This is a genomic window from Vulcanisaeta distributa JCM 11216 (genome assembly GCF_001315985.1).
Taxonomy (GTDB): domain Archaea; phylum Thermoproteota; class Thermoprotei; order Thermoproteales; family Thermocladiaceae; genus Vulcanisaeta; species Vulcanisaeta distributa_E.
The window spans coordinates 1-51242 of sequence record NZ_BBBI01000014.1 but is presented as its reverse complement, the minus strand read 5'-3'; the positions used below and the strand labels follow the sequence as shown (position 1 = coordinate 51242).

At 45.8% G+C, this 51242-nt stretch carries 63 protein-coding genes and 10 pseudogenes; 32 read left to right on the top strand and 41 right to left on the bottom strand.

What is annotated here, in order from left to right; all coding sequences use genetic code 11:
* Positions 1–234: 234 nt before the first annotated feature.
* Together JCM11216_RS10825 and rpiA are read left to right on the top strand one after the other, a co-directional pair.
* Positions 235–1212, top strand: coding sequence for a dihydropteroate synthase (locus JCM11216_RS10825; RefSeq protein ID WP_054854209.1), 978 nt, complete (start codon positions 235–237; stop codon positions 1210–1212).
* A gap of 24 nt (positions 1213–1236) precedes the next feature.
* Positions 1237–1939 (top strand): annotated as a pseudogene (gene rpiA, locus JCM11216_RS10820) (ribose-5-phosphate isomerase RpiA).
* Here the strand turns inward: rpiA and JCM11216_RS10815 are convergent.
* A complete protein-coding gene (locus JCM11216_RS10815; RefSeq protein ID WP_243676086.1) occupies positions 1926–3383 on the bottom strand; it encodes an aromatic amino acid ammonia-lyase in 1458 nt (485 codons plus the stop codon). The pseudogene rpiA and the gene JCM11216_RS10815 sit on opposite strands and share 14 nt — an antisense overlap.
* A 398-nt stretch (positions 3384–3781) precedes the next feature.
* On the opposite strand from JCM11216_RS10815, the gene JCM11216_RS10810 reads away from it, so the two are divergent.
* The 4 genes from JCM11216_RS10810 to JCM11216_RS19150 all read left to right on the top strand — a co-directional run bounded on the left by JCM11216_RS10810 (position 3782) and on the right by JCM11216_RS19150 (position 6709).
* A complete protein-coding gene (locus JCM11216_RS10810) occupies positions 3782–5149 on the top strand; it encodes an APC family permease (RefSeq protein WP_243676082.1) in 1368 nt (455 codons plus the stop codon).
* Between the two features lie 25 nt (positions 5150–5174).
* Positions 5175–5627, top strand: coding sequence for a hypothetical protein (locus tag JCM11216_RS19155; RefSeq protein WP_243676081.1), 453 nt, complete (start codon positions 5175–5177; stop codon positions 5625–5627).
* 64 nt (positions 5628–5691) lie between these two features.
* The gene (locus JCM11216_RS10805; protein WP_243676080.1) at positions 5692–6600 is read left to right on the top strand and encodes a threonine/serine dehydratase; all 909 of its coding nucleotides are present in this window, start codon (positions 5692–5694) and stop codon (positions 6598–6600) included.
* Positions 6572–6709, top strand: a complete 138-nt coding sequence (locus tag JCM11216_RS19150; RefSeq protein ID WP_243676079.1) for a hypothetical protein — start codon at positions 6572–6574, stop codon at positions 6707–6709. The genes JCM11216_RS10805 and JCM11216_RS19150 overlap by 29 nt, the downstream gene beginning before the upstream one ends.
* Here the strand turns inward: JCM11216_RS19150 and JCM11216_RS10800 are convergent.
* The 4 genes and pseudogenes from JCM11216_RS10800 to JCM11216_RS19140 all read right to left on the bottom strand — a co-directional run.
* The gene (locus tag JCM11216_RS10800; protein ID WP_054854207.1) at positions 6704–7885 is read right to left on the bottom strand and encodes a pyridoxal phosphate-dependent aminotransferase; all 1182 of its coding nucleotides are present in this window, start codon (positions 7883–7885) and stop codon (positions 6704–6706) included. The genes JCM11216_RS19150 and JCM11216_RS10800 overlap by 6 nt on opposite strands.
* A gap of 54 nt (positions 7886–7939) precedes the next feature.
* Positions 7940–9031, bottom strand: coding sequence for a pyridoxal-phosphate dependent enzyme (locus JCM11216_RS10795; RefSeq protein WP_054854206.1), 1092 nt, complete (start codon positions 9029–9031; stop codon positions 7940–7942).
* A 103-nt stretch (positions 9032–9134) separates the two neighbouring features.
* A complete protein-coding gene (locus JCM11216_RS19145) occupies positions 9135–9626 on the bottom strand; it encodes a hypothetical protein (RefSeq protein ID WP_243676085.1) in 492 nt (163 codons plus the stop codon).
* Positions 9627–9713: 87 nt separating this feature from the next.
* Positions 9714–10590 (bottom strand): annotated as a pseudogene (locus JCM11216_RS19140) (glutamate--tRNA ligase family protein); the annotation flags it as partial.
* Between the two features lie 377 nt (positions 10591–10967).
* Here JCM11216_RS19140 and hutI point away from each other — a divergent pair.
* From hutI to JCM11216_RS10780, 3 genes are read left to right on the top strand one after another with little or no spacing between them, the layout of a single operon-like run.
* Complete coding sequence (hutI, locus tag JCM11216_RS10785; RefSeq protein ID WP_243676078.1) at positions 10968–12014, top strand: imidazolonepropionase; 1047 nt, start codon at positions 10968–10970, stop codon at positions 12012–12014.
* Positions 12014–12232 carry an amidohydrolase family protein gene (locus JCM11216_RS19135; protein ID WP_243676077.1) on the top strand — a complete coding sequence of 73 codons (219 nt, stop codon included), beginning with the start codon at positions 12014–12016 and terminating at the stop codon, positions 12230–12232. The genes hutI and JCM11216_RS19135 overlap by 1 nt, the downstream gene beginning before the upstream one ends.
* 43 nt (positions 12233–12275) lie before the next feature.
* Positions 12276–12710: a hypothetical protein gene (locus tag JCM11216_RS10780; protein WP_054854205.1), complete on the top strand. Its 435-nt coding sequence runs from the start codon at positions 12276–12278 to the stop codon at positions 12708–12710.
* A 2-nt stretch (positions 12711–12712) separates the two neighbouring features.
* Here JCM11216_RS10780 and JCM11216_RS10775 read toward each other — a convergent pair whose 3' ends face one another.
* From JCM11216_RS10775 to JCM11216_RS10760, 6 genes and pseudogenes are all read right to left on the bottom strand, one after another.
* Entirely contained in the window at positions 12713–13657 is a 945-nt protein-coding gene (locus JCM11216_RS10775; RefSeq protein ID WP_243676076.1) for a glycosyl hydrolase family 4, read from the bottom strand.
* 61 nt (positions 13658–13718) lie between these two features.
* A pseudogene (locus tag JCM11216_RS19130) lies at positions 13719–14289 on the bottom strand (NAD-dependent epimerase/dehydratase family protein).
* Positions 14290–14728: 439 nt separating this feature from the next.
* Positions 14729–15262: a DUF354 domain-containing protein gene (locus tag JCM11216_RS19125; protein ID WP_243676075.1), complete on the bottom strand. Its 534-nt coding sequence runs from the start codon at positions 15260–15262 to the stop codon at positions 14729–14731.
* The gene (locus JCM11216_RS19120) at positions 15195–15674 is read right to left on the bottom strand and encodes a DUF354 domain-containing protein (RefSeq protein ID WP_243676074.1); all 480 of its coding nucleotides are present in this window, start codon (positions 15672–15674) and stop codon (positions 15195–15197) included. Before JCM11216_RS19120 ends, JCM11216_RS19125 begins: the two co-directional genes overlap by 68 nt.
* A 56-nt stretch (positions 15675–15730) precedes the next feature.
* Positions 15731–15898 (bottom strand): hypothetical protein, encoded by a 168-nt coding sequence (locus JCM11216_RS19115; protein ID WP_243676073.1) that lies wholly within the window; start codon positions 15896–15898, stop codon positions 15731–15733.
* Between the two features lie 111 nt (positions 15899–16009).
* The gene (locus JCM11216_RS10760; protein WP_054854203.1) at positions 16010–16621 is read right to left on the bottom strand and encodes a hypothetical protein; all 612 of its coding nucleotides are present in this window, start codon (positions 16619–16621) and stop codon (positions 16010–16012) included.
* A gap of 53 nt (positions 16622–16674) precedes the next feature.
* Here JCM11216_RS10760 and JCM11216_RS10755 point away from each other — a divergent pair, with 53 nt between their 5' ends.
* Both JCM11216_RS10755 and JCM11216_RS19110 read left to right on the top strand, forming a co-directional pair.
* Complete coding sequence (locus JCM11216_RS10755; RefSeq protein WP_243676072.1) at positions 16675–17370, top strand: hypothetical protein; 696 nt, start codon at positions 16675–16677, stop codon at positions 17368–17370.
* Positions 17351–17644, top strand: a complete 294-nt coding sequence (locus tag JCM11216_RS19110) for a hypothetical protein (protein ID WP_243676071.1) — start codon at positions 17351–17353, stop codon at positions 17642–17644. The genes JCM11216_RS10755 and JCM11216_RS19110 overlap by 20 nt, the downstream gene beginning before the upstream one ends.
* Before the next feature lies 1 nt (position 17645).
* Here the strand turns inward: JCM11216_RS19110 and JCM11216_RS10750 are convergent, their stop codons facing one another.
* Both JCM11216_RS10750 and JCM11216_RS10745 read right to left on the bottom strand, forming a co-directional pair.
* On the bottom strand, positions 17646–17837 hold the full coding sequence (locus tag JCM11216_RS10750) for a 50S ribosomal protein L37e (RefSeq protein WP_054854202.1): 192 nt from the start codon (positions 17835–17837) through the stop codon (positions 17646–17648).
* A 69-nt stretch (positions 17838–17906) separates the two neighbouring features.
* On the bottom strand, positions 17907–18407 hold the full coding sequence (locus tag JCM11216_RS10745) for a class I SAM-dependent methyltransferase (protein WP_243676070.1): 501 nt from the start codon (positions 18405–18407) through the stop codon (positions 17907–17909).
* Between the two features lie 900 nt (positions 18408–19307).
* On the opposite strand from JCM11216_RS10745, the gene JCM11216_RS10740 reads away from it, so the two are divergent.
* Complete coding sequence (locus JCM11216_RS10740; protein ID WP_243676069.1) at positions 19308–19901, top strand: hypothetical protein; 594 nt, start codon at positions 19308–19310, stop codon at positions 19899–19901.
* 75 nt (positions 19902–19976) lie between these two features.
* On the top strand, positions 19977–20576 hold the full coding sequence (locus JCM11216_RS10735) for an amino acid-binding protein (RefSeq protein WP_054854200.1): 600 nt from the start codon (positions 19977–19979) through the stop codon (positions 20574–20576).
* Between the two features lie 3 nt (positions 20577–20579).
* Here the strand turns inward: JCM11216_RS10735 and JCM11216_RS10730 are convergent.
* From JCM11216_RS10730 to JCM11216_RS19105, 7 genes and pseudogenes are all read right to left on the bottom strand, one after another.
* Positions 20580–22336, bottom strand: a pseudogene (locus JCM11216_RS10730) (long-chain-fatty-acid--CoA ligase).
* Positions 22337–22495: 159 nt separating this feature from the next.
* On the bottom strand, positions 22496–22783 hold the full coding sequence (locus JCM11216_RS10725; protein WP_243676068.1) for a hypothetical protein: 288 nt from the start codon (positions 22781–22783) through the stop codon (positions 22496–22498).
* Entirely contained in the window at positions 22756–22956 is a 201-nt protein-coding gene (locus JCM11216_RS10720; RefSeq protein WP_243676067.1) for a hypothetical protein, read from the bottom strand. Before JCM11216_RS10720 ends, JCM11216_RS10725 begins: the two co-directional genes overlap by 28 nt.
* Entirely contained in the window at positions 22953–23354 is a 402-nt protein-coding gene (locus tag JCM11216_RS10715) for an FAD-dependent oxidoreductase (protein ID WP_054854197.1), read from the bottom strand. The genes JCM11216_RS10720 and JCM11216_RS10715 overlap by 4 nt, the downstream gene beginning before the upstream one ends.
* Positions 23355–23394: 40 nt before the next feature.
* Positions 23395–23925: an FAD-dependent oxidoreductase gene (locus JCM11216_RS10710; RefSeq protein ID WP_054854196.1), complete on the bottom strand. Its 531-nt coding sequence runs from the start codon at positions 23923–23925 to the stop codon at positions 23395–23397.
* Positions 23915–24409 carry a C-GCAxxG-C-C family (seleno)protein gene (locus JCM11216_RS10705; protein WP_243676084.1) on the bottom strand — a complete coding sequence of 165 codons (495 nt, stop codon included), beginning with the start codon at positions 24407–24409 and terminating at the stop codon, positions 23915–23917. Before JCM11216_RS10705 ends, JCM11216_RS10710 begins: the two co-directional genes overlap by 11 nt.
* Positions 24399–25206 (bottom strand): annotated as a pseudogene (locus tag JCM11216_RS19105) (DUF169 domain-containing protein). The gene JCM11216_RS10705 and the pseudogene JCM11216_RS19105 overlap by 11 nt, the downstream one beginning before the upstream one ends.
* A 164-nt stretch (positions 25207–25370) precedes the next feature.
* On the opposite strand from JCM11216_RS19105, the gene JCM11216_RS10690 reads away from it, so the two are divergent.
* A complete protein-coding gene (locus tag JCM11216_RS10690; RefSeq protein WP_054854192.1) occupies positions 25371–25679 on the top strand; it encodes a 50S ribosomal protein L14e in 309 nt (102 codons plus the stop codon).
* 83 nt (positions 25680–25762) lie between these two features.
* Here JCM11216_RS10690 and JCM11216_RS19100 read toward each other — a convergent pair whose 3' ends face one another.
* From JCM11216_RS19100 to JCM11216_RS19090, 3 genes and pseudogenes are all read right to left on the bottom strand, one after another.
* Positions 25763–25900 carry a hypothetical protein gene (locus JCM11216_RS19100; protein WP_243676066.1) on the bottom strand — a complete coding sequence of 46 codons (138 nt, stop codon included), beginning with the start codon at positions 25898–25900 and terminating at the stop codon, positions 25763–25765.
* Positions 25882–26425: pseudogene (locus JCM11216_RS19095) on the bottom strand (mandelate racemase/muconate lactonizing enzyme family protein). The gene JCM11216_RS19100 and the pseudogene JCM11216_RS19095 overlap by 19 nt, the downstream one beginning before the upstream one ends.
* A 72-nt stretch (positions 26426–26497) precedes the next feature.
* A complete protein-coding gene (locus JCM11216_RS19090; RefSeq protein WP_243676065.1) occupies positions 26498–26851 on the bottom strand; it encodes a hypothetical protein in 354 nt (117 codons plus the stop codon).
* A gap of 182 nt (positions 26852–27033) precedes the next feature.
* Between JCM11216_RS19090 and JCM11216_RS19085 the strand changes: the two genes are divergently transcribed.
* From JCM11216_RS19085 to JCM11216_RS10660, 6 genes and pseudogenes are all read left to right on the top strand, one after another.
* Positions 27034–27330, top strand: coding sequence for a hypothetical protein (locus tag JCM11216_RS19085; RefSeq protein ID WP_243676064.1), 297 nt, complete (start codon positions 27034–27036; stop codon positions 27328–27330).
* On the top strand, positions 27318–27773 hold the full coding sequence (locus tag JCM11216_RS19080; RefSeq protein WP_243676063.1) for a hypothetical protein: 456 nt from the start codon (positions 27318–27320) through the stop codon (positions 27771–27773). Before JCM11216_RS19085 ends, JCM11216_RS19080 begins: the two co-directional genes overlap by 13 nt.
* Before the next feature lie 157 nt (positions 27774–27930).
* Positions 27931–28335: a 30S ribosomal protein S11 gene (locus tag JCM11216_RS10675; protein WP_243676083.1), complete on the top strand. Its 405-nt coding sequence runs from the start codon at positions 27931–27933 to the stop codon at positions 28333–28335.
* Between the two features lie 57 nt (positions 28336–28392).
* Positions 28393–29010, top strand: coding sequence for a GNAT family N-acetyltransferase (locus JCM11216_RS10670; protein ID WP_054854190.1), 618 nt, complete (start codon positions 28393–28395; stop codon positions 29008–29010).
* 206 nt (positions 29011–29216) lie between these two features.
* A pseudogene (radA, locus tag JCM11216_RS10665) lies at positions 29217–30173 on the top strand (DNA repair and recombination protein RadA).
* 58 nt (positions 30174–30231) lie between these two features.
* Entirely contained in the window at positions 30232–30588 is a 357-nt protein-coding gene (locus tag JCM11216_RS10660; RefSeq protein ID WP_054854189.1) for an aspartyl protease family protein, read from the top strand.
* A 248-nt stretch (positions 30589–30836) separates the two neighbouring features.
* On the opposite strand, the gene JCM11216_RS19075 is transcribed toward JCM11216_RS10660, so the two are convergent.
* Positions 30837–31610 (bottom strand): radical SAM protein, encoded by a 774-nt coding sequence (locus JCM11216_RS19075; protein WP_243676062.1) that lies wholly within the window; start codon positions 31608–31610, stop codon positions 30837–30839.
* A complete protein-coding gene (locus tag JCM11216_RS19070) occupies positions 31591–31923 on the bottom strand; it encodes a hypothetical protein (protein ID WP_243676061.1) in 333 nt (110 codons plus the stop codon). Before JCM11216_RS19070 ends, JCM11216_RS19075 begins: the two co-directional genes overlap by 20 nt.
* A gap of 223 nt (positions 31924–32146) precedes the next feature.
* Between JCM11216_RS19070 and JCM11216_RS10650 the strand changes: the two genes are divergently transcribed.
* The 3 genes and pseudogenes from JCM11216_RS10650 to JCM11216_RS10640 all read left to right on the top strand — a co-directional run bounded on the left by JCM11216_RS10650 (position 32147) and on the right by JCM11216_RS10640 (position 34215).
* Positions 32147–32413, top strand: coding sequence for a hypothetical protein (locus JCM11216_RS10650; protein WP_054854188.1), 267 nt, complete (start codon positions 32147–32149; stop codon positions 32411–32413).
* Positions 32414–33055: 642 nt separating this feature from the next.
* Positions 33056–33516: pseudogene (ribH, locus tag JCM11216_RS10645) on the top strand (6,7-dimethyl-8-ribityllumazine synthase).
* 147 nt (positions 33517–33663) lie between these two features.
* Positions 33664–34215: an inosine/xanthosine triphosphatase gene (locus JCM11216_RS10640; RefSeq protein WP_054854187.1), complete on the top strand. Its 552-nt coding sequence runs from the start codon at positions 33664–33666 to the stop codon at positions 34213–34215.
* Positions 34216–34414: 199 nt separating this feature from the next.
* Here the strand turns inward: JCM11216_RS10640 and JCM11216_RS10635 are convergent, their stop codons facing one another.
* The 7 genes from JCM11216_RS10635 to JCM11216_RS10615 form a co-directional block, all read right to left on the bottom strand.
* Positions 34415–34864, bottom strand: coding sequence for a DUF998 domain-containing protein (locus JCM11216_RS10635; RefSeq protein ID WP_243676060.1), 450 nt, complete (start codon positions 34862–34864; stop codon positions 34415–34417).
* A 42-nt stretch (positions 34865–34906) separates the two neighbouring features.
* Positions 34907–35389: a M24 family metallopeptidase gene (locus JCM11216_RS19065; protein ID WP_243676059.1), complete on the bottom strand. Its 483-nt coding sequence runs from the start codon at positions 35387–35389 to the stop codon at positions 34907–34909.
* A gap of 114 nt (positions 35390–35503) precedes the next feature.
* The gene (locus JCM11216_RS19060) at positions 35504–35698 is read right to left on the bottom strand and encodes a hypothetical protein (protein ID WP_243676058.1); all 195 of its coding nucleotides are present in this window, start codon (positions 35696–35698) and stop codon (positions 35504–35506) included.
* 23 nt (positions 35699–35721) lie between these two features.
* Complete coding sequence (locus tag JCM11216_RS19055; RefSeq protein WP_243676057.1) at positions 35722–36105, bottom strand: aminopeptidase P family N-terminal domain-containing protein; 384 nt, start codon at positions 36103–36105, stop codon at positions 35722–35724.
* A 42-nt stretch (positions 36106–36147) separates the two neighbouring features.
* Positions 36148–36597 (bottom strand): hypothetical protein, encoded by a 450-nt coding sequence (locus JCM11216_RS10625; protein ID WP_054854186.1) that lies wholly within the window; start codon positions 36595–36597, stop codon positions 36148–36150.
* 132 nt (positions 36598–36729) lie between these two features.
* Positions 36730–37701, bottom strand: coding sequence for a (Fe-S)-binding protein (locus tag JCM11216_RS10620; RefSeq protein WP_054854185.1), 972 nt, complete (start codon positions 37699–37701; stop codon positions 36730–36732).
* An 84-nt stretch (positions 37702–37785) separates the two neighbouring features.
* Positions 37786–38439 (bottom strand): hypothetical protein, encoded by a 654-nt coding sequence (locus JCM11216_RS10615; protein ID WP_054854184.1) that lies wholly within the window; start codon positions 38437–38439, stop codon positions 37786–37788.
* Positions 38440–38558: 119 nt separating this feature from the next.
* On the opposite strand from JCM11216_RS10615, the gene JCM11216_RS10610 reads away from it, so the two are divergent.
* From JCM11216_RS10610 to JCM11216_RS10600, 4 genes are all read left to right on the top strand, one after another.
* On the top strand, positions 38559–38984 hold the full coding sequence (locus JCM11216_RS10610; RefSeq protein ID WP_054854183.1) for a translation initiation factor IF-2 subunit beta: 426 nt from the start codon (positions 38559–38561) through the stop codon (positions 38982–38984).
* 46 nt (positions 38985–39030) lie between these two features.
* Positions 39031–40035, top strand: a complete 1005-nt coding sequence (locus JCM11216_RS19050) for a hypothetical protein (RefSeq protein ID WP_243676056.1) — start codon at positions 39031–39033, stop codon at positions 40033–40035.
* A 44-nt stretch (positions 40036–40079) separates the two neighbouring features.
* Positions 40080–40736, top strand: a complete 657-nt coding sequence (locus JCM11216_RS19045) for a hypothetical protein (protein ID WP_243676055.1) — start codon at positions 40080–40082, stop codon at positions 40734–40736.
* Between the two features lie 74 nt (positions 40737–40810).
* Positions 40811–41959 (top strand): MFS transporter, encoded by a 1149-nt coding sequence (locus JCM11216_RS10600; protein ID WP_054854182.1) that lies wholly within the window; start codon positions 40811–40813, stop codon positions 41957–41959.
* Here the strand turns inward: JCM11216_RS10600 and JCM11216_RS10595 are convergent.
* On the bottom strand, positions 41949–42398 hold the full coding sequence (locus JCM11216_RS10595) for a CBS domain-containing protein (protein ID WP_243676054.1): 450 nt from the start codon (positions 42396–42398) through the stop codon (positions 41949–41951). The two genes, JCM11216_RS10600 and JCM11216_RS10595, sit on opposite strands and share 11 nt — an antisense overlap.
* Before the next feature lie 393 nt (positions 42399–42791).
* Here JCM11216_RS10595 and JCM11216_RS10590 point away from each other — a divergent pair, with 393 nt between their 5' ends.
* A complete protein-coding gene (locus tag JCM11216_RS10590; RefSeq protein ID WP_054854180.1) occupies positions 42792–43247 on the top strand; it encodes a hypothetical protein in 456 nt (151 codons plus the stop codon).
* An 11-nt stretch (positions 43248–43258) separates the two neighbouring features.
* On the opposite strand, the gene JCM11216_RS10585 is transcribed toward JCM11216_RS10590, so the two are convergent.
* Positions 43259–43759 (bottom strand): hypothetical protein, encoded by a 501-nt coding sequence (locus JCM11216_RS10585; protein ID WP_054854179.1) that lies wholly within the window; start codon positions 43757–43759, stop codon positions 43259–43261.
* A gap of 154 nt (positions 43760–43913) precedes the next feature.
* On the opposite strand from JCM11216_RS10585, the gene JCM11216_RS10580 reads away from it, so the two are divergent.
* Complete coding sequence (locus tag JCM11216_RS10580) at positions 43914–44246, top strand: AbrB/MazE/SpoVT family DNA-binding domain-containing protein (RefSeq protein ID WP_243676053.1); 333 nt, start codon at positions 43914–43916, stop codon at positions 44244–44246.
* An 82-nt stretch (positions 44247–44328) separates the two neighbouring features.
* Here JCM11216_RS10580 and JCM11216_RS10575 read toward each other — a convergent pair whose 3' ends face one another.
* From JCM11216_RS10575 to JCM11216_RS10565, 3 genes and pseudogenes are all read right to left on the bottom strand, one after another.
* Positions 44329–45741 carry an FAD-linked oxidase C-terminal domain-containing protein gene (locus tag JCM11216_RS10575; protein ID WP_054854178.1) on the bottom strand — a complete coding sequence of 471 codons (1413 nt, stop codon included), beginning with the start codon at positions 45739–45741 and terminating at the stop codon, positions 44329–44331.
* Positions 45742–45762: 21 nt separating this feature from the next.
* Positions 45763–46077, bottom strand: coding sequence for a (Fe-S)-binding protein (locus JCM11216_RS10570; RefSeq protein ID WP_054854210.1), 315 nt, complete (start codon positions 46075–46077; stop codon positions 45763–45765).
* Positions 46077–47035 (bottom strand): annotated as a pseudogene (locus tag JCM11216_RS10565) ((Fe-S)-binding protein). Before JCM11216_RS10565 ends, JCM11216_RS10570 begins: the two are co-directional and overlap by 1 nt.
* A gap of 56 nt (positions 47036–47091) precedes the next feature.
* Between JCM11216_RS10565 and JCM11216_RS10560 the strand changes: the two are divergent.
* Entirely contained in the window at positions 47092–47847 is a 756-nt protein-coding gene (locus tag JCM11216_RS10560; RefSeq protein WP_054854177.1) for an acetoacetate decarboxylase family protein, read from the top strand.
* A gap of 437 nt (positions 47848–48284) precedes the next feature.
* Here JCM11216_RS10560 and JCM11216_RS10550 read toward each other — a convergent pair whose 3' ends face one another.
* Positions 48285–48518 (bottom strand): AbrB/MazE/SpoVT family DNA-binding domain-containing protein, encoded by a 234-nt coding sequence (locus tag JCM11216_RS10550; protein WP_054854176.1) that lies wholly within the window; start codon positions 48516–48518, stop codon positions 48285–48287.
* A gap of 157 nt (positions 48519–48675) precedes the next feature.
* On the opposite strand from JCM11216_RS10550, the gene JCM11216_RS10545 reads away from it, so the two are divergent.
* Positions 48676–48930, top strand: a complete 255-nt coding sequence (locus tag JCM11216_RS10545; RefSeq protein ID WP_054854175.1) for a hypothetical protein — start codon at positions 48676–48678, stop codon at positions 48928–48930.
* Here the strand turns inward: JCM11216_RS10545 and JCM11216_RS10540 are convergent.
* From JCM11216_RS10540 to JCM11216_RS10535, 3 genes are all read right to left on the bottom strand, one after another.
* Positions 48927–49160, bottom strand: coding sequence for a hypothetical protein (locus JCM11216_RS10540; RefSeq protein WP_054854174.1), 234 nt, complete (start codon positions 49158–49160; stop codon positions 48927–48929). The two genes, JCM11216_RS10545 and JCM11216_RS10540, sit on opposite strands and share 4 nt — an antisense overlap.
* A 65-nt stretch (positions 49161–49225) precedes the next feature.
* Positions 49226–49435: a hypothetical protein gene (locus JCM11216_RS19040; RefSeq protein ID WP_243676052.1), complete on the bottom strand. Its 210-nt coding sequence runs from the start codon at positions 49433–49435 to the stop codon at positions 49226–49228.
* Complete coding sequence (locus JCM11216_RS10535; protein ID WP_243676051.1) at positions 49401–50654, bottom strand: lyase family protein; 1254 nt, start codon at positions 50652–50654, stop codon at positions 49401–49403. Before JCM11216_RS10535 ends, JCM11216_RS19040 begins: the two co-directional genes overlap by 35 nt.
* A 112-nt stretch (positions 50655–50766) precedes the next feature.
* Between JCM11216_RS10535 and JCM11216_RS10530 the strand changes: the two are divergent.
* A pseudogene (locus JCM11216_RS10530) lies at positions 50767–51242 on the top strand (adenylosuccinate synthetase); the annotation flags it as partial.

The following is a 51242-nucleotide window of genomic DNA, read 5'->3' as shown; positions in this document are numbered from 1 at the left end:
CTTATACTCATTGAAGACTTTCCTTAGGAATTCCATGGCCTTCTCGGCTTATGCTCTATGTAATCCCTGTTCAGCTCAATGAAGTCCTTCAGCGTGCTGGGCTTGGGGCTTGGCAGCAGCGGTTAATGGGCCTCTTTCCCTAATTAAAATGAGTATTTGCTCATCCAATGATAGATCCATCACTAAACCTTAAATCTAGGACATAATAAGCCTTGCTCACTGAGGGAATTAAGCATGCCGAGGGCTAGGCTTGGCCGTGTTTGGGTTGGGGGGGATGGTGAGCCCGTTAGGTTGGTCGGGGTTATTAATGTTAGCCCTGAGTCCTTCTTTAAGGGCTCGGTGAGGAGGACGGTTGATGACGCACTCAAGGCTGCCGAAGCCATGGTCTCTTGCGGCGTTGATGTAATTGACGTTGGTGGAATGTCCACGGCGCCGTATAATAAGACCGTGATTAGTGTTGATGAGGAGATGAGTAGGGTGGTGCCAGTGATTAAGGCCTTGAGGAGGGAGTTTCCTGAATTAACGATATCCGTCGATACATTTAGGTCCAGGGTTGCTGAGGAGGCGCTGAACGCAGGTGCTGACGTTATTAATGACGTCACTGGGTTAAAGGGTGATGGTGATATGGCCCGCGTGATATCTGATCATCAAGCATCCGTGATCATCATGGCAAGGGAGAGAAGGCCAGGCCAGGGCAGCGACCCTATCAGCAGGACCATAGGTGCACTGAGGGAGAGCTTGGGAATTGCGTTGAGTAATGGCGTTGATGAGGGCGGTATTGTTATTGATCCAGGTATTGGTGCGTGGCCTCCGCTGAGTATGGATCCGATATTCACTGGTGGTGAGCCGTTAAGGGGCGATTACGTACGTGGTGATGGTACTTACCCATGGTATTCCTGGGACTCAATAATTATAATGAGTATTAATAGGATAAGGAGTGAGTTGAATAGGCCTGTTCTTGTTGGTATTTCGAGGAAGTCATTCCTTGAGAGGTTGATGCGTAGGAGGGCATCACCTGAGGAGAGGTTGTTTGCATCCGTGTCTGCCGAGGCCATTGCCGTGCTCATGGGTGCTGATGCCGTTAGGACACATAATGTTGGTGAGAGTAGGGATGCCGTTAGAGTTGCCGAGGCCCTTAGACTATGCCTTAACAAGGACCCAACTAGGTGCAATGAGGAGTTGGTTAGAATGGTTAATGCAGGTAATCATTAAATTTATTGGTTAATTACAGATGACGTGAGTGGTGTTGATATAGCGAGGGAGGCCGCGGCCAAGGAGGCCCTTAAGTACGTTAGGAGTGGTTATGTCATTGGTGTTGGTACCGGATCCACGGCAATGGTCTTTCTAAGGGAACTTTATAAGTTAATAATTAATGGTGACGTTAATAATGTGGTTTTGGTGCCGACATCTACAGAGACCGAGATCGAGGTGGTGAGACTAGGTCTTGCTAATTTATTACGTTATCCCTGGCAGGTTGACCATATTGATGTGGCTGTTGACGGTGCTGATGAGGTTGATAGGAGGAAGAACCTGATTAAGGGCGGTGGTGCCGCCCTGACCAGAGAGAAGATAATTGATTATTGGGCTAGGGAGTTCGTGGTAATTGTTGATGAGTCTAAGGTGTTCGATTCGATACCGAGTAAGCACCCAATACCTATTGAGGTAATACCCTTCGCCTGGACCATAGTTAAGGCAAGGTTAGAGGAGCTTGGCGGTACAGCTGAGCTTAGGTTTGGTGGTGGTAAGAGGGGGGCCTGTGGTGACTGATAATGGTAATTACATAATTGATTACATGCCCAGGGCTAGAGTTAATGTTGAGGATTTAGAGAGGGTAATCAAGGAGTTGCCGGGTGTTGTTGAGGTTGGTGTATTTAGTGGTAAGAGGGTTTCCAGGGTGATAATTGGTAGGGTTGATGGGTCTACGGTTACGATGGATTAATCCTTAGGCTTACGAGACTTGAAAGCTCATCAATCGCGCCCATTAACCTAGTTATTGCCTCGCTATGTGATTGAGTACCTGCCACGTATTTACTAATGATGCCATATATGTGGGCTGTCGCTTTGCCGCAATTTTCGCATGCATTATTAGCGCTGGCCACTACGTAGGCATCGTAGGCGAGTATGGCTATTAACTGCGCAATTAATGAGTTCACCTCATGAAGCTTTATCGCGGAGTTCGCACTCATTGAGTTAACATCCTCCTGAAAACCACTGGTTGGTATGTTCTGTACGGTGGATGGCGTTGATAACTCCCTAAGTCTTGCCGATAATGCGGCGGCCGTATATTGGGTTAGCATTAAACCGACACGCCATGGACCACTGGCTAAGTAATTACTAACGCCGTTAATTTCCTTCCTAAGTAATTGGGCGATTTGTCTATCGATTAAATTGCCGAGAACGGCAAGGGACATATTAAGTAAGTCCGTTGAAAAGGCTATGTATTGACCGTGGAAGTGACAGGTTGAGTAAACACTATTATTAATTATTATTGGATTATCACTCACAGAATTGGCCTCGTTCAATACATTGTGTAATGCCCAGTTAAGTGCGTCAAGTACTGAACCAAGTACCTGGGGGGGTATGCACCTTATTGAGTATGGGTCCTGGGTCCTACCGCTGGTATTCACGTTCTTACTATCAATTATTAATTCACTAATGACCCTTGCAACCTCAAGTTCACCCTTATGTAATTTAGTGGTATTTACCTCAATGCCTAACGGTGCCGTACTTGCCCGTGACACCTCAATCATTAACGCCATAACGGCTATTGCAGCCCGTAATAATCGGTAGGTGTCCCAAATACCCAATGAGGCTACGGCAGTGCTATAACTTGTCCCATTAATTAATGACAGCGCCTCCTTATAACTAAGCCTTAACTCATCAAGCCCAGCCAACTTAAGGGCCTCGGCACTAGACATTATTTTACCTTGGTACCTCACCATGCCCCCCCTACCTAATAATGCTAATGCAATATGAGCCAGCGGCGCTAGGTCTCCTGAGGCGCCCACTGAACCATACCTAGGGACTAACGGCGTTATTCTCATGTTTAGAAAATCAACTAACCTGTTTACAACGATATCCCTAACACCGCTATATCCCAGGGATAATTGATGTGCCCTAATGAGCATCGTTGCCCGAACCCAATCATCAGGTGCATAATCACCAACACCCGTCGAATGATCAATGAGCATCTCCAGTGAGTACTTAGCCACATCTTCAGGGTTGACAGTAACGTTATATAGGTCACCAAGTCCCGTATTAACACCATAGATCCTTACATCGCCATGAATAAGCTCCTCAAGGATCCTCCGAGACCGATCTATTGCACTTAATGCATTACTATTTACTATAACCTTATCATAATTCCTGGAGACCCCCCCTATTATTTCCGTTAAAGTTAGCTTGCGCCGGCTCCGATATTTATGACCATACAGGTAAAATTAAAGTGTAGAATATTAATTTATTTTCCTCAATATAGTTATTTAAAAATCCTAAAATACTTAATAGATCTATTGTCCAGTTATTTTTCAAATCCGTAAAAATCATCTGCATGGGCCTTATTATTTGCTATAAAGCATTAAACAGCGGACGTTTTTATGATATTTTATTAATATTTATTATATTATAGATTTCCTTTAATTAATTATTCACGGAGATCTTTGCATGTTTGGTCTTTTTAAATATGAGATTTAGTACTATATAAATACTGGCAATAATATAGGATTAAAATATATACTACATATTGTAAAATTTATAAATTAGTAGGATAATTTAGAATAGTATGGCCGAGGATTTCGGCATTAGGACTGATAAAGAACTACGTAAGGCTTTGGATAGACGTAGGTTATTGTTTCTCTCGATTGGCGAAATAATAGGCGCCGGTTGGTTGTTCGCGCCCATGTACGCTGCATCATATGCAGGAGGCGCTGCCCTATTGTCTTGGATAATAGCCGGGTTAATAATTCTGCTCATAGCGATTGCCAATGCCGAGATCGCGTCCGCAATACCGAAGTCAGGTGCCCTTGTTAGGTACCCGCACTACGTATTTGGTGGCTTTGCGGGTTTCCTACTTGGTTGGTCGTACTTCCTGGCAATAACGGCGGTGCCTCCCACCGAGGCCCTAACGGCAACTAGGTACCTATCCTTCTTCTTCCCGCAACTATACAATACATCTACCGGCACCCTGACAGTACTTGGTTACGTAATTGCCTACTTATTCCTGGCGCTATTTGTCTATGTGAATTATATAGGCGTTAAGGCGGTCGGTGATGTTGTTTATGGTGTTGGTTGGTGGAAGTTATTGATACCCTCAATAACGGCAATAATAATGATAGCTTTAGCCTTCAATCCCGCCAACTTCACCGCAGGGGGTGGTTTCATACCGACAAGCGGCACTGCGCCATACACGGGTTGGGCAGCGGTGTTTTACGCAATGCCTGCCGGAGGTGTTTTGTTTGCTTACCTCGGTTTTAGGCAGGCCATTGAATATGGTGGTGAGGGCAGGAATCCTAGTAAGGATATTCCCTTTGCGGTCATAAGTGCGATATTAATTGCAATGACGATATATATCCTGCTTGAGCTCGCCTTTATAGGCGCAATCCACTGGAATGTAATCGGAGTCAAGGAGGGCGCTTGGTCAGCGTTAGAAAAGTCCTCAATATCCAAGGCGCCAATAGCGCAATTACTAGAGTCCCTGAAGTACGTTATTCCTGCCGCAGCGGCATTCTTAACGGCTTGGTTAATAGTGTTCCTGACAGATGCCATTGTTTCGCCAGCAGGTACGGGATTTGTATCCACCGGTGGCGCGACCAGGTCTCTCTATGGTATTTCAGCGGATGGTTACTTACCATCCTGGTTCCTAGCACTAAGCCGTACCAGGATACCCAAGTGGTCCCTAGTAACCATAGCAGTACTCGGCGCCCTATACCTATTGCCATTCCCGACGTGGCAGTCCATAGTGTCATTCACCACTGTCGGTAGGGTACTCACCTACATGGTTGTTGGCGGAATAGCCGTACAAGCGTTGAGGAGGACAGCGCCTGATCTTCCGCGCCCATTTAGGTTATGGGCCATGCCGGTCCTGGCCCCCCCGTTGGCTACGCTTGCGGCGTCCCTGGTTATTTATTGGTCAGGTTTTAGCACTGTCTAAGTTCTTCTTGGCAGTCTTTGTGGGTTTGCCTATCTACTTTGGTTATTACGCGTACAAGAGACTGAATGTAAGTCTCCCAATATCATTGTCACTGGGGCTTGTTGACGCCGTAGGCATAGCCTTGTCATTCTCCTACTTCTACAGCTTGACCAAGGGTTTAAAGGTATATAATGACGTAGGTTTTCTGGTGTATGTCGTCGTCACTGCCGTATTGATATACGTTAGTATGGCCGTGCTTTACAGACTAGGTAGTGACTACCTAAGGAGGGAGTTCAGGGCTGGTGTTTGGTTGCCAACGTATATGATCGTAATTACGTTGATCTCCTACTATGGGTCCTTTGGTTTACATAAGGTGATACTATTCCCAATAGATACAATAATTGCAGCAATAGTCACGCTAATATTTCACTACTGGGCTGTTTATAGTGCGTTTAGGACGAAGGCCGTAGATCAGATAATGGAGGAAATGAAAAAGTAATGGCATTGGGATTTAAGGTAAAAATTAATTATGTTTTGTTCATGTTTAATTAACGGGCATCTACATGAGTGTTGCTGGTTTCATTGACTTAATGCCTCTTATTCAGGAGGCTTGGGATTTCATTAGGAGGATGGAGTCGTTAGGTTACGTGATTAGGACACCATTGTATAGGTCGGAATTCCTATCAGGTAATGGCCTTAACGTTTACCTGAAGCTGGAGAATCTACAGAGGGGGGGTGGTAGCTTCAAGGTTAGGGGGGGTGTGTTCTTCGCCGTACATAGGTATATGCGCGAGGGTTATGAACACTTCCTAACAGTATCCACGGGAAATCACGCAGTTGCACTGGCATACGTGGCCAATGTACTGAGAGTCAAGGCCACGGTGGTTGTCCCAGAGACGACGCCTAAGTCTAAGGTTGAGGATATGGAGAGGCATGGCGCTGAGGTTATTAAGTATGGCAGGTCTTATGTGGAGGCCGAGAAAAAGGCTCTCGAGATTGTTTCAGGTAATCCAAGGATTAAGCTTGTGCATACCTTTAATGACCATTACATAATTGCCGGTCACGCAACCATTGGGCTTGAGATACTTGAGGATCTACCCAGTGTCGATGCCGTACTCATACCACTCGGCGGTGGTGCATTACCTGCCGGAGTTTCCTACCTAATGAGGCATGTTAAGCCGGGTGTGAAGGTTTACGGAGTTCAACCCGAGAGTGCGCCGTTTTACGTACTATCCCTTAAGGAGGGTAGGCCCGTGGTGCTTAATGATATTAGGACAATAGCCGATGGACTTGCCTCAAGACCTGGCGAGATACCCTTTGAGTACATAAGGCGTTACTTAAATGATGTGTTCCTTGTTAATGAGGAGGATATTATGAGGGCTATATACCTTTTATTGAAGTATGAGCATGTCGTTGCCGAGGGGGGGGCAGGCGCCATAGCCATTGCCCATAATAAATGGCGACTTACTTAAGAGACTTGAACGGGGGGGCGGTATTTATAACGTGGTTGCCGTAATAACCGGCAGCCACATTGACATGGAGAAATTAAAAGAAATACTTGAGAATGAGAGAGATTTATGAAAGACATTGACTAAGCGCCCTTATTCCCTCCCTTATCGCCTCCTCATTCTCTTTCGCAAACGTTAACCTTAGGTGATTCTTACCGCCCTCTCCAAAGGCCGAGCCCGGTACCGCAGCAACGTGACATTGCCTCAGCAATTTCATTACAAAGTCCGTATCATTCATATTAAGCCTTCTTAAGTATGGTTCTAAGTTTGGAAACATGAACAAACCAGCCCTTGGCTTCACAACAACTGTCTCGGGCAGGTACTCCCTAATGGCCTTGTACATGGTCTCCATCCTCGATTTATAGATAGGCACCGTCTCACTCAGGTACTTTTCCTTATAATTCTTAAGGTACATAAGGCCTGCATATTGGGCTGGCGTTGGTGGGTTTAAGTTCGTATACTGCTTAACCCTATTAAATACCTTTATGAATTCTTCATGTGCAACCACATAACCCAACCTCCAACCAGGCATTGCTGGATCCTTGGAGAAAGTGTTCAGCGCAATTACGTTCTCAAGGCTGTACTTAATGGCGTAGGTATGAGAACCATCATAGTAGAGATGCCTATAGGCCTCATCATATATGAGGAATGCATCGTAATCACGTGCCAAGTCAACCAGCAACTTAATCATGGACTCACTTAAGACCCTACCTGTTGGGTTGTCAGGATTAACGGCTATTATTGCCTTAACTCTCCTGCTCATCACGGCCTTAACATCCTCCTCACTTGGTTCCCAACCAAGCTCCTCCCTAGCCCTAACCCTAATGACCCTACCACCCAGGTAATTAATGACGGGCTCATACATTAGGTATGTTGGGTCAAAGAGTATTACCTCATCACCGTCATCAATTATTGTCATGAACGTGGCGAGGATCGCCTCGGCTGACCCAGCAGTGACTGAGACATTTCCACTACTTATCTTAATTCCTGAGTACTTCGTGTAATCCTCCGCTATTGCCTCTCTCAACTCATTAATGCCGCTACTTGGTGTGTACATGCTGTATTCGAAGGGTTTCTCGAGGAGTTTCTTCGTAAACTCAAGAAGCAACTCCCTACTGGGTGGAAGACCAGGCTGACCAATGTGAAAGCTATAAACTCTAATGCCCGATCTCTCGAGCTTAACAACCTCCTCATTTACGCCTCTAATTGCTGATCCAGGGAATGCATTGCTTTTTATTGAGATCCTCACGGTACGCAATAGATAGTGAATATTTATAAGTGTTTCTCTTGTTAAATATATTTGCTATATTTTGCTCATTATATCTATATACTTTAACCCACTACCCGTTAGAATTATTACAACATCCTCATCCTTACTTAAATAGTTACTGTTTAATAACTTTATGTAACCTGAAAGGGCTATTGCACTGCTCGGCTCAACAATAATCCCCCTCCTTAACAATGACTTCCATGATTGTAGAAGTTCATCATCAGTCACCACTAACACATCGCCTTTACTATCCCTTATTGCGCTAACCATCTGCTCAAGTCTTGGTGGATTAGACACCCTAAGTGCGTCTGCGAGTTTTGTTGGTTCTCCTGAATTCCCACCATGCATCCTCTCATAAAGACTAGCAAAGCCCTGGGCTTGAATGGCGTAAAGTCGTGGGATCTTATTAACGATATTGAGACTAACCAGCTCATTGAAGCCAACCCATAAGCCAAGAAGTAATGTACCTGCCGATGCGGGAAAAACTATGGCACTAGGTATGTGCCCAAGCTGATCAAGTAATTCATATGCCAAGATCTTTGTACCCTGTATAAACCAAGGATTCCATGCATGCCCGATATAAGCCTCGCTAGGTCCCACTGACTCAACAGCCATCTTACTGGCCTCGGCCCTGGAAGGAGCCTCAATTAATTCAGCCCCCCCTAATGACTTTATGAGGCTCTTCTTACCCTCGGGTGCATCCTTGGGCACATATATCCTAGCCTTAATGCCGGCAGCGGCCGCATAGGCCGCTATGGATATCCCAGCATTGCCGCTTGAATCCTCAACCACAGTCCTAACACCGAATTCCAACGCCTTTGACACAGCAACGGCAGAACCCCTATCTTTAAATGAGCCAGTTGGATTAAGGTACTCAAGCTTCAGGTAAGTATTGCTTCCCAGGAAGTCAGCCTTAATTAGAGGTGTGAAACCTTCACCTAGACTAGCCAGTGGCCTTGCGGGTATGACACTGGAGAATCTCCACAGGTCTCTACGCTCATTGAGAGTAAGCCTTAATCCATCAATAACAAGGTCAAGTGGGCCGCCGCATTTAGGGCATTTCCAGATCCATGATGATGCCTCAGTTATGTATCCACACCTTGAACACCTATATAATACCCTCATGAGGACCAGACCGTATTACTTAGCAAATTAATTAAAAACATTAAGCGCTGATACTTCAAGAGACCTCACGTAAAAATCCAATTTATTATGAACACCGATGATGCTAATCGTGGACGTAGACAAACCTATCACGCTCTATCTTCTTTACGAAGCCATACCTCATAAACTGCACGATCTCGCCACTGGTAACTTGCTCCACAGCTGGCTCAGCAAGCCCCCCCACATCGTTAACAAGCCTTAGATTCTCAGGCCTTACAACCCTTATTGGCAACCCATTGGGTGGTACCCATTGTATTATTGGTGCATTCACCCTCTTGGCGCTCTCAAGATCCTTACTATGTATTCGCGCTATTAGGGTGTTTTCATCCTTATTAAGTACTTCAATGTTCGCAAGTTCCATTAAGCGGATTACCGAGCCTATGCCCGCCTTTTCATAATCTAACTTACTTATAAATACCGTTATTTTACTATCAATTGACTTAAGAGTTATTTCCCTAAACCCGCGATCAGGGAATGATGGGTGCATTGGTAGTCTAGCCGTTAATTCCTCATTGACGCCCTCAATAATTACCTTGACGGGATCAATCACGGCCATGTACCTATTCGCCCTCGGCTCAATAATTTTCCTATTCTCAGCAAATAGGTTGGCCGAGGATATCGTCGCATCTGTGGGCTTAATACCGACCTGGAGTATTATATTCCAAATACCTCTGGCTGAATTCCCCCTGTTCCTAAGGCCTGCGAGGGTCGGTAATCTAATGTCATCCCACTTGATACCCAATGCCTTCAACTTCGTCTTGCTCAAGGTCATACCAACGATTTTAAGCCTACCGAAGTGTATAGCCTCGGGTTGCCCCCAACCCATGTGTGTGTAGACAAAGGATTGCTTGGTCGTGTTCACGGAATGTTCCTGGGCCCTTAGTATATGCGTTATGCCCATTAGGTGGTCGTCGATAGATACGGAGAAGTTATACGTAGGCCAAACAATGTACTTAGAACCAACTCGGGTGTGGGTACTTAGTGGTGTCTATGATCCTCATGGCAACCCAATCCCTAACGCTTGGGTCTGGGTGTTGTAGGTCTGTTTTTATTACCATGACGGCCTCACCCTCCTTATAACGCCCCCCCTCAAGCATCCTATCGAAGAGCTCAAGGTTAACGCTTGGGTCGGCATCCCTATTCCTACATGGTTTACCAGTTACCTTAGACCTCTTCCAATCATCAGGTGTACAATCACTATCCTTAGCAGCAACGTAGGCGCCACCCCCCCTTTCAAGGATCTTCTTAGCAATTTCGTAATAAATCCCCCCCATCCTATCCGACTGTACGTACTCCTCATCCCACTTAATACCGAGCCACCTCAAGTCCTCCTTAATCGCATCATAAGCCTCGGGAAGCGGCCTCTTAGTCCTCGGGTCGGTATCCTCAAACCTAAGTATGAACTTCACCCTCTTACCCAATCCCTCATACTTTAATTTATATGCGTAATTTATGATAGCCGGCCTAGCACTGCCCAGGTGAAGTACGAAGTCCGGGTTCGGCGCAAACCTTAAGGTCATCACTTCATACTTACTATCATTAGGCAGCGGTGGTAGGTCCTCAATCCCCCCCTTCCTATAGGACTCAACCTTCCTCTCCCCCCCAAGGGCTTCAGGCCACTTACTCATTAGTAGGTTTCTTTGTTCGTCAATGCTTAGGGAGTTCACGTAATCAATTACCTCCTTAACGACTTGAGCGACCTCCCTGGCCATGGACCTAAGTGATGGGTCCTCGGCAAATACCTTGGAAATTACCGCGTTCATACTCGCCTTTCCATTAAACTTTACGGCGTTAACCAATGCATGCTTTAGGGCAATATCCCTAATCCTATTCCTATCCACGGACACGCCATTAGTTAAAATGGAATCTTTTTAAACATACACTAAACAGCCGCATTATGGGCAAGGTCTCCCTACTCATAGGCCCAATCAAGCAACTGGTTACTGCTAAATCAATGCCCTGGAGGTACGGAGACCCAATATTAATTATCGAGGACGCGGGTATCGCTGTTGATGGCGATAAGATAATAGACGTTGGATCGTGGAGCTCCATCAGCAGGAAGTATGAGGGTAAGTGCAGAATCCTTGCTGAGGAATCCCTGGTAACGGCCGGACTCGTGGATCCACACACGCACCTCCTCTTTGCTGGTTCCAGGGAGGATGAGCTTGAGCTTAAGCTTGAGGGTGTCCCGTACGAGGAAATACTCAGGAGGGGGGGCGGCGGTATCTACAGGACTGTTAGCGCCACAGTTGGTGCAACGGATGAAGAGCTTAGGAGAATCTTACTTAGTAGGTTATTTGAGGTTGCGAAGTACGGCACAACCACGATAGAGGTCAAGAGTGGTTATGGAATTGACCCAAACCAGGAAATCAGGCTTCTCAGGATAATCAATGGTTCGGCGGCAAACGCGCCCGTCGATGTCGTACCGACATACCTAATTCATGTACCACCAAGGGACATGGATAGGAAGGAGTATGTTAACGCGATAATAGGTTCTCTTGATTATGCGAAGGACCTAGCGAGGTTCATAGACGTGTTCTGCGATGAGGGGGCTTTTACGGTGCAAGAAACCAGGGACATCCTTAGGGAAGCATCGAGGAGGGGGGGCTTTGGTTTAAGGCTTCACGCTGATGAAATAGCCTATATTGGGTGTAGCGACTTAGTTAAGGAGTTTAATATCACATCGCTTGATCACTTATTGAACCTACCCGAGCAGAACACTAAGTTAATTGCCGAGAGGGGGGGTTCAGTGGCGACTCTATTGCCTGTGACCGTACTCTCACTAATGAGTAGTAAGAGACCGCCGGTAAAGGCACTAAGGAGTGCGGGTGTGCCCATGGCGCTCGGTACCGACTTTAGCCCTAACTCCTGGTCCTTAAACATGCAGTACGTAATGGAACTAGCCACGTACCTACTCGGCATGACCCCCCCCTCGAAGTCTTGATGGCGGCCACGGTGAATGCGACGTATAGCTTGGGCCTTCGAGACAGGGGGGGTATTTTACAACCTGGTTATTTGGCGGACATAGTTGTTTGGAACGTGCCCAACTACAGATGGTTGAGTTATGAGTTGAGTAGGAATAAGGTATCAATCATTATTAAGAGAGGCGCGATACTCGAGTCAACACTAATGGGTGCCGTGATTAGTAAAGAATGTGCTTGAAAGCTTTATTTATTGTGTATTTAGGACTTATTAATGATCATTAATGGAGGCTAGGCTTGACCCTGAGGAGGAGTACGTGGTAATGCCACTAAGTATTTTGGAGAGGATTTTGAGGTACGCAATGGTTGTTTGCCAGGAGCATTGCCCAGCCGGTAGGGACCCGGCAACGTGTCCATACTTAGTTAATCTAACGAGACAGGTTGGGTTGAGCCCACCGCCGTGTATTAACGATTATGGTGAATATAGGCCTGAGACGTTTAGGGTTATGATTAGGGATTTAGAGCATAAGTATGGCATGAGTATTGAGGATTTTGTGAACATGGTTAGGAGGAGGAAGCCGAGGAGTCTCGAGGAGCAGACGGACTTCATGGAGGCTACGTTCTACCTCGGCGTTCTTAAAGAATTAAGCAATATGAAGAGTATCTACATTGCTAAGGGCTCGGATATAAGCGTGAGAAAGGCCGTTGTGGTTAGGTGACGTTAAATAACAACCGCTAATAGTGAAAGCGATGCAATACTTGTAACTAGAAATAATAGTAATACGTCGCGTACGATCTCCCTCTCAGTCTTTGGCTTTTTCATGACGATTAACTTGACTAGCGTTGTCGGTGAGCCCGGAGTCCTGTTTGCATGTATCACTCCATCATTTACAATGACAGGTCTCTTCAGGGTTTCCCTGGGCCTGAAGCCCCTTGCTGTTATGACTATTAGAAAGCCATTTATTATGTATGGCAGCGCCGATATCACGCCCTGAGTCCCCGCATTATAAAGCACCATGAATGCACCCATCATTGCCCCCCCAAGTGCGTAACTACCGACGTTGCCGTTAAAGACCTTGGCAGGGTACCAATTAAATACGGCTAGTGGTAGTACCGTGAGTACGAGTATTAATGTAACTGGCAAGGCATAACTGAAACCAGCCATGTACGAGATGGCTCCACTGACGGTTAGTATCATTAGTGTTGATACAGGGACTATACCATTCATTACATCGAGCATATTGACGGCGTTGGCCATTACCGTGACCGCGAGCATTGAGAGAAACGCTACTACAAAGAAGTTATGCACGTGGCCAATGAGGAGTATGTATATGTAGCCGTGGACGACCACGGGTATTATCAATGCCGGAACCAGTGGCAGGAAAACCCTAACACTGACAGGCAGCCCCTTTAAATCATCGGCGAGTCCTATCAAACCCACGGTTAGAGTCACGAGACCAAGAGCAACCAATCTTGTGTCATTGATTAAGTATGCCATTATCGTAACCGCGCCCATGGCTATCAGTATTGCCACCCCACCAATCTTAGGTACCAATACCTTATATGGTTTATGGGCATCAGGTGCCAGTAACCTTGGGTTCCTTAACCTGGATATTAGGTATACAGTAATTAATGAGACTATGAAGGATATGATGGCAATTAACACGTAATTATCATTAATAATCATAGGTTTCGCCTGAACCAGTCAATGGTGGCTTTCAATCCACTCACCAGGTCATATTTAGGCTTGAAGCGAGGATCCTCATGGCTTTACTAATGTCTGGATAGCTCCTAAATGGTTCAGAGGTCCTTGGTTGTACATTAATCCTAGAACTCGAACCAACCAACTTAATTATTGCCTTAGCCAGGTCAAGTATTGACGTCTCAACACCAAGCCCAATATTGAAGGCTTGACCAACCGCCTCATCCTTCCTAAGGGCCAGTTCCACGGCTTCGCACAAGTCCTCAACGTATAGGAAGTCCGTGGTGTCAACACCACCATTATTAACCACCAAGTCCTCATTCTTCAACGCCTTGCTTATGAATATGCCGACAACACCGTTATCGTAGGGACCATAGGGCTTCCACAGTCTGAATACGGTCACGGGGGACGCCGTGCACCACTTGATAGGACATGGAGACGGCCTCGGCGGCGACCTTACTCCATCCATAACCCTCAAAGGGCCTTAATGGGTCATCCTCAGTAACGGGTAACTTAGTGGGTTTGCCATACACATTAGATGTGGAAAAGAGTAGAAACCTGGCATTTAAGGTTCTTGCAAGTTCTAGCGTGTTTATGGTACCGACAACATTTACATCAAGACCCCCTTAGTGCGCCCGCGTTAGTAAAGGTCCTCGGGTTTGGATAAGCAGCTAGGTGAATAACCGCGTCAAAGCCCTCCTTAGAAAGCCTGAGCACATCATCTCTTTTTGTTATGTCGATTACGTAATCCGTGGTTTCCGCCTTGGTAATATCGAGGCCTCTTGCATCGTGGCCTCTAGCTCATGCAATTAACTAGGTTTTTCCCTAGGAATCCTGAGGAACCAGTTATTAAGATTCTCATTGAATCACCGTCCATAAAATCGCTTTATAATAATTACCTACTGGCTCATTATTTTTCATTCACGAGTCTCTTGGTCTCGTTGATAATAAGCTCCGTCGGATCCTCCATCCTACTTATTATGGGATTTGTATCAACATAAGCCGTATCTGCCTTGAGTATTGAATTAAGAATGCCTAGCAATCCTCAGCAACGCACCTGTAGAGCGGTAATCCCTTACCCATTAAGTAATCATCTATGTAGTAATGCTGTGGGAAATAGCTAATGGCGGGTATGCCTAATAATGCCGCCTCATGCGCCATTGTGGAACCGCCCGTAATCACAAGCCTTGCATGCCACGCTAGGTCAAGGCCGTCGAGCATCGTGTTCCTTGGTACTATTAATTTACCAAGCTTAAGGAAGAGACCGAGTTCAGTCCTTATTAATTCTTCCTGGTGGGGGGGATACCTCGGGAACACAACTACGTAATAGCCGTTCTCAAGTATGTTCCTTGCCATCTTAATTAGTAGGCGTGACTTATCACCATAGTCATAGTAGGAAGCCCTGGACTCCTCAAACCTAATTACAACAAATTCCTTACTCTTAAGCCCCAGCCTATTAATGGAGTCACCACTTGGTTTAAACCTGTTAATCCACATGAGCTCAAAAACCCCCATCAAATGCCCTAACCTTATCAATCTCGGCGCTGGGTATGTAACGAGCCCACTCACTCATTGGTATTGCCGCCGGTGCTATTACCGTATTTGCCAACGGCAGTGTTAATTTATTAACGAAGTATGAGTGGGCAGTATCGGTCAGTGCTATTATTGGCTTACCAAGTCCGAAGGCCACCCTAACGGCGTCTGGCGATGTCAGTGAAATATGAACATCAAAATCCCTAACAACATCGAGTAACGCGAGTTGTCTCTCAATGCCCCTTAATAACTTCTCCCTGGTACTTTCACCATGATACCCGACGCACTCGTAGCGTAGGCCAAACGCATTTAAAACCTCCTCCACATAGTCGTACTTCCTACATGTTATTATGACGTCTATACCCCTTTTCCTACCCTCAATACTTAGTATTGCCGCCATCCTGGCCTGCTTAGCCGTTAATGCGTCAAACCACGCCTTAATAACCATGCCTAAAGGCACAATTAGCGGATTATTTTAATTTTAGTGCAGATTGCTTTGATAACTTATCCTTTAACATGCATGGTGATTGGCATTTTACTTAGTGGACTTAAACAAACGGGGGGGCATCTATAACCCCCCCATTGCCTGAGCACCTCATCAACACTCTTGAGCTGTTGATCACTATAGAAGGTGAAACCGCATGAATGGCACTTGATTATTATCGGCATCATAATTCACCATAGTAAATGTTTTATAAGAATTACCATCATTGTACACATTATATTAATGATATTCTACGAGAATTATATAGGTAATATGTATATAATATTCAGGTATTAAAACTAAGCTGGGCCACTATTCGGAGTATTCATGGCAAGACCTGTAAATGCGTAAACAAGCCCATCAAGTTCATCCAGTGTTAGGTAAGGATACCTGGACTTGAACACGTTCTTCTTCTCATATGCCAAATCTTCGTTAATGATCCTAACTCTAACATTTACGTCATTCAGGGACTCCATGAGATCCCTAACAAGTGTTGAAACACCAGGACTAATGCCAATAACTAAGTTAATACTTGATCTCTTGGCTAACCTCCTTATCATTCTAACGAGCCTTGCGAAACTAAGCGTTACGTGGACTACCGGCACATCGTTTGCAAGAATTATAATACCACACCTGGAATTACCAATATCAATACCAATATTCAACTCATTAATTTTTAATCCGCTGACCACGGTCTCAATCAATCCATCAATATTAGAATCACCCAGCACCAATACCTTGGGACAACGAACCAAGTCGGCCATGTACCTCTCCACAATGACTAGGTCAAGCCCTAGGCAATCCTCCTCATTACTCACGTACTTTAACGTGACATGTTCAGGAAAGACCAATTTCCTCAATAAATTCCAGGTGGATGACTTGCCCACAAAGCCGAGTTTAATGCCATCCACTAGGCTAGTGCTAAACTAAAGATGTTATAAATCTTACATGCAGGAATTAAGTGATGGAATTAGTACCAATAGCCGAGGAGAGCCTTGGGGGGGTCAGGTCAATGGCGATGTTTGTAAAGACTAAGGACCTTTCAATACTTCTAGACCCAGGAATTAGCCTATCACCAAACAGGTACGGACTACCACCGCACCCTCGTGAACTAGAGAGGGTTAGGGCGTTGAGAGGTATCCTGGAGAAGTACGCTGAGGAGTCGGAGTACGTGTTCATAAGCCACTACCACAGGGACCACTTTACCGTGCCTTATCCAAGCATTTACATGGGTACCACAAACGATAGTTTCAGGAAAATATACAGCAATAAGGTGGTACTAATGAAGTCACCTAATGACGAGAATTGGAGCCAAAGAAAAAGGTACTATGGCTTGAGGAAGGCTATTGAGAATATCGCGAAGAACTTGGTATTTGCGGATGGTAAGGAATTTACCGTGGGTTCCACGAAGCTTATAGTGTCACAATCATTACCTCATGGCGAGGATAACGCAAAGACGGGTAGGGTCGTGGCTATAACAATCATTGAGGGCGATGAGTCATTAATGTTCATGCCCGATGTGGAGGGACCTGTCTCGCGATTGGCCGTTGATTACGTAATGATGATGAAACCACGGACACTAATAGTTGGTGGACCACCTCTGTACTTATCGAGGAGGGGGCTTTGGTGGGGGGGATTACGTGAGCAATGCCTTGAGTAGCCTCATGGCGATACTAAGGGCTGGGTTCCTCAATAGGTTAGTCATTGCTCACCACACGTTAAGGGACCTTAACTGGAGGAACACGTTTAGGCAGTTGTTTGAGGAGGCGGGTAGGTTGGGGGGGATATCCGTGATTACCTACGCGGGGGGGCTGCTAAACCGTGAGGATGAGTTACTAGAGGCGATGAGGAGGGAATTATACACGAGGGAGCCGCCGCCTAAGGATTATCTTGAGCGGTTTAGGAGGGTTAAGGATGAGGGCGGGGGGGATTGAGTTATCGAACCCTAACCTTATTGACCTTCTTGTTCTGCCATGAGTAACGCCTAATCCTCTTTGACCTACCCCCCCAACCGCAGGCCGCGCAGTAGCCCTTAACTGGGTTGTAAGCGTGCCTACCGCATCTAGGGCATCTAATGTGCGTCCAACCATTGTTCATTTTGCCAAAGCTCGGCGTACCCTTAACCATACTGAGGCCCTGTTAGTTTTAGTGGTTTTTAACTTTTGCCGCCACCAATACTCCCTGTCGCCATACTCATTACAAGTGCGGTTTCCATCCCTTGAACGCCACGTAGTCACCCCCCCTATCATACCCATCAATTGGGTACTCAACGGATTCGTTTGAGTACCTTGGGTGTCTGGTCAGTGTTTGGGCGACCTTGACTATCACGAAGCCTGCGCCCTCGAGGAGCCTCCTAATCTCATCAACCGTGTGCCACCTTGCCTGCCTAACATAATCAATTGGGTATGGGTTTGGCGGCCTAACCCTGGCTATGTATGGGTCATCCCATGAACCAAGCAACTCAGCCAACTTATAAAGCAGTCCGTAGGATCCCTCGGCAATTACGTCGGCAACCACGATGTGGCCACCCGGCTTAAGCACCCTATGGGCCTCCCTAACGGCCTTAACATCATCCTTAACGTAGTCGAGAACCCCATTAAGTATCACTGTGTCGAATGTGGAGTCCTCGAATGGAAGCTCCTCCGCATAGCCAATCCTAACGTTTAACCCCCCCCTAGCCCTAGCCACCTCAGCCATGGCCGGGCTGGCTCAACACAATCACTAATCACAACCCCCCCATACCTAGTCCTTAGAATGAACTCAAAGAGCCCAGAGCCACAACCAACACTCAAGGCCCTACCGGGGGCTCGGCTCAAGCATGTACTTAAGCAGTAAAACCTCAGACTCAAGCACGTAATTATTCCTCAAAAACCAGGAATCGTACTTGCTGGCCTCAAACACAATAAATCACTTATTATTAATTAATAACTTAGTTTTTAAATATTTCCCTACTCAAAGGTCCGTTGTTCTATTCATCAATGTGAATTTACCATCACCTAGGTTTATACTTATTCCAATTTCTCATGACTTTGCTTAAGGCCATGATGGCATCAATTCGCGTGATGCGTCATTAGGCATCATTGTGATCTCAACATGCATTGTTTCAGCAATGTCCTTGATTACGTTTTAGTATATTTAGTGTAATGACTTGTTAGACCACATGTAAATAAGAGGATAGGATAGACCATTATTTAATTTTGGTACTAAGATATGCCAATCGCTCTTTTCCACGCATTAATTAGTTCTTTAGGATTGGATCAGTCCTTAACTCGCCATTTTCATTGCTAACGCAGGTAAATACCAAGTCCTTCAGCGGATTTTTAACCCCATCTTACTAATTTAAACCTATACCCAATCGCCCTGGTCCTAGCCTCATCAAGCCGCAACTCAATCACAGTAGTCTCACCTCTTTTAATGGTGCCGTGTATACCATGAAGACCTCCTCTGTGCGTTCAACAAGGTCTTAAAATAAATACGTGAAGTGGGCGATATTAACTGGGTCTGTGTTGTCACAATAAACATGGTATTAGACTTAAATGGCATTTCTGCAATTAATTATGCACCTAATTTATTAAGTGTTAAATCATGCATGTCAATGTGGATTGTATACCTAAGGACATAATTAATGAGGTGATTAATAGGTTTAGGAGTGCATATGCTATATACGTATACGGCGGGTCACTTGACTGTAGTGGTGGTGATGTCGATATTGCGGTATTCATGGAAGAATTACCTAAGGAGATCCCCCCCAGGATAGGGGGGGATAACGTGGACTTGCAGGTTTTTAGGAGGCCACGCAACACCCTATTCTTCGTCTATGTAATTAAGACTGGCAGGTTAATCTATGGTAATCCAATAGACATTGATGTTGATTCAGCCATTAGAAATGAGTTGGGGGGGATGATCGATGAGAGGGAGTTCCTCTTCCTCAATAGTGATGATGAGGTTATGGTGTGTAAATCCCTTAAGGAATTAATGTTTCTCCTCGCCGCAATTAAGTGCGGTATCTACGAATCGAGTAATTGGTATAGGATGACCCGGTGCCTAAGTAATCTTGGCATAAATGCACCCGTCGAATTCAAGCACTGCCTAAGGCCGCCAAGTATTGAAGTGCTTAGGGGTGTTGGTGAGCCGGTGCTTAGTAAGGTAATGCAGGAACTTAGAATTATTAGGCAAAGTTACGGTATTTGATTGTTCATTTTTATTTTTCATAATTATGCCATCGAATTAGTAATGCCTTTAAGTCAATGCTTAGGTATTTATCTCATGGTTTGGTTACTGGTAAGTATTTCGAAGGATAGGCCAGGGCTACTTAATGACATTACCAGTATAATTAGGTCCCAAAATTTAAACATAAGGAATATCGTGGGTAATAATTACGCTATTCTCATTGAGATTGATGGTAAGGTAAATAATGAATTGGTAAATAATGTTAGTAATGTTGATGGGGTAAACACGGTAAGCGTAATAGACCTACCGTTCACAATACTTGGTCTTGTTCGGGAGAATTTTATGAAGGCTTTAGTTTTCTACGTCATGGAGAGGGAACCCGATTTAATTGAGCGCCTTGGTTATGAATATGGTAAGGAGTTAATGAGGTGCGTACTAAATTCGAGGAGTGACGTTAGGGTTGCTCTCTATACCTCATTGGAAATACTCACGGCACTTGGAGTCATAGCACTAGCCAGCGTGCAGTTCATGTCAAGTAAAATCGTGGTCTCCATATCAAGGGCCTTTGACGAGGATGTTGGAATGCCATTGACCAGGGGAATAATTAAGGGCTTATTTGAGGTCTCGGGAAGTACTAGATATTGTGTAAGAATCGAGAGGGATGGGTTTTATCGTGATATAGTGATTACGTGTTAGTCCTTACGTAACTGATGCAAGTTCATCCTTAAATCTATCCCTGAGTACCTTCTTATCTATCTTGCCGGTACTCGTCTTCGGCAACTCTGCCTCAACAATGACGATCTTGTCTGGTAGCCACCATTTTGGTATTTCTCCTTTTTCGACGTATTTCATTAGGTGGTTTTTGATTTCGTCTTCCGTGATTCTTTGGCCTGGCTTTGGAACCACAATGGCCACCGGCCTCTCACCCCCCCACTTCGGGTGCGGAACACCAACAACAGCAACCTCACCAACAGCAGGATAAGTACTAATGATGCTCTCTAACTTAACACTTGATATCCATTCTCCGCCGCTCTTAATCACGTCCTTAAGCCTATCAACGATTACCACATAACCATCTGGAAGCCAAACAGCCACGTCTCCTGTATGGAACCAGCCATTGCGCCACGCATTCCTAGTCTTCTCAGGATCATTCAAATACTCCTTAGCTACCCATGGAGCCCAAACCGCCAGCTCTCCCATTGTCTTACCATCCTCGGCACATCCCTATCCTGCTCATCAACAACACGTAACAGGACAAGGGGGGGTATTGGAAGGCCGGTCCTAAGCACTAATTGCTTTTTCTCGTCCTCAGAAAGATCCAAGTGTTCAGGTCTTAAGTAGGCCATTGTTAGTACTGGCGCCGTCTCTGTCATGCCATAGCCGGAGGCTATGATCATGCCCCTAGCCTTTGCCGCATTATAGAGGCCCTCGGGCATTGCCGAACCACCATTACCAAACCTTAAGCCCTTCAAGTCATACTTCTGCGAGTCAGGGTGAGTAAGTAGGATGTATAGTATCGTTGGTACACCACCTGTGTACGTGACCCCCCCTCCTCATGAATGAGCTTAAGTATGTGCCCCCCCAGTCATACCTACCTGGTAATACGTACTTCCTGGTGCCCGAAAGCATGACAACGTATGGCGTGCCCCCCCAACCATGCACATGGAAGAGCGGTATTAATGGCATGGAAACATCCTTAACACCAACATTATAGAGTGGGTAGCTTAGGGCTATCGTCACAGCCATGGCATGGAGCAGCAATTGCCTGTGCGTGAAGTAAACGCCCTTTGGCGGACCCGTAGTACCTGAGGTGAATAGCATTGTTGCCGGTGTTCTTTCGTCTATTTCTGGGAATTCCTCAGTGGTTCGTGCTTGAGGAGGTCCTCGTAGGGTATCATCCTAACTCCGTAGTCCTGGCTCGGCTCCTTACCCCCCCTATCACTCATGTAGATAATGAGCTTTATTGTCTTTATATTGTCGAGGATTGGCTTTATGAATAATTCGAAGTCGTCAATATTTATAATTAAAACATCTGGCTTCGCAGTATTCATTATGTACATTATTTCATGCGGCGCCAACCTAATGTTCACCGTAAATAACGTAGCGCCTATCGACGGCACTGCATAGAACAAATCAACGTACCTAAGCGTATCCCATTCCATAACCGCGACCTTAGAGCCAAATTCCCATGGCCTACCTGGTTGTAGACCTAGGTCCATTAGCGCCGCGGCCACCCTACGAGCCCTATCCGCGAACTGAGTGAAGGTGACTGATGTCCTGGAGCCACCAGGGGGCCAATAAACAATCTCATTATTTGGGAAGGAGTATGAGGCCCAGGTAAGTATCTTGTCGACCGTTAATGGATAATCTCTAAAACCACCTATTTCCCTTATTTCTTTCTGTTCCTGCTGCCTCTGTTCTTTTGCAGTACTTCTCCTAAGCCTTAATTTTTTCATGATTTCTTTCGCTCGTAAAAAACTTTTAAATACTAGTATTAAATAATATATATAATATATTAGATACAGCTATATTTTACTATAAATATTACTTCACGGTAATGATTCCTTACGGAATTAGGGCAGTATAACTTCTCATTATTTCATCGATCTATCCCTTTACCTCTTGGGTAAGTATACATTACTCCCTGAGGCTAGTTCCATAGCGTCTATAAGAAGCTCCGTGAAAACAGGGTGTGAGAATACGAGTTCCTTTACTTCATCAAGTGTTAATCCCTTCTTAATAGCTATTACGGCTGTGTTAACGATTTCGGATGCCCATGGGCCAATCATGTGAAAACCAACAACCCTCTTACTACCTCTCTCAACTACAATCTTTGTCCAGCCATAGGGCTTATTATATGCAATAGCCCTATAGTTTATGGTATTCGGCATCTTAGTAACCATGTACTTGGGATCATCCTGCTCGCCGCAATACCGACAGAGGCCACCTCAGGGTCTGAGAAAACAACCATGGGCACCAGGTTATAATCAATCCTTGAGTTTATGCCTGCCACGTTCTCGGCAGCCACAATACCCTGAACCTTAGCTACGCTGGCTAGCATATACTTACCAGTCACATCACCAGCTGCGTAAATGCTTGGTACGTTGGTTCTGGAGTGATCATCGACAATGATGGCGCCATTCCTAACCTCAACACCGACACCCTCAAGATTAAGTCCCTCGGTATTCGGCACCCTCCCAACAGCAACCAGGACCTGTCAACCTTAACCGCCTCACCACTTGATAAACGAACAAGCCTACTATCGGGGGGGTCTACCTCCGTTACGGATGTACCTACTCTAACGTCGACCCCATACATCTCCCTCATGACCCTATTGGCGAGATAATTACCTAGCTCAGGGTCTGTAAATGTTGGTAGTAATCTATCCATGATCTCGACAATAATGACCTTAGAACCAAGCTTATGCAATAGCGTCCCTAACTCAACACCTATTGCCCCACCACCTATGATCAATATACTATCAGGTATTGAATCAAGGGAGAAGAAATCATCACTAGTTATAACGAAGCCCCCCCCTCCTCAATCCCTCCTCCACACCCCCCCTTATTGGCGGCACCTTAGGCCTAGAGCCGGTCGCTATTAACACGTTCTTGGCCTCAATCACAGAATCTCCAACCTTAACAGAGTTTGGCGATGCCAACCGAGCCTCACCAAACAGCATCTTAATACCCCAACTCGGAAATACCCTAAACGTATACCACGCAATTATCTGACTGATTAACTGATCCTTAGCCCTGAACATAGCCTTCACGTCTAACTTAGCATCGGTGATCAAGCCTTCATTAACTAAGTACTTACTTAGTTCATGGTAATGATCAGCTAAATATAACAACTTCTTTGTTGGCACACAACCAACATTTACACAAGTCCCGCCAGGCCTATCCCTATTCCTCTCTATGAGTAGGACCTTAAGTCCCAATTGTGCGGCACGCACGGCGGCGTCAGCACCCGCGGTTCCTGAGCCGATGACTACGAGGTCCCACCTTGTGCCCTCAGCCTCCCTGCCTGTGACCTCAACGCTCATTAGAACCACCCAATATTGACCTTAGGGTTATCTCCACGGACTTCCTAACAATAACCGTGCACTTCTTCCTCTGCTCAGGCGATACTAGGTCGAATTTTGGGTTTAGGTCCTTGCAATTTGGTGATCCGAACATATTCACGAATTGTTTGTAGATGTTCGTAACCTTATTATGAAGTTCTGCGTGGTATGCTATAAATGATTCACCTGCTTGTCTACCACCCCCCCTTTCCTCATCTATTTTCTTCTTCATGTAAATGCTCACGGCAGCTACGGAGGCCCACAGGGCACCACAGAGGTGCCCAGAACCGCTTAAACCACCGGCAAAGCCTATTGGTACCGCTAGTAACTCTGGCGATGCCTTAATGTTTAAGGCCTCAAGTAAGGCTACGAAGGGTGAATATGCACAGTTCTCAGTTTCAATAAGTAATTGAGTAGCCCTTTCCTTAGCATTTTTAATTAATTGCTCGAGTTTTTCATTCTCCATTAGTACCACCCCCCCTCTCCCTCTTCATTTTCTCATCAATCTCCTTAAGGAACCTATCATACAAATGCCCGATTACGGGTATGGAACCAAAGTCAACCCTGTAAAATATGCTCGGCATTGGTGGGTAAACAATGAAGTTAGTCCTGCTCTGTTCTTTAAGGGCATTGATAATATCACCAAGCATACCTGCTGGCGTAACAAAGAGCATTTCGTAATCCTCCACATGCCCAACGATCCTATCGCCATAGCCGGGCAGCGCAAGCCTGGGCTTGCCGGTAAGTAGGGTTTCAACGACGGCGGTGTCCGAGCCGGCCTTACCACTGGCACTCAGTGTAACCTTCTCGCCACTGATGTATACGTAGGCCGTGACCAACTTAACCATTTGACCTGGCGTCCCGTAAATCATCACAACCTGGGGGGGCTCATAAATAATGTTGTCCAAGGGCATCGTTAACAACGCCTTATACTTACCCGCAGGAAGCCTTGGCAAACTAGTATCAAGTGCCTTACCGGCCTCCTTAGTTCTCGTGTAAAGCCATAGCTAAGGCTGCCATCAAGGAAGTAGTCCGGGGGGGCTCGGCAAATCCAAATATTATTATTTCGCCAGGGCATGCCATATCCTCGAGAGTGGCTGCCATGCCCATGCCATAATATCTAGCGGCGGCCACCATTTGACAAAAGGTTAGTTTCCTATGGAAATGCTTACTAGGGCGTAATGCACTAATGCCTAGTTGATCCAGGTCCCTATCTATTAGTGCCACGCCAATGGGCTTAGTCCTTAATCTAAGTATATCCATTAAATCGCTTGAATAACGTTTATACTTCTCTAGGGCTTCTTGAACAACCATAATTGTTAAAAGTTAAATTTATTTATAAGGAGTATTAGTATATATTTTATATATTATTAAGAGCAAGGGAATAGGTATGAAATGCTTATAAAGCCTTACACTACCCGTGCTTGATGCCTAGGGTCTTCGACATTGGTAGGGTTTGCGTGAAGGTTGCTGGTAGGGAGGCTGGTAGGAAGTGCGTCATTGTGGATATTAAGGATGAGAACTTCGTAATAATAACGGGGCCCAAGTCCCTAACGGGCGTTAAGAGGAGGGTCGTTAATGTTAAACATATCGAACCAACGGAGTACAAGATAAACATTAAGAAGGGAGCCAGCGATGAGGAGGTTTTCAAGGCGCTTGAGGAGGCTAATTTGGTAGATTACATGAAGCAAGTCATAAAGCCTAAGCTTTCCATGATACCAACACAACAGCAATGATCAGCCGGTTCTATCTCTTCATCGATTCAATGCTCGGGGCTCTCTCATCACTTAGGTATTGAACATAACTGTCTTTTAATCCCTTAAAGGAATTCCTTAACCTCATTCGGATCTTTCGCGTGTTCAGCAGCCACCCTTTCGTTTAGTTCAACCCCCCCAATGCCAGGCCTTTTTGGTGGTGTTATGTAGCCCTCCTTTATGATCATGCCCTCCTTAACCATGTCAGGCCACCAGGCAAGTCGATGGCATGCCACTCAATGGCTATGAAGTCCCCTATGGTGGCTGCCACGTGGGCATTTGCCATGGTCCCTATCGGGCTTGAGATGTTGTGTATCGCCACCGGCACGTAGTACTCCTCGGCTAGGTAGGCTATCTTCTTCATCTCGAGTAAACCACCGAGCCTCTGCACATCAGGGTGTATAATGTCCGTAGCCCCCCTCCTCAATCAACTCCCTAAACTGCGAAAGCCTATACAACTTCTCGCCAGTGGCTATGGGCACAGGCGACTTAAGCCTGACCTCCCTCATCGCATCGATGTTCTCAGGCGGTACCGGATCCTCAAACCAGAAAACATCGTATTTCGCCAATTCCCTGGCTATGGCTAGAGCCGTGGGCACGCTAAATGCCCAGTGCCCATCAATCATGATGTCCACATCGTACTTAACAGCATCCCTAACACCACCTATGAACGAGGTCACGAACTTAACAACCCTCATGCCGAAGGTCCTATCGAACTCGGTCTCCATCATGCCCTCCGGCACATCGACATCAAACTTAATGTACCTGAACCCCCATGTTCATGGCCTCCCTGGCCCTCTTCACGTAATTCTCAACGTTATAGCAACCTCAGTACTGGCCAACTCAACCCACCTCCTACCGCCAGTCTCAGTAATGCCAGCGCCGGCATGCAGGTCCGCGTAAACAGCGACCCTATCCCTAACCCTACCGCCAAGTAATTCATAAACAGGAAGACCCGTTAATTTACCCTTCAAATCCCAAAGCGCTGTCTCCAATCCACTAATTGCATTATTAACCACGCCCCATTCGGAATTCGGTATGTGCTTCCTAATGAGCCTAAGCAGGTACTCAACATTAACCTCCTTACCCCTGATCAACTCCTCAGCCCTCCTCAAAACCTCCTTAATGCCCGGGCCCCTATGGCACTCCCCCATAACCAACAAGCCCATTACTAAGCTCAACCTTCACAATGGGCCACTCGAAATTCCCCATAACAGTCAAGACCCTAACAGACCTAATGGTTGGTTCACTCATGGCGGTTCCTATATTAATGAAAATTTAATAAGTATTTCAGGTAATAATGTATTAATGGGTTTAATCCAATAACTAAATTAATATGGCCAGCGTAAACGTAATAGGTCTTGTGGATAACACGTACTTAAAGCCCTACGGTTCAACCAAGGATATCGACGTCCTAATCGAGGATACGGCCAGATACGGTGCATACGCAATAGCAATTAACCCGGTATTCCTTAGGTACGCCAGGGAGTACATGGCACGTAAGGGGGGGTATACCTTCAGGGTAGTTGCAGTGGTTGATTTTCCATTTGGTGCCGGCACCACGGAGCTAGGGTGGACGCCATTAAACGCTATTCACGGTACACGGATGAACTTGATATCGTGGCCCCAATAGGCCTTGTTAAGTCCGGGCTTTGGGATGAGGTTGAGCATGACATAAACACGGTGGTCGAGACCGCCCATAGAGAAGGTAAGGTCATCAAGGTCATCGTTGAGGACGCCTACACAACGAGGGAGGAGAAGCTCGAGTTGTATAGGATTGTGATGCAGTCCGGCGCTGACTTCATTAAGACAAGCACCGGGTTTGAGGAGAGGGATTACGCGGAGAAGCTCGGTAATAAGACCGGCGCTCAAGTCGAGAATGTAAGATTAATGGCCGAGCTGTCTAGAAAGTATAATCCAAGGATTGGTATTAAGGTCGCGGGTGGCGTCAGGACTTATCAACAGGTTCTTGAATTAATGAGGGCGGCAGAGAGGGAGCCTGACCCCCCCACGAGGTTTAGGGTTGGCACGAGTCACCTAACGAGCATTGTAGAGAACATGAGGAGTAATCATTAGTCAATGGCGAGAAAATTTATAAAATGAGTGAAAATGCCAATCACCGAATGTCACAGGAAAACACAGAGAAGTCGGTTGAGGAGGTTCAGGGGGGGAGACGCAGCCGACGCAATCAGCACCGCAATCGACACAGTTACCTGAGATAAAGCCGACGCAGATCAGTGGTGCTAGGAAGCTTAGGTGGGGGGGCGTTGCCTACGTCTACTCCAGTTATAATAATACGATAATAATAATCACCGATTTAACAGGTGCGGAGACCGTTGCTAGGGTTAGCGGTGGGCAGGTGGTTAAGGCTGATAGGGATAAGCCAAGCCCGTATGCGGCAATGATGGCCGCCTACAAGGCCGCCCAAATAGCATTAAGTAGGGGGGGCATAAACGCGGTACACATAAAGGTTAAGGCGCCGGGTGGATATGGCCCGAAGACGCCGGGTCCCGGTGCCGCGGCAGCCATTAGGGCCTTGGCCAGGGCTGGCTTGATAATTGGTCGTATTGAGGATGTGACGCCAATACCGACAGACACCATTAGGCCGCCTGGAGGTAGGCGTGGTAGGAGGGTATAACCGCAGCGATTCAGTTCTAAATTGATTAATCCTACATCATTAGTTAAGGTGTTTATAATGAATTGTAATGATCCAATTACAGTACTTATCGGTGGTAGGGAATTAATGAATTCCGCCGAGTTAATTTTGAGGGAATTCTTTGGTTCGGCCTATAGGTATGCGAGGGCGGTTGTTGATTATGGCGTGGGCTCAGTGGCGTTGGCAGTAATTAATGGCTCCAGCGTGGGTGCCACTGTTTATTATAGCATCAACGTTGGTTCCGTTAGACTATGCGTTATTTACTACATAGCCGTAGTTGAAGGATGCAGAAACCAGGGTATTGGTAAGGTATTGATGAGTACGATAGAGGAGGTTTGCGCAGTTGATTCTGATGTTTATATAGTGACGACATGGCTTGGTAATGAACTTGCCAATAGACTCTACAGATCATTAGGCTATGTGGGCTATACGTGGGATGAGTTAAGGAGACTCATTGGTAGGCGGGCTGTTGATAGGTTATTGAAGGCGACGTGTGGTTACGATGATGACATAGCCTATGTGAAGCCCGTCGTTAGTGACAGCGACGTATTGGGTATATTAAAGCGTGTTGTTGAGGGTAATGGCAATGAAGTTAATAGGCTTTGGCGTGAGACCTGCCTAGGCGTTTGGCTTAGGATTAGGGCTGGTCTTCGATGAATTTCATCATTCATCACTGCTTAGTTTTTTAAGTAATAACCATTTATTTTCAAGTGAGGAGTATGCCAAAGGGGAAAAAGAAGGTGCAGGAGCAGGAAGTTGAGGAGGAAAGGGAGGAGGAACCAGATGAGGAGGTTGAGGACACAGAGGAGGAAAGCAGTGAGAAGGGTGCTGTTGTTACGGCAGCTGTCAGCGGCGGTTATCCGGTGATTGATGTTGAGGAGATTGAGGGTGTTGGCAGGGTCACGGCTCAGAAGCTTAGGGAGCTGGTTATAACACGGCTAGGGACGTTGCTTCGCAAGTGTTAAGGAGCTCGCGAGATACTTGGTAGTGAGGATAGGGCTAAGCAGATCATCGCCGCTGCCCAGAAGCTCATTGGATTGACGCCGTTCATAACGGCCTACGAACTTTACGAGAAGAGGAGGGGCATTAAGAGAATTAGCACCGGTGTTAGGGCACTCGATGAGTTACTTGGTGGTGGTATTGAGACCAAGGCAATTACAGAGCTCGTTGGTGAGTTTGGAAGTGGCAAGACCCAGCTCTGTCATCAATTGAGTATTATGGTTCAATTGCCCGAGGATAAGGGCGGCTTAAATGCTAAGGCGTTGTATGTCGATACCGAGAACACCTTCAGGCCTGAGAGGATAATGCAGATGGCTAAGTACAGGGGTTTAGATCCACAGGAGGCTCTCAAGAATATTCTCTATGCCAGGGCTTACAATAGTGATCACCAAATGATGATTATTGAGGAGAGTAAGAAGATCATTGAGAAGGATAACATCGGTCTGATAGTCATTGACTCGTTAGTGGCCCACTTCAGGAGTGAGTATCCGGGCAGGGAGAACCTAGCCGAGAGACAACAGAAGCTTAATCACCACATTGCCCAGTTACTTAGGATTGCGGATATATACAACGTGGCCGTCGTCGTCACAAACCAAGTGGTTGCGCAGCCAGACGTATTCTTCGGGAACCCGCTTAAGCCCGCTGGCGGTAATGTGATTGCTCACGGAGCCACATATAGGGTTTGGCTGAGGAAGGGTAAGGAGAATGTCAGGATCGCCAAGATCTTCGACTCGCCGTATCACCCTGAGAGGGAGGTTACGTTTAGGATCACTGAGGAGGCGTCGTTGATTAAAATCAATCACCACCAAACACCGACTTAGGCGCGCATGTTACGCTTCATGATTAAAACTATTTAATTAAGGTAATTATGAATGCCTAATGGGTTTTGTTAAGGTTAGGGCTGGCATATTCAACCCACTAGCGCCAGAGAGGACTGTGGAGGTTGATGGTATTGTAGATACTGGTGCGATTTATACCGTCATACGTAGGGACATACTTGAGGGACTTGGAATAAAACCGAGTAGGAGAAGAAGGTTTAAGGCATTTGGTGGTTATGTGGAGCGTGATGTTGGTGATGCAGGCTTAATACTCATGGGTGAAAGGAGGGTTGTACCTGTGATATTTGGCGAGACCGAGGATACGATGGTGATTGGCGTAACCGCGCTCGAGATTTTTGGGCTTGAGGTGGATCCGGTCAGGGGAACGCTTAAGGAGGCTGAATTACTCCTGCTTTAACTCCCTAGTCCACGACTAAACATCATTAGAGGTTGTCGAGCCTCTCAATCAGTGAATCCTCATCACCCAGGTACCTAATGTCAATCCTCTTCTCAAAACTAATCAACTCAAAGTTAAGGCCCAAATCCCTCGCGTACCTATAAACCTCCATCAACTCCTCCCTACTCGGCCTCCTAGCAACTCCCTAAACTCCGGGTTAAACCTAGGCGAGTTTGGGTCGGTCTCGTTCTCCGGCCTGTACTGATCCATTATGTTGACCAAGACCCCCCCAGCATGTTATCAGCGATCCACTTAAGCAATGGCTTTGAATCATCCTCAACATGCCCGGGCATTACCAAGTGCCTAATTATCATGTCCTCACCCCCCCAATCATAGGCGAGCTTATGATTCCTAGAAACTATTTCAAAATATCTAGGAACCCTTGATATTCTAAATGCACACTTATTATTATAATATTTAAAATCCGGAAGATGTATATCGACAATAACTCTTAATAATTTCATGACATCCACGGTCATGTAGAAGTTGCTGTTCCATAGCATGGGCACGTTAAGCTCATTTCCGTAGAACGCCCAATCCCTGGAGAAGTTGTAGGGTATGAAGTCTGCCTTAACCGAGAGTACGGCATTGTACTCCTCGTCACTCAGCTCATCGAGGACCTTAATGCCATCCCTGGCAATAAGCCTTATCGCCTCGGCAATATTGTGCAGGTGTGGCGTTGGTTCACCACCGACCCAGTTAATGTTGTGAACACCCTCAAGCCTAAGAATAACCGCTGCCGAAGCTATCTGCCTAGGATTCATTACAACACCATTAAACCTGTCCCTACTTATATCAGCATTTTGGCAGAAGGCGCAGCGGAAGTTGCAGGATGTGAAGAATATAGTCCCAGAACCCATCACACCACGGAGCGGCAACTCCTCACCAAGGTGGTGGAAGTATGTGGATACCCTACTCGTGGAGTCGAGCATGCATACACCAAGCCTATTACCACCCGTCCTATCAACTACAACGCCACTCACAGAATTCGCAGTGCCTAATCATCCTTCTAGTGATTTCGGCGACCAGGTCTAGCAGTGATGGTGATGCCTTGGGCATGTCCCTAATATCCACCTCATTGTTCCTGACCCTGCGCCATAGCTCGAGGAAGTCCTTTAGGGCCCTCTCGAACTCCCTCCACAGCTCGCCTTCGCCTAACTCGGTTATTTTCTCGTTAACGGGTATTCGCGCGGCTATTAAGTACTTGGCTGGTTTCCTGTTAATGGCTACTTCATAGTACCAGGGCAGTTTATCCCTAATGTACTTCCAAATCCATAACCTTGAGAAATTAAGCACTAGAGCTAATGTGTCATTGAGACTTTAAAAACGCTTATAACGTGGCAAGGTTTATAACTACATACCTATGTAGTAACTACATAGGTATGTAGTTTCTCGATAGGCCAGCTGAAGACCCAAGTGAGTTGTGTGATAGGGAAGTTAAGATTAGACAATTGAGATTTTCGGCACTGAATAGGGCAGTAACGGGTGGTTGGCTTTAGGCGTGTTGGTAAAACATCGCTTGTTAAGGCCACCACAAAGAATATGGAGGGTATACATTGATGCGAGGAGGTTTGAGGACATGAGCTACATGGCAATTAGGAATCTCCTAAGTGAGTTTACGAAATACCATTTTTATCAGAGGGAATGTAGGCCAATAAGTGATAGTGAGGTTACGAAGCTCCTCAGGAGGCTTGTGGATAATGGATTTGTGATGAAGGTTAATAATCAATACGTGATTGCTGATCCAATACTTAGGAGGATTAGTGATAGGGTTAGGTGTCGCTGACCTCCTCGCCATGCCTTGGGTAGGTGGTCCGCCCAGGGCATGGGTCATTGGTTCCCCCCCGCATCTGTTCGGGTTTACATCCGTCATCTGCGGGGCAGTCGCGGGGGGCCAGAGCTCCGCCCACCTGGGCCTTGCCCAGCGTGTTTCTCCCGCTCACTTCCAAGCCTTTAAACGCAGTAGGGGGGGTTTAAAAATGCAGAAAGCCCGTGCGCACCTCTGAGCCGTTATTGGATTTATGGAGGGCTCTAGGCATGGCTTCAGTGCTGTGTTGGCTCCGTATCACACCTAGAATATAGTTCTCCAGCGCCTAGGCTCTGGGCAATAGTATTCTATTCATAATCGAATATATGCACAAATCTTCTAATTACTTAATAACTAATCAGAATTTTATCCGCTTAAAATCACGATCGAGACCGCATTTTTAAGCAGTTGCTAAATTAATATCTCGTGAGCGTGGAAAACCCACTCAGGAGGGAACCTCAAACCCAGCCCGTTGGCCCTGGAATTTGCTGGGGGGGCGTTAAGGCTAAGGGCTCGAATAGGCTCAAATGCGGCGAGGAGGCCAGCGACACCTAACCCTATCACTAATCCTCCTAAGTGTCGGGATTAAGCTTTAATTTTAGCCTGCCCTAACCATGGCGTATGGCGGATAGGGTTAGACTCGCGATTGTGGTTGCGGAGTTCAACTACGACGTTACATACCTAATGCTTCAAAAGGCCCTTGAACACGCCAGATTCCTCGGTGCCGAGGTTACTTACGTGGCCAAGGTGCCGGGCACGTATGACATGCCGATAATCGTTGATGAACTGCTTAGGAGGGATGATGTTGATGCCGTGGCGGCTATAGGCGCGTGATTCAGGGTGAGACTAAGCATGATGAGGTTGTGGCTCATCAAACGGCTAGGAAGTTGATGGACCTATCCGTGGAGCACAGGAAGCCGGTTGGTATGGGGATAATCGGTCCTGGAGCCAATAGAATGCAGGCTCTGGAGAGGGCTGAGGAGTACGCGAGGAGGGCTGTGGAGGCCGCGGTTAAGTTGGCGAGGAGGCTCGAGTTATTGAGGGGTAGTAAGTACACGGGTACCACGGTATTCATAGAGTGAGGAATGATGTATTAAATTCACTGTGACTTTTGAAGATTTTTATGAGGTTCTAATTCAGCATTGGAGTCATTCTTCACCTGTCGGTAGGCGACTAAGCATCATCACGATTTAGAACCCTTATAACCCCTAGATTTATTTTTACTCGCCGTGATACTCGTAGCCCTTGGTTCAAGGAACCCAAACAAGGTTAGGGGGGGCACGGAGTTGGCATTCAGGCTCGCTGGCTTTAGGGCCAACGTGGTCCCCATAGAACCACCTGGCGGCTATCCCCCCCCGAACCCATTGGCCTTGATGAAATCATTAATGGGGGCAGTTAGGAGGGCTCAGTACGCGATTAATGCCGTGAGGAATGCCGAGTTTGGTGTTGGTATTGAGGCAGGGATAATCAGGGTTAAGGGGTTCGAGGAGGGCATTGACGTGACTATTGCGGCAGTAATTGATGGAAGCGGTAAGGTAACCCTTGGCCTTAGCCCCGGATTTATGGTTCCCAGGAAATTCATGAACGAAGTATTGCAGGGAGTCGAGTTAAATGATGTTGTTAGTAGGTATTATGGGGGGGAACCCAACATAGGCAGGAAGTACGGGCTTATTGGCGCATTAACCAGGAGGTTCATAGACAGGGTCATACTAAATACAGAGGCTGTTTATATGGCATTGATCCCCAGGCTGCCGTGGAATGCGGAATTATTTAAGGGTTGATGGTTGGGCAGGCAGAGTGGAGGTGAGATTATTCTTACCTCCACTCTTCCAGTCCAGGTTTTGACATTTAATGATCACCTAATCACGTGCTTAATATCAAAATATGTCATTAGGGCTACCCATAGGTCTATCACCACTATTCCATAGGCCTCTTCAGTGGCTGCCGATGGCCATGGGACGATTAACGCTATTACTGGCGCTATGACGCGAGAAGCAACGAAAACAACCCAAGTCTCCTATCCTTGGCCATTAATGAGCCAATGCCCCCCCACGTGATTAATGCCATATCCATCTGAGTGAAGAACCAGGTTGATACGAAAACATGCGGCCTAGTCCCCCCCTCGTGGTAAATCCCTATCAATGCCAGGAATAACCCTGCAATGAACACGAAGGCTGAGGCGAAATCCTCAACCTTATTCCTCGATACCAGTAATAGATTTATTGAGTATAGGTCGACGAATACTGACGTTATTATTAATCCATAGTTATAAATCCAGGGGGGGTCGGTTGCGTATGGCCCACCCAAATCACTGAAGGCGTTTTTGGTGAATATGAACCAGGGATTAACGCTAATGCTAATTGCTATGAATAACCAGGCAAGCACTGCAGCGATAATGCCCGTGTATGTTAGGAATTGCTTAGCACCCACAGTATCAATAGTAATTAATAATAGGCTTATATGCTTAATGGGTTAGATCTCGACTACCAATGACTCGGTATCCCTCGGGTAATACGTTATTACCTCGACGTAATCCTCGTGAATAACCACGGTATCCGAGTGCCTAAACCCACCAAGGCCATTTATGTATATGCCTGGCTCAACCGTAACAACCATGCCCGGCTTAAGTATGGTTTCATCACCAACATCAAGGAACGGCGCCTCATGACCCTCAAGCCCCAGTCCATGCCCACTATGGTGCAGTAAGTGCTCGATCACGCCAAGCTCCTTGGCGGTCTTTATAACGGCCCTATCAACGTCAGAAGCCTTGACCCCCCCAGGCCTCAGAACATTTAACGCTGCATCCTGAAGCTTAAGTGCTATTTCGTGGAACTTAACCACGTCATTACTTGGTTTACCAACGAAGAGATTCCTTTCAAGTTCAGCCATGTAACCACCAACGTCCGCCGTGGCGCCCGTCACCAAGACATCACCAACCTTGATAGGCCTCTCCACACTTATTGAGTGCGGGTAAGCACCATGCTCACCGACCTGGCCCCCTAAAACCTGCGTAGGCTGGGTACTCAGACCTCAAAGGCTTATACCCAGGGCCCAAGGCCTTCTTCATCATTATGGAGGCGTCAAGTGAAGCCTTAGTGAGATCTCGTAGTCATACATGCCAGGTGCCGTGTAGTCCTGAAGCAGTGAGTGGGCGAGGTTCGCCCACTTGGCACTCTCCCTGAGCAACTCGATCTCAGCATCACTCTTTATTAATCTCATGGAGTAAATATCATCCGATATATTCACGAATTTGGCATTAGGCAATAAATCAGTTAGACTTGGCCCCCTTATAGCCCCCAGTAACTTACGTAACCTGGTGATGAATCATAACCAATGGTCGAACTATCCAGGTGTAATTCCCTGAGCCAGTCAGCGAATAGGCGTATTGGGTGCACCTCGCCTGGGTAATCCCTATACGTGTATATCTTGCTCACGAGCCTCGTCTGGCTCAACACATGGTCTTTCTCAAGGAGCGGCACGAAGAGGTAAATATCGCCATTCCTACGTATGACAACGGCGGCCGGCCTCTCCGTCTGTAGGTAGTAGAATCCTATGAAGTAGGCAATGTTTATTGGATTAACTATGTACGCAGCCTCCAATTTCTTCTCATCCATAACCCCATGAAGTAGGTTTAGTCTTCTCTCGAATTCCCTGGTTGGTACGGTATACATTTATCTTATTGATGCCCTGGGCCATTTTAATGAATTACCCGCCTAACCGAATAGGTTAACCTCAGGGACATTCTCCGCGGTGGCCTTTTCGCTAAGCACGTCATTACTAATCTCAATCACATACTTAAGCCTCGCGGTATAAACGACGTTATTACCCTCCTCACCAGTTGGTGCCAGTGGTATCTCACCGGTAACCCGGGCATAACCCTTCTCCTCATTACCCCCCCTCATCAACTTCCAAACCATGTTAACGCTGTACTTACCACCAACATCCTTAACATCCCAAACTCTCTCGCCGGGTGTCAGGCCGTAGTCCGTGGAGAAGGACTTAACCAACTGCATGAAGCTCGTGCCTGAGTCGTCAAGAGGCACGGATAGGCCAGCCTCCCTGGGCCACCTCTCGAGCCTCTTCTTCCTTGCATCCTCGTTGGCAGACTTACTTATTTTTATTGGTACCTCCAGGTCCCTCTCATACACTGGTGTGAAGCTCATTAAAAACTACGTAGTGAAGGCCAGAATAAAAACACTTTCTTGGACGGAAATCAGCTAACACCTTACTCGTCATTGGTCTGGACAGCCATCGCGTCATCACTGGTTATTGTTTTAAACACGTATTATTTAAAACTACTCCACCTCGAGGACCTCATTAATATCGAGGACCTGAACCGCGCCCTCCGCGTTCCTACCTAGGTTTGCTAGGCATATTGGGCATACTGTTACTACGGTCTTTGATAGCATTGATAAGTGGTTGAGCCTAATTTTAGCGATCTTTCTCGATAATTCCGGACTAAGTGACTCAAGTGGTCCTCCGCAGCATGTTGACGCTTCCCTCCCAGTTATCATGGGTGACTCTACGTGCTTAATACCTGCATTATCAAGTATTGATCTGTAAACATCGTACTTACCGAGGTACCTGGCGTATAGGCATGAGTCGTGGATGACCACATCACCACTTACTTTAGGTCTAACCTTAATATTCTTTATCAGGTCCAAGTAACTCACAACCTCGAAATCAAGCTTGAAGTAGTTTGGCGCAACATTTACTAACACGTTATGAGTATGGGGGGGATCAATTGTTATGACTCTCTTAATTCCGTACTTCCTGAAAGTCTTAAGTACCGTGTTCTCGAAATATTCCAGGAACGCATCCTCAGCACCAATTTCATGAAGTAGTGCGCCGCTGTATGGTTCGTCCTCATAGAGGAAGCCGAAGTTAATACCAGCCTTCATTAAGGCCTTGGCTATATTCCTGACTATGCCATTAGCCCTGTCAATATCGGACTTGTCGGGCTTTATCACGAGGCCCGCGAATTTAGATAGTACACCGCCCAGGCCAACCCTTGATACCGCACTCGCCAGGGTACTCAATGATGAGCCCCCCCTGACCTTCTCGATCCATGGCACTAACTCGTTAATCATGGGCGCCATTTGGTATAGGCATGAGGTGTAGATTATTGTGCTACCGCCCCCCCTGGGTATGTTAAGGTCCTTTGCCCACTCGCTGCAGTAGGCCTTGTCCATTGGTATTGGTAGACCATTAGCATTAAGGCTACCCCCCCTCATTATCTCGATTAATGACTTGACCCAACTTTCCAAAAAGACCCACCAGGAATGTGGATTATTAACGTCTATTTAAGCATTAATTACAATTTATTGCAACACATAATGATTAATAATTAATCATTTCCCTTTAATGTAGATGTTTACCCTGGTCTTATTTATAACGGCATCGAGGTTACAATCACACTTAAGTAGCACTTTCATTAGTCCAAGTAGATAACCTCTGGTAAATGGCAAGCCAGCATCAAGATCGAAGGGTTCTAATAATGATATGCTGACTGAATACCCATTCTTATCGGAATTCATGACTATGTCTTCAATACCTCTCACGAGGTTCATAACCACGAGCATGTTTATCGCCGTTTCAAGCACCTTATTCATTGCGGCGTTTGATGGTATCTCATACTTAGTCCTAAGCATTGTACTTGCCATTGACAGACCCATTTCATAGCCAAGCTTCGTTAGAAAGGCATGAATCTCACCACCACTCTGAACCATATGCATTAGTATGCTCCTGAGTATCTCCTTGTCAAAACCCACCAACTCCATTGGCGCCTCGTGGCTCGCCCAAATGTCGTAGATTCCGTTAATGCTCTTAAGCTTATCAAGGGCGCTTATTGGTAGGGAGTCACTAAGTCTCATGGCTATTACCCTCTCGGTCTCCGAGGGTATGGATACGAAGACCCACTCGATGCTTGCATAGTCCTTAATAACGCCGGTTATTTCGTGAAGCATTCCACGCCTATTGGCGGTCTTAATCACGAGTAAGGTCATTAATGATTTATTAAAACACAGAGACTTTAAACCAGACTGATCGTGGACTCAATAAACTATTTAATTAATGTATCGCGAGGTAAGAATTTATTAAGGTAATAGTTTTCCTCAATGTAGGTATGTCCAGCGAGGTTAATTATGATGAGCTTTACATGAAGTTGCTGGATAAGGCATATACATTGATAACGCCAAGAATCCAGAGAAGACAGGAAATACCTAAGTTAAACATTCAGGTTCAGCCCAAGAAGACCATTATCCAAAACTTTAGGGAAGTGGCTCAGAGACTTAATAGGGACCCAACTCACATAGCCAGGTTCTTCCTCAAGGAATTAGCGTTGCCAGGTAACATCGAGGGTAACACCCTTGTCCTATACGCAGAGAGGAGTCCGAGGACCCTTGAGGCCGTTTATGAGAGGTACATTAAGTTCTACGTTGAGTGCCCAGTGTGTCACTCAATAGATACCTACCTTGAGAGGGACGGCAGGATATACGTACTCGTGTGTACCGCCTGTGGTGCGAGGACTCCAAGGAAGGGTATTAGCTAACTTTCAATTTCTCTGTTAAAGTACTTGTAATCAATAGTTTATATTGATGAAGAAGGGTTTTTATTTACTACAGGTATGCAGTAGGTCTGTGTCATTTGGTGGATACCCAATCGTTTTAACGGGTGAAATCGCAACAATGAGTGATACGCATGGGTCATCCGTTGTTGGGTTCGCAAGTGCAATACCGGAGAACTACTTCAGGGATTGGATCGCCCGTAGGTTCTTCAGAGTCAAGAGTGATAGAAATGGCAGGGTTTTTAGGGCGCCTTATGGCTTAGCTAAGGTTGAGGCTGCGCTGCTTGCCCATGGATATACTAGGAATGATGTTATTATTGCTGATCCTTATAAACTCGATAAGGTTATTGGACCAAATACGCGTATAATTGGCATTTACGCAATGGACCCACTGGGGGGGTTAAGCTACGGTTCCGGGATCCTTTACTGGATCTTAAAACTTGCGGATCTACCATACAGGGGCCTACCCTATATTGCGAAATCCTTCTTTCAAGTAATTAATCATCCAGCCATTAAGAAACATAGAAATCACGTAAAGATCGTTGTCGGCGGCCCCCCCGCCGGTTGGCAAATTATTGATACTGGTAAGCAGGGTGAGCTCGGTATTGATATCGTTTATGAAGGTGAGTTTGAGGAGGATGGGCCTCAATTATTTGACAAGTTAATGAAGGGTGAGTTCGTTCCAAATAGGGTTGTGGCACATAGGCCAGTGCCTGTGGACATGGTCCCAACTATCGTGACCCCCCCATCCATTGGCGGTATGGTTGAGGTCACAAGGGGGGGTTGTGGTAGGGGGGGTTGTCAATTCTGCACACCAACGCTTAGCGGCATGATTAGGTCATTCCCATTCGAGGGCCACATTGACAAGGAAATTAAGCTAAACATTGAGGTTGGTGGCTTCAAGGAAATAACACTCCATAGTGAGGAGTTCTTTAGATATGGCGCGAAGGGCATTGAGCCGAACCCTGACAAGGTCCTAGACCTCACCAAGAAGGCCTATAAGCTCGTTAAGCCTACGGAGATGATTATGAAATAACCACGGACTTCACCACGGCGGCTGTTGTTAAGTACGCACCTAAGATGGTTAAGGAGGTCTCGGAATACATGAATGAGGGCGGCACCTGGCACTTCATTGAAATGGGCATTGAGACAGGGTCACCTAGACTACTGAGGATGTTAATGGCTGGTAAGGCATTGCCGTACAGACCTGAGCAGTACCCAGACGTTGTTGAGGAGGCCATTGGGATACTCAATGATAACCACTGGGTGGTTGTCGGCACAATGATCCTCAACCTGCCGGGTGAGACCGATGACGATGTTATAAAGAGTCTCGAATTACTCGATAGGTTGAAGAAGCTTAGGGTTCTCACGTTCCCACTACCCTTCATACCAATGGGTGCGCTTAGGAGGAGGGACTTCACGGTACTGGATAAGTTACTTGATGATCCACTTAGGCGCGAGTTCATTCTTAAGGCGTTCATAAAGTCATTTGAGGAGGCGAAGTCATTTAGTGACTTAATAACCAGGAAGGTTGAGAACTTCATTGTTAAGAGACTCATTAAGTACATAGCCGTTAGTAGCTTCAACCTAGTGCTTAAGAGGTATAAGGAGAAGCTTGGTTCGTTATTTGAGCAGTACGGCGAATTCAGGGAGAGAATTAGGGAGGAGTTGAACAAGGCCGTTATATCAGTAAAGATAGATAGGGATTTCGATGAGCAGGGCAATAACGTATCATAAAATGCCCATCCCCCCCTTGCTTTAATTATTAATAATTAGAAACCTTGATAAGGGGGTTTTAATAAAGATTTCACGTGGGAGTTAATAATAGGCCCATTGAGGAATTAGACGCCTTAGTTATCAAGAGGGCCTATTATGTACTTGGTATTAGTATAGCTGGCCTATCATTAGTAATGATTAATTGGCTAGGTCTATCAGTCATGATGTATGACATAATGACGATAAAGAAGATAGCACTTAATGCCGTATATTATGTGGTTCCCATGGCCACGGCAATGATCGGCTTCGCGGCAACGCAGTTACCGGCCACATTCCTATTCAGTAGGCTTGGTAATAGGATCTCCATGTTCCTAGGTTTATTATTCAATGGCATATCCCTCGTATTCTCAACCACCAATAGCTATTATACAGCCCTATTCCTCAGATTCCTGGCGGGCATGGGGGGGCTTGGTCTGTACCTAATGCCGTCACTACTATTAATACTTGGTTGGTGGAGCATCAGGGGGGGATTAACCAGGTGGGTCCAGGTCGTCTATTTATCGTCAATAACAATACTCATGTTACTCTCATCGCTAATGAGCATATGGTTAACACAGAGCGTGGCAGTATACCTGGGCTTGGTATCCATAGCCCTCGCAATCCTCGTACTGCTCACAATGAAGGACGCGGTAATAATTAAGAGTGTCTCAATAATGGCGGTAATGAATAACCCAGATGTGCTGATGTTGTCCATAGCCTTCTCAATACCCTGGGGGGGTACATACCTAGGCATGCTTCCCCCCCTTACTCTTAATGTAAGTAATTACCTAGGTATTGTCGAATTAACGATACCGCTAGCCCTAACGCCATTGTTCTACAGGTTCAGACATTCGTTAAGGATTGAGAGACGCAGGGTATTGCTTTACTTAACCATGGCCCTAGGCGTGGTTGTAATACCGATGGGGGGGTTAACCAAGGTCCAATTATTCATTCCAGTGATCATAGGTTTCATATTCACGGTGATCCTGCTCCTAACGCTATACCTTGTACATGACCTAGTCAGCCCAATACTAATTGCACAATCCACCAGCTACCTATTCACAGTATCATCAATAATAGGCTCAATAGTGAGCATGTTCATGGGATACGTAATACAGTACCTAGGTATACTTGGTTGGGTAATTACTGGGATTTTAATAATGACCTCATCACTTATTTATAGAATACTAAAGATCACTCTCTAACCTTCGGGTACCTATCAAGCCTCGCAACCTCCCTAACAGCCTCCAAGTCACCCAATAAATCCCTAATGGAGATGACGCCGACCACCACATCATTCTCATCAACAACAATCACATGCCTAACCCTGTAATTAACCATTAGGGAGGCGACAGTGCTTATGGAATCATCAACCCTAGCCCTAACAACCCTGGGACCCATAGTCCCAACCTTACCAACAGGAGTATCAAGCGGGAGCCTATTGGCCAAGGCCCTAATAACATCACGCTCAGTTATTATACCACGCAACTTCATACTATTCAAATCCTCAACCACAACCACAGAGCCAGTATTCTCCTTAGCCATCAAATCCACAGCCTCAATAAACGGCCTATCCTCAGTAATAACCAGGGGGGGTCTTTTTCTAACGAGATCAATCGCCTTCATGCTACCACTAGAAACCAATTAAGTTAACTAATTAATAAGCATTATTACAGGTCTATGTATATTATGCATTATATACGTAAAGCTCCATCCAAATTTTTACATAGTATAGATAAATATTTATATGAATAATTAAGTAATTAACATAGAAACCCAAGGCTTATAAGGACCGGCCAGTCAGTGACCTAAATGATGAGTAGGGACCTCGCCGTTCAGATAAATGACGAGTTTGCCGAGTGCTGAATAATCATTATTGAGTAATTCTTTCAGCTTATCAACACCTATCTATTCCCCATACTCTATCCCTAAAGAATATTCTTTACAAATTGAAATAATAAAATAGAAAATAAGAAACAAAGTATATCAAAATACTACAGAGACAATATTTAAAAACATTAAATATAGTCTATTATTATGACGAGGAAAGCCCTAGCACTAGTACTACCCGCGTTAATACTACTGGTAGTATTAATGGCAGGAACAACAATGGCAATGCAGGTAACAAAGATAAAGCCAGACACACCAGGCGTAACAATAATAAAGGAAGTAACAACACTAAAACTAAAAGTATTACCATTCAGCCACAGAATAGACCCAACATTACCACCTAACACAGGTGTATTAATAGGTCCATTTACATTAAATTCAGGGCAAGAACTAGGAATCTATGTAGTATGGTCACCATCTTCCGCAACACTACTAATTGGCATATTAAATGCCCAAACAAGTACTGGTTACGGTGCTTATGCGACAGGAGGCTCTGCTGCCTATGTTTTTAATCCAGGACCTGGATCTTGGTACGCAGTAGTTTTTAATGAAAGCCCATATACTGTTAGTGCAACAATTTATATCTTTATAATATCGCAATGACACCTTAAATGTCATTTAGCGGCGTCAATACTAGTAAAATTATTCTCTATAAGGTCATTATTGTTTATATATTCAACATTGTATTTATAACTAATAATATTATTTGTATTATTGATGCACGAATATACAAAAATATTGTCGTTATTCAGTTTTGTAATATTACACTTCAAAAAAGATAACGATGATCCATTGGTTTTCTTATATGTATCAATATAACTACTTAAAAATATAATAGATATAGACATTGTAACCATTATGGCTAACGCAATTAATAGTATCATTATTTTATTATTAAACGCTTTATGTCTTTCAATACTTCTACGACTTATATTATTTTCTTTTATTTTTTCGTCTTTTATTAGTATTTTGTTTAGGTTTACTTTGTCTATTGTTCCTATGTAGTGCCAGGTATTCCCGTGCTTAATGTACACGTAGTTTCCTGCCTTTATTACCACTGTCCCTGGTCTTCCGCATCTTGGGCATACTCCTGTGCCTATTGCCTTACTTGCCATTTTTGTTCTTTTTCAATCCCTAATTTAAATTCCTTACCTCTCCTTTTATCGTGAAACTACTATTACCACCGAGCATGTTGGTGCTTTTTCAATTCTGGTTCTCGGTAGTTTCACGAGGCATTGCTTAAGTGTGGTAGTGCTGTGAAACTGATCGGTGATAGGCGTGGCCAGTAGGGTGGCTGTACGTAGGAGGGTGAGGAGGTTTGATGTGACGGCGTTACCACTCGTGGTTAGGGTTTATATTAATAACCAGGTCTTGTTGCCAGCCAGTTTGGTTAAGGCTCTGGGTATTACGCAATTGAAATTCGCGGACATAGAAATTGAGTATAAGGGCTTCGTGATTAAGTTGAGTAATGTTAGATTGTTGAGGACTAGACATACGAACTCTAGGCAATTCACGATACCGAGGCGTATCAGGGAATTATATGGTGTTGGTCCTGGCGATGTTGTTAAGGTATTGTCCATAAGGCCCTCCAATGTAGGCTAGTAACTATCCTGGGATTATATGTAAAATTAAACCTAATAATTCTGTAAACCCCCCCATAAGGTGCTTCATGTAGTTGATTTAACTAGTCGAAGATCTTACCTGGGTTGAATATTCCGTATGGATCGAAGGCTCTCTTAATATTTCTCATTAATTCGATAACCAAGTCACTACGACCATTATTCCTACTACCTATTGCCCCCCCCTTTAACAACTCCTTCTTCTGTGTCCCAATACCGTGCTCCGCACTGACCGTACCATTAAGCCTTATGGCGAGGCTACCAACGTCCTCAAAAAACCTCATTATCCTTTCAACCTCATCCTTATCAGAACGCCTAGCCCAAACCGCTGGATGTAGATTACCATCGCCAATATGCCCACCAAGCATCATCTTAACGCCGTGCTTCTTACTTAGTTCCTGGAGTTCCCTGACGGCCTCGGGCAACTTGCTCATTGGTACTGCAATATCCTCAATGAGGAGGAAGGCGTCCATGCCGTAATCACCAAAGGCAGCCTTTAACTGGGCGGAGTACAGCATCTTCCTTGGCTCCAGCAACTTTGAGAAGTCCTGCCATGTTAATGCCTTGCCGATAATCTCACCACCATTTAATGCAATGGCATTACTGAGCTTCGTCAATACCCCTTGCTCACTACCTGCGTAGGTATCAACCCCCCCAATCCACAGATAGTACCTAGGCTCTAAACTGAGTAATTGCGCCGTCTTATCATCAACGAACTCCGTAACCATGGGCCACAACCTATCTCTCCTAACCTTAATCACCGCATTGACCAGGGATTCCGCGTTGCCGAACCTAGCCATTATACCCACGAAGGATTCCGGCAGTGGTGCTAATCTTAATGTCGCCTCGGTGATTACGCCTAGTGTGCCTTCAGACCCAATAAATAGCTGGACTAGGTTATAGCCCTCGCGACACTTGACCGTCCTACAACCAACCCTGACAACATCGCCCGTGCCAATCACAGCCTCAAGGCCAAGAACCCAATGAGATGCTGGGCCATACTTAGCACCACGCATCCCACCACCGCCATTACTGATTACGCCACCCACGGTCGCGGTCTTAGACGATGCCGGGTCAACGGGCCACTGAAGTCCGTAACCCATCAACTCCAGGTTTAACTCATCAACCTTAATGCCGGGTTGAACCCTCGCGTACCAATCGATGTCTGAGACCTCGATTATCGAGTTCATCCTCTCCAGGGAGACGATTACCGTATTCTCAAGCTTCGGCGTTGCATTACCGGATAGGCTTGTTGATGAGCCGACGGGCACGATCTTAAAGCCGTGGTCGATGGCGAGCTTGACGACCTTAACCACCTCATCAACACTCACAGGCTGAACAACAGCCATTGGTTTAACACCAACCTCCGAGGACGCATCATGACTATATAGAGCCAGTATATGCGGCTCAGTGAATAGCCTATCCTTAAACACGGCCTCAAGCTCCCTAATCACATCACCCCCCCTACCCTGGGACATGCCTATCACCTCGAATCACCACTACTTAAGTATTGTCTCAAGGATAATTGCCTTGAAACCATGTATTACATCCGCAATCCTAATACCCGCCGGGCACTGGGTATCGCAGGCCGCGCAGTGTAGGCAGGTCATTATTGGGTTAATAACGTCACTATTAAGTCCCACGTCCTTACCCTGCCCAAAACCATTCTCTATCAACGCCTTAATGAGGTTGATCCTGCCCCTGGGTCCATAGGCCCTACTGCGTAGGGCATTGAATGTTGGGCATGGGAACTCACAAAAGCCGCAATACATGCATTTTTTAACTTCCTCGTGAATCTCCTTAATGCTCATCATCACCCACTCACCTCAATGACCTCGGCAATGTCATAGAGATTAACCTCAACACCACTTAGTTTAACACCCCTCCTAAGGTTCACGTAACAGATCGGGCATTGAACAACCACGTTCCTAGAGAGCCTAGCCAACTCCCTAACCCTATTGCTAGCAACTTTACCAGCTATCTCGGGGGGGTACGTCGACTCAATAGGCCCACCGCAGCAGTGCGATGTGTCCCTACCAGTTATTACCGGGTCTTCTCTAACATCAGCCTTACCCCCCTAAGTAAGCCCCCCCTAATCAGGTCATACTTATTCAAGTACCTGGCGTATAGGCATGAGTCATGGATCGTAAACTCACCAACCCTAACCCTAACCCTGCCCGGGTCCAGATAGTCCAGGTAACTCCTAACCTTAATATTAAACTCAGGCACGTACTTGGGATAAAGCCTCTCGAGCGTGTACTGGGTGTGTGGGTCAATGGTTATTACCTCACTCACGTTATTATCCCTAAAGACCTTATAGACGCTTCTCGCGTAATCCGCAAACTCATTAACAAAGCCAAGCTCATAAAGCAATGCACCGCTGTAGGGTTCGTTATCCAGTACCCTAAATCTAACGCCCAGGGCCCTGAGCATGCCGTAGATACTCCTAACCACCCTATTGGCTCTATCAAGCTCCTCATCACCAGGCCTAAGCAGCGCCTTACCAAGGACCCTCGCGCCAATGGCCGTCAACCTAGCCAATGCACCACCCTTAGTAACACCAAACCTCTCAAGCTCAGCCACAGCCCTCTCAATGACTGGGGCCAGTTGGTAAAGGCATGAGGTATAGAGTATGGTGTTACCATCACTATCGAAGGATAGACCCTCCCTCCACTTAGTACAAATTGACTTATCAACAGGGAACGGAAGCCACGAATCCCTAAGACTACTAGTAACAACATCCCTCAAAGCCCTAAACCAATCAAGAGACACAAAGCAAAATCAACAAGCAACACTATTAAATATTAATACTAAGGCATAATAAATTGATGAATAGGGACAGAGTAAAGGGTAGACTTCCCATTAAGGGCCTCTGGTCAATGCCAGGTAATACACCCCTCTTTGCGAAACTACCTCAGTACTTCCCTGATGCCGAGGTTTTGCAGGTATTCTTTGAGGCTGATCCTGAGGGTGCGGCTGAGGTTGTCCCTGAGGACCTTGAGGTCCCAGTACCTACCGAGGCTGTGATCACGTTTTTTAAATTCCCATTTAGTACCCTTGGGCCTTATAATGAGTTTGCAGTGGACATTAAGGTGCTTCTTGATGGTCAGGAGAAGTACTATACGGCTTATAACTACGTTAATAGTGACGTTGGTTTGGCCGCAGGCAGGGAGATATGGGGGGGCGTACCTAAAAAATTCGCGGTCCTTGATATTAAGAGGAGCTTTGACTTGGTCTATGGATTCCTAGAGAGACCTGAGGGTTTGAGACTGGTCACTGCCGTTATTAGGCCTGAGGAGCCCGCTAAGATTGAACCACTGCCAATCACTAGACTCGCCCTTAAGGTTATTCCACCAGCTGGTGATGGTGCCGAGCCATTGATTCAATTAGTCGATAGGTATAGGCATAGGTTGACCCCGAAGAGCGTTTGGACTGGTCCTTGCACCCTGGTGTTTAATAATAGGAGTGATATTGACCCACTCTATAGGTTGGGGGGGCCAAGGAGAGTCATTAGGTGTGTTTATGGGACTTTTGATTATATACTTGATTTTGGCAGAGTCGTTAAGGACTACAGTAGGCGTTAAATGTTTAATGCTTTAGTAATTGAAAATAAATATTAAACAAATTCTTATTTACATGTTTACGACTTAAGTTTATGATATAGATTTAGTAATTCCTCATCAAACGTAATTAACGGCAGGTTTAACCTCAATGCCGTACTCAGCATTAATAAGTTGTTGAAATCATCGTAATGCTCAACGTAATCCTTATAACTAATAGCGAAGTAGATGTCCTGTATATTATTTTTCAACAACCTTAATCTTAGGATCTCGTAAAATCTCGCCTATAACGCTTAGGTTAATTTTATGCCTAATAAAGAAATAACCTAACTCTATAAGTGAGATTGTTGGTACGTAAGCTTCGCTTAGGGAATTCCATGTATTTACCGCTTTATCGTGATTTACATCATCCTCTAAAATTACGGCAATAATTTACGTTCGTATCAACTACGAAACTCATACTATCCCTTCTCGATTACCTCTCTTATGGTTTCCTCAACATACCTCCAATCTATCCTTTTTCCCAACCTAATCCTTATCTCCGTAATACTCCTTCTCCTTGGTTCAAGGATTATTCGATCACCTTCAAGCCTAACTATGAGTATATCCCCCCCAACTCTTAATCCAAGCTTTTTCCTAATGGCCGCCGGTATCGTTATTTGGTAATTCCTAGTTATTTTTGTTTCCTCGATCATAGTAGATCTAGTAACTAGATTTATTAAAGCAGGAATTTTTAATCTTACTAAGTAATTAAATCTTACAACGCTATGCATGAGCGTAAGATGCTGTGGCGGGTAATTTACGATTAATGGGAATAACTTATATTAATTAGTTATTTCTGCTTCTTCATTAGTGCCTAGTAGGGCTTTGGTTAGGCTCGTGGAGGATTTGCGTGACTCAGGGTTTAGGGGGGGTGTGGTTAGGGCTTACTATGTCAGGGGGGGCAGCCTTAGTTCGTTGAGCATCGAGTTCATTATCTATAGGAGACCGAGTGCGGTTAGGAGGTTTTGGGTTAAGTTGAGGAGGGCTATTGAGGCTGTGCCGTCGATGATAATTGCCGTGGTCATAGGCTTCGTCCTGGCATTAATAATGAGGTGGTTCGTTTAATACTGTAGTGTCCTCTTTAGGAAACTTATTACTGTGCCTAGCCTCACGTAATTTAGGCATTTGCTCTCTATTATTTCATAATCATCACTTAATAGGATTAACCGCATGCAATCATCATCGCTCTTAATCATCAATCTAAATGTACGCTCATCATCCACTATCACCATGTCTAACTCCCTCACGGTAATGCCCATCAACCTCCTCCTCAATTCATACTTATTGCTCTGCACATAACCATGTTCATTAACGGCTTTAATTATTGCTGAGTTATTTTAATTAAACACGTTAAGCAATATTACTGTTCCAGGAATCCGAGGGACTTCATCGTATTTACCTCATAATTTACCCTGGACTTAACTACCTCCAGCACGTATTTACAATGACTCACGCAGTTCATGACCAACTCCCTGGCATAACCAATGTATTTACCTGGGCTCAGTGCACGCAGGGCATCATCATTAACACCCAATTCACCCAGCGCTCTTCCATAATCCTCCGCGTTCATTCTGGACCCCCCTGAATATTGCTAGCGCCCTTTCATAGGCGTCGGCCATGCCCAATGCCCTAAGCCTAACCTGGATAGCCTCACTGAGCACCTCCCAGTGATCATTTAAATCCCTGCTTATGGCGCCCTCATCAACGTCGACGCTACTCAACACCGCATTCAGTCTCCTTACCCCAAGGATCACGTGACCAATACCAAGCCCAATATTCCTCTTAATGGTTGAGTCGCTCAAATCCCTCTGAAGCCTACTCACCTGGATATGCCTACTTATCTCCAGGAGTATTGAGGAACCAAGCTTCAGATTACCCTCGGCATTCTCTAGGTCCACTGGATTGACCTTGTGAGGCATTGTGGATGAGCCTATTGGTTTACCACGGACATGTACGTAACCGAGCATGTTGTACATCCACAGGTCCTGGGCCAGGTTAATGAGTGCCTGGGACATTAGTCCAGTGGACGTTAGCAAGTGAGCCACTGAGTCGGGTGGTAATATTTGGGTTGTGACTATGGCTGGTTCGAAGCCAAGTTCCCTAACGAACCTGCTCAACTCATCAATCCAATCAATGTCCCTGCTAATCATTGAGAAGCTCGCCATTGAGCCGGTGGCCCCCCCTGAAACCTTACCCTGCAACTTAATGTCAGTGATCACACCGAGCCAGTAGGTTAACCTGCAGGCGTGGTATGCAATCTCCTTACCAAGGGTTGTTGGCGTTGCTGGCTTTCCATGAGTCCTCCCAAGCATTGGTAGGTCGGCGTACTTTTCCATAAGGTTCATCAATACATTCAATAACATGACCAACTCAGGCATTAAGTATCTATAAATGGCAATCCTAATGAGGACCCCAAGGGCTAGATTATTCACATCCTCAGAGGTCAAGCCTAAATGCGCCAAGTGCGTAATATTGCCGAGACCTACGTCGCTCAATTTCTCCCTTAATAAGTACTCAACAGCCTTTACATCATGACCAAGCCTATCTTCCATCTCCTTAAACAGTGTATAGTCATTATCACTAAAACTCAATGATAAAAGCCTCCTCCTCTCCTCATCGCCAAGGGGGGGCTTCAGTAAGCCTACCCTGCTCAATACATTAACTATAAAGTCTAGGTATAGAATCTCGACCCTCAGTCTATACTTAACGAATGCCCTCTCGGAAACCGCAGCCGCGTAATCCCTTAATTCATCGTAGTACCTATCATCCAGCGGTGATATGTAACCCACGGTGCTTATTCGTACTGTTATTTAAAAAACTTATTTAACAATGATGACTTGTATTACACCTGCCTATTGGGGGGGCAATATTTAAATAAGTGTTAATATCATATGTTAAAAAGTGCCGCTAACGGTTGTTGTTGGTGGATGGTTTGGCGATGAGGGTAAGGGCAAGGTAGTGTCCTACCTAGGTCTTGCGGATAAACCGGGCATTTGCGTTAGGACGGGCTCCATAAATGCCGGCCACACGGTTAATTACAATGGGAGGACTTGGAAGCTTAGGATATTACCCTCATGCTTCATTAGTGAAACAACGAAACTCATGATAGCGCCAGGCGCGTTGCTTAAGATTGATGTTTTGTTCAGGGAGATCGAGGAGACAGGCAGTAGGGGGGGTAGGGTTTGGGGTTGACGCTAATGCAGGCGTTATTGAGGATAGGCACGTGGAGAGTGAGAGGAGTAACGAGTACTTGATGAAGGTCATTGGTTCAACGGGTCAGGGCGTGGGTGCGGCAATGGTTGATAGGATACTGAGGGTTCTAAAGACTGCCAAGGACTTCCCCGAGCTCAGGACATCATATACTGACGTTAGTAGGG

What these genes read in the sequence shown, in the direction of transcription:
- JCM11216_RS10710 (WP_054854196.1), bottom strand. Translation starts at nt 23,925, where the DNA reads ATGAGCGTTGAGGTCACAGGCAGGGAGGCTGAGGGCACAAGGTGGGAC.
- hutI (WP_243676078.1), top strand. Translation starts at nt 10,968, where the DNA reads ATGGGCAAGGTCTCCCTACTCATAGGCCCAATCAAGCAACTGGTTACT.
- JCM11216_RS19040 (WP_243676052.1), bottom strand. Translation starts at nt 49,435, where the DNA reads ATGAACGCGGAGGATTATGGAAGAGCGCTGGGTGAATTGGGTGTTAAT.
- JCM11216_RS10590 (WP_054854180.1), top strand. Translation starts at nt 42,792, where the DNA reads ATGACGAGGAAAGCCCTAGCACTAGTACTACCCGCGTTAATACTACTG.
- JCM11216_RS19145 (WP_243676085.1), bottom strand. Translation starts at nt 9,626, where the DNA reads ATGGCCGTGATTGATCCCGTCAAGGTAATTATTGAGGGCGTCAATGAG.
- JCM11216_RS10625 (WP_054854186.1), bottom strand. Translation starts at nt 36,597, where the DNA reads ATGAGCTTCACACCAGTGTATGAGAGGGACCTGGAGGTACCAATAAAA.
- JCM11216_RS19120 (WP_243676074.1), bottom strand. Translation starts at nt 15,674, where the DNA reads ATGGTTATTAAGGCGTGGTTTGACGCATTAACGGCTAAGCAGGCCAGG.
- JCM11216_RS19115 (WP_243676073.1), bottom strand. Translation starts at nt 15,898, where the DNA reads ATGATGCCGATAATAATCAAGTGCCATTCATGCGGTTTCACCTTCTAT.
- JCM11216_RS10705 (WP_243676084.1), bottom strand. Translation starts at nt 24,409, where the DNA reads ATGGAGAATGAAAAACTCGAGCAATTAATTAAAAATGCTAAGGAAAGG.
- JCM11216_RS10745 (WP_243676070.1), bottom strand. Translation starts at nt 18,407, where the DNA reads ATGGCTGAGGTGGCTAGGGCTAGGGGGGGGTTAAACGTTAGGATTGGC.
- JCM11216_RS19050 (WP_243676056.1), top strand. Translation starts at nt 39,031, where the DNA reads ATGAAGAAGGGTTTTTATTTACTACAGGTATGCAGTAGGTCTGTGTCA.
- JCM11216_RS10670 (WP_054854190.1), top strand. Translation starts at nt 28,393, where the DNA reads ATGAATTGTAATGATCCAATTACAGTACTTATCGGTGGTAGGGAATTA.
- JCM11216_RS10660 (WP_054854189.1), top strand. Translation starts at nt 30,232, where the DNA reads ATGGGTTTTGTTAAGGTTAGGGCTGGCATATTCAACCCACTAGCGCCA.
- JCM11216_RS10560 (WP_054854177.1), top strand. Translation starts at nt 47,092, where the DNA reads ATGAATAGGGACAGAGTAAAGGGTAGACTTCCCATTAAGGGCCTCTGG.
- JCM11216_RS10575 (WP_054854178.1), bottom strand. Translation starts at nt 45,741, where the DNA reads ATGTCCCAGGGTAGGGGGGGTGATGTGATTAGGGAGCTTGAGGCCGTG.
- JCM11216_RS10755 (WP_243676072.1), top strand. Translation starts at nt 16,675, where the DNA reads ATGGAATTAGTACCAATAGCCGAGGAGAGCCTTGGGGGGGTCAGGTCA.
- JCM11216_RS10750 (WP_054854202.1), bottom strand. Translation starts at nt 17,837, where the DNA reads ATGGTTAAGGGTACGCCGAGCTTTGGCAAAATGAACAATGGTTGGACG.
- JCM11216_RS19135 (WP_243676077.1), top strand. Translation starts at nt 12,014, where the DNA reads ATGGCGGCCACGGTGAATGCGACGTATAGCTTGGGCCTTCGAGACAGG.
- JCM11216_RS10825 (WP_054854209.1), top strand. Translation starts at nt 235, where the DNA reads ATGCCGAGGGCTAGGCTTGGCCGTGTTTGGGTTGGGGGGGATGGTGAG.
- JCM11216_RS10795 (WP_054854206.1), bottom strand. Translation starts at nt 9,031, where the DNA reads ATGAGGGTATTATATAGGTGTTCAAGGTGTGGATACATAACTGAGGCA.
- JCM11216_RS10585 (WP_054854179.1), bottom strand. Translation starts at nt 43,759, where the DNA reads ATGGCAAGTAAGGCAATAGGCACAGGAGTATGCCCAAGATGCGGAAGA.
- JCM11216_RS19055 (WP_243676057.1), bottom strand. Translation starts at nt 36,105, where the DNA reads ATGTATACCGTACCAACCAGGGAATTCGAGAGAAGACTAAACCTACTT.
- JCM11216_RS10550 (WP_054854176.1), bottom strand. Translation starts at nt 48,518, where the DNA reads ATGATCGAGGAAACAAAAATAACTAGGAATTACCAAATAACGATACCG.
- JCM11216_RS10690 (WP_054854192.1), top strand. Translation starts at nt 25,371, where the DNA reads ATGCCTAGGGTCTTCGACATTGGTAGGGTTTGCGTGAAGGTTGCTGGT.
- JCM11216_RS10570 (WP_054854210.1), bottom strand. Translation starts at nt 46,077, where the DNA reads ATGATGAGCATTAAGGAGATTCACGAGGAAGTTAAAAAATGCATGTAT.
- JCM11216_RS10810 (WP_243676082.1), top strand. Translation starts at nt 3,782, where the DNA reads ATGGCCGAGGATTTCGGCATTAGGACTGATAAAGAACTACGTAAGGCT.
- JCM11216_RS19100 (WP_243676066.1), bottom strand. Translation starts at nt 25,900, where the DNA reads ATGGTTAAGGAGGGCATGATCATAAAGGAGGGCTACATAACACCACCA.
- JCM11216_RS19085 (WP_243676064.1), top strand. Translation starts at nt 27,034, where the DNA reads ATGGCCAGCGTAAACGTAATAGGTCTTGTGGATAACACGTACTTAAAG.
- JCM11216_RS19090 (WP_243676065.1), bottom strand. Translation starts at nt 26,851, where the DNA reads ATGGGGGAGTGCCATAGGGGCCCGGGCATTAAGGAGGTTTTGAGGAGG.
- JCM11216_RS19045 (WP_243676055.1), top strand. Translation starts at nt 40,080, where the DNA reads ATGGTTAAGGAGGTCTCGGAATACATGAATGAGGGCGGCACCTGGCAC.
- JCM11216_RS10780 (WP_054854205.1), top strand. Translation starts at nt 12,276, where the DNA reads ATGGAGGCTAGGCTTGACCCTGAGGAGGAGTACGTGGTAATGCCACTA.
- JCM11216_RS10615 (WP_054854184.1), bottom strand. Translation starts at nt 38,439, where the DNA reads ATGACCTTACTCGTGATTAAGACCGCCAATAGGCGTGGAATGCTTCAC.
- JCM11216_RS10805 (WP_243676080.1), top strand. Translation starts at nt 5,692, where the DNA reads ATGAGTGTTGCTGGTTTCATTGACTTAATGCCTCTTATTCAGGAGGCT.
- JCM11216_RS10735 (WP_054854200.1), top strand. Translation starts at nt 19,977, where the DNA reads ATGGTTTGGTTACTGGTAAGTATTTCGAAGGATAGGCCAGGGCTACTT.
- JCM11216_RS10610 (WP_054854183.1), top strand. Translation starts at nt 38,559, where the DNA reads ATGTCCAGCGAGGTTAATTATGATGAGCTTTACATGAAGTTGCTGGAT.
- JCM11216_RS10725 (WP_243676068.1), bottom strand. Translation starts at nt 22,783, where the DNA reads ATGGTTACTAAGATGCCGAATACCATAAACTATAGGGCTATTGCATAT.